The organism is Klebsiella sp. GB_Kp056, from assembly GCF_040064755.1.
Taxonomy (GTDB): Bacteria; Pseudomonadota; Gammaproteobacteria; order Enterobacterales; family Enterobacteriaceae; genus Klebsiella; species Klebsiella quasipneumoniae.
This window is the reverse complement of sequence record NZ_JBEAJA010000070.1, coordinates 57,672-105,581: the sequence shown is the minus strand read 5'-3', so window position 1 is coordinate 105,581 and position 47,910 is coordinate 57,672. Positions and strand designations below refer to the sequence as shown.

General features: G+C 57.7%; 50 protein-coding genes (1 of these 50 cut by a window edge). 17 read left to right on the top strand and 33 right to left on the bottom strand.

From position 1 onward, the window contains the following. The 9 genes from ABLV52_RS24125 to fkpA all read right to left on the bottom strand — a co-directional run. Positions 1–580: GTP-binding protein (locus ABLV52_RS24125; RefSeq protein ID WP_122038242.1), on the bottom strand; the 580-nt coding region annotated here is incomplete at its 3' end. A 69-nt stretch (positions 581–649) separates the two neighbouring features. Further along, entirely contained in the window at positions 650–2,764 is a 2,115-nt protein-coding gene (gene fusA / locus ABLV52_RS24120; RefSeq protein WP_023291175.1) for an elongation factor G, read from the bottom strand. A 96-nt stretch (positions 2,765–2,860) separates the two neighbouring features. After that, positions 2,861–3,331, bottom strand: coding sequence for a 30S ribosomal protein S7 (gene rpsG / locus ABLV52_RS24115; RefSeq protein WP_002920113.1), 471 nt, complete (start codon positions 3,329–3,331; stop codon positions 2,861–2,863). A 96-nt stretch (positions 3,332–3,427) separates the two neighbouring features. Further along, positions 3,428–3,802: a 30S ribosomal protein S12 gene (rpsL, locus tag ABLV52_RS24110; RefSeq protein WP_002920115.1), complete on the bottom strand. Its 375-nt coding sequence runs from the start codon at positions 3,800–3,802 to the stop codon at positions 3,428–3,430. A 124-nt stretch (positions 3,803–3,926) separates the two neighbouring features. Continuing rightward, on the bottom strand, positions 3,927–4,214 hold the full coding sequence (gene tusB, locus ABLV52_RS24105) for a sulfurtransferase complex subunit TusB (RefSeq protein ID WP_259117689.1): 288 nt from the start codon (positions 4,212–4,214) through the stop codon (positions 3,927–3,929). Between the two features lie 7 nt (positions 4,215–4,221). Beyond that, a complete protein-coding gene (tusC, locus tag ABLV52_RS24100; RefSeq protein WP_032454214.1) occupies positions 4,222–4,581 on the bottom strand; it encodes a sulfurtransferase complex subunit TusC in 360 nt (119 codons plus the stop codon). Beyond that, positions 4,581–4,967, bottom strand: a complete 387-nt coding sequence (gene tusD, locus ABLV52_RS24095) for a sulfurtransferase complex subunit TusD (RefSeq protein ID WP_002920128.1) — start codon at positions 4,965–4,967, stop codon at positions 4,581–4,583. The genes tusC and tusD overlap by 1 nt, the downstream gene beginning before the upstream one ends. Continuing rightward, entirely contained in the window at positions 4,967–5,689 is a 723-nt protein-coding gene (locus ABLV52_RS24090; protein ID WP_002920130.1) for a transcriptional regulator, read from the bottom strand. Before ABLV52_RS24090 ends, tusD begins: the two co-directional genes overlap by 1 nt. Positions 5,690–5,857: 168 nt before the next feature. Continuing rightward, on the bottom strand, positions 5,858–6,688 hold the full coding sequence (gene fkpA / locus ABLV52_RS24085; protein ID WP_004202215.1) for an FKBP-type peptidyl-prolyl cis-trans isomerase: 831 nt from the start codon (positions 6,686–6,688) through the stop codon (positions 5,858–5,860). A 222-nt stretch (positions 6,689–6,910) separates the two neighbouring features. On the opposite strand from fkpA, the gene ABLV52_RS24080 reads away from it, so the two are divergent. After that, the gene (locus ABLV52_RS24080; RefSeq protein WP_002920136.1) at positions 6,911–7,129 is read left to right on the top strand and encodes a protein SlyX; all 219 of its coding nucleotides are present in this window, start codon (positions 6,911–6,913) and stop codon (positions 7,127–7,129) included. A gap of 58 nt (positions 7,130–7,187) precedes the next feature. Here the strand turns inward: ABLV52_RS24080 and slyD are convergent, their stop codons facing one another. The 4 genes from slyD to kefG form a co-directional block, all read right to left on the bottom strand. Beyond that, positions 7,188–7,781, bottom strand: coding sequence for a peptidylprolyl isomerase (gene slyD / locus ABLV52_RS24075; protein WP_004202213.1), 594 nt, complete (start codon positions 7,779–7,781; stop codon positions 7,188–7,190). Positions 7,782–7,874: 93 nt separating this feature from the next. Continuing rightward, a complete protein-coding gene (locus tag ABLV52_RS24070) occupies positions 7,875–8,075 on the bottom strand; it encodes a YheV family putative zinc ribbon protein (RefSeq protein WP_348891010.1) in 201 nt (66 codons plus the stop codon). Positions 8,076–8,086: 11 nt separating this feature from the next. Further along, complete coding sequence (kefB, locus tag ABLV52_RS24065; protein ID WP_004202210.1) at positions 8,087–9,892, bottom strand: glutathione-regulated potassium-efflux system protein KefB; 1,806 nt, start codon at positions 9,890–9,892, stop codon at positions 8,087–8,089. After that, the gene (gene kefG, locus ABLV52_RS24060; protein ID WP_004202208.1) at positions 9,879–10,442 is read right to left on the bottom strand and encodes a glutathione-regulated potassium-efflux system ancillary protein KefG; all 564 of its coding nucleotides are present in this window, start codon (positions 10,440–10,442) and stop codon (positions 9,879–9,881) included. Before kefG ends, kefB begins: the two co-directional genes overlap by 14 nt. 173 nt (positions 10,443–10,615) lie before the next feature. On the opposite strand from kefG, the gene ABLV52_RS24055 reads away from it, so the two are divergent. From ABLV52_RS24055 to ABLV52_RS24040, 4 genes are all read left to right on the top strand, one after another. Further along, a complete protein-coding gene (locus tag ABLV52_RS24055) occupies positions 10,616–12,520 on the top strand; it encodes an ABC transporter ATP-binding protein (protein ID WP_023291178.1) in 1,905 nt (634 codons plus the stop codon). Between the two features lie 219 nt (positions 12,521–12,739). Continuing rightward, positions 12,740–13,738, top strand: coding sequence for a hydrolase (locus tag ABLV52_RS24050; RefSeq protein WP_072096663.1), 999 nt, complete (start codon positions 12,740–12,742; stop codon positions 13,736–13,738). Continuing rightward, positions 13,735–13,953, top strand: coding sequence for a YheU family protein (locus tag ABLV52_RS24045; protein WP_002920151.1), 219 nt, complete (start codon positions 13,735–13,737; stop codon positions 13,951–13,953). Before ABLV52_RS24050 ends, ABLV52_RS24045 begins: the two co-directional genes overlap by 4 nt. A gap of 36 nt (positions 13,954–13,989) precedes the next feature. Continuing rightward, a complete protein-coding gene (locus ABLV52_RS24040) occupies positions 13,990–14,859 on the top strand; it encodes a phosphoribulokinase (RefSeq protein ID WP_004202201.1) in 870 nt (289 codons plus the stop codon). Between the two features lie 55 nt (positions 14,860–14,914). Here the strand turns inward: ABLV52_RS24040 and ABLV52_RS24035 are convergent, their stop codons facing one another. Beyond that, a complete protein-coding gene (locus tag ABLV52_RS24035; RefSeq protein WP_023291180.1) occupies positions 14,915–15,319 on the bottom strand; it encodes an OsmC family protein in 405 nt (134 codons plus the stop codon). Between the two features lie 306 nt (positions 15,320–15,625). Between ABLV52_RS24035 and crp the strand changes: the two genes are divergently transcribed. Both crp and ABLV52_RS24025 read left to right on the top strand, forming a co-directional pair. Then, positions 15,626–16,258 carry a cAMP-activated global transcriptional regulator CRP gene (gene crp / locus ABLV52_RS24030; protein ID WP_000242758.1) on the top strand — a complete coding sequence of 211 codons (633 nt, stop codon included), beginning with the start codon at positions 15,626–15,628 and terminating at the stop codon, positions 16,256–16,258. A 51-nt stretch (positions 16,259–16,309) separates the two neighbouring features. Next, entirely contained in the window at positions 16,310–18,388 is a 2,079-nt protein-coding gene (locus ABLV52_RS24025; RefSeq protein ID WP_348891009.1) for a YccS/YhfK family putative transporter, read from the top strand. Here the strand turns inward: ABLV52_RS24025 and ABLV52_RS24020 are convergent. The 5 genes from ABLV52_RS24020 to ppiA form a co-directional block, all read right to left on the bottom strand. Beyond that, positions 18,378–19,598 carry an aspartate aminotransferase family protein gene (locus ABLV52_RS24020; protein ID WP_348891008.1) on the bottom strand — a complete coding sequence of 407 codons (1,221 nt, stop codon included), beginning with the start codon at positions 19,596–19,598 and terminating at the stop codon, positions 18,378–18,380. The two genes, ABLV52_RS24025 and ABLV52_RS24020, sit on opposite strands and share 11 nt — an antisense overlap. An 89-nt stretch (positions 19,599–19,687) precedes the next feature. Next, on the bottom strand, positions 19,688–20,251 hold the full coding sequence (pabA, locus tag ABLV52_RS24015; RefSeq protein ID WP_348891007.1) for an aminodeoxychorismate synthase component 2: 564 nt from the start codon (positions 20,249–20,251) through the stop codon (positions 19,688–19,690). A gap of 31 nt (positions 20,252–20,282) precedes the next feature. Beyond that, a complete protein-coding gene (locus tag ABLV52_RS24010; RefSeq protein WP_032454217.1) occupies positions 20,283–20,885 on the bottom strand; it encodes a putative adenosine monophosphate-protein transferase Fic in 603 nt (200 codons plus the stop codon). Beyond that, positions 20,875–21,042 carry a YhfG family protein gene (locus ABLV52_RS24005; protein WP_004202194.1) on the bottom strand — a complete coding sequence of 56 codons (168 nt, stop codon included), beginning with the start codon at positions 21,040–21,042 and terminating at the stop codon, positions 20,875–20,877. The genes ABLV52_RS24010 and ABLV52_RS24005 overlap by 11 nt, the downstream gene beginning before the upstream one ends. A 106-nt stretch (positions 21,043–21,148) precedes the next feature. Continuing rightward, positions 21,149–21,718, bottom strand: a complete 570-nt coding sequence (gene ppiA / locus ABLV52_RS24000; protein WP_002920238.1) for a peptidylprolyl isomerase A — start codon at positions 21,716–21,718, stop codon at positions 21,149–21,151. 277 nt (positions 21,719–21,995) lie between these two features. On the opposite strand from ppiA, the gene tsgA reads away from it, so the two are divergent. Then, positions 21,996–23,183: an MFS transporter TsgA gene (tsgA, locus tag ABLV52_RS23995; protein ID WP_004202192.1), complete on the top strand. Its 1,188-nt coding sequence runs from the start codon at positions 21,996–21,998 to the stop codon at positions 23,181–23,183. Here tsgA and ABLV52_RS23990 read toward each other — a convergent pair. Then, positions 23,180–24,502: a cytosine deaminase gene (locus ABLV52_RS23990; RefSeq protein ID WP_032454219.1), complete on the bottom strand. Its 1,323-nt coding sequence runs from the start codon at positions 24,500–24,502 to the stop codon at positions 23,180–23,182. The genes tsgA and ABLV52_RS23990 overlap by 4 nt on opposite strands. A 238-nt stretch (positions 24,503–24,740) precedes the next feature. Between ABLV52_RS23990 and nirB the strand changes: the two genes are divergently transcribed. The 3 genes from nirB (at position 24,741) to cysG (ending at position 29,134) form a co-directional block, all read left to right on the top strand. Further along, entirely contained in the window at positions 24,741–27,284 is a 2,544-nt protein-coding gene (gene nirB / locus ABLV52_RS23985; protein WP_348891006.1) for a nitrite reductase large subunit NirB, read from the top strand. Then, positions 27,281–27,607: a nitrite reductase small subunit NirD gene (gene nirD / locus ABLV52_RS23980; RefSeq protein ID WP_023291187.1), complete on the top strand. Its 327-nt coding sequence runs from the start codon at positions 27,281–27,283 to the stop codon at positions 27,605–27,607. Before nirB ends, nirD begins: the two co-directional genes overlap by 4 nt. Before the next feature lie 153 nt (positions 27,608–27,760). After that, the gene (cysG, locus tag ABLV52_RS23975; protein ID WP_023291188.1) at positions 27,761–29,134 is read left to right on the top strand and encodes a siroheme synthase CysG; all 1,374 of its coding nucleotides are present in this window, start codon (positions 27,761–27,763) and stop codon (positions 29,132–29,134) included. 74 nt (positions 29,135–29,208) lie between these two features. On the opposite strand, the gene trpS is transcribed toward cysG, so the two are convergent. From trpS to ABLV52_RS23915, 12 genes are all read right to left on the bottom strand, one after another. After that, positions 29,209–30,213 carry a tryptophan--tRNA ligase gene (trpS, locus tag ABLV52_RS23970; RefSeq protein ID WP_002920253.1) on the bottom strand — a complete coding sequence of 335 codons (1,005 nt, stop codon included), beginning with the start codon at positions 30,211–30,213 and terminating at the stop codon, positions 29,209–29,211. Continuing rightward, complete coding sequence (gene gph / locus ABLV52_RS23965; protein WP_023291189.1) at positions 30,206–30,967, bottom strand: phosphoglycolate phosphatase; 762 nt, start codon at positions 30,965–30,967, stop codon at positions 30,206–30,208. Before gph ends, trpS begins: the two co-directional genes overlap by 8 nt. After that, complete coding sequence (gene rpe / locus ABLV52_RS23960) at positions 30,960–31,637, bottom strand: ribulose-phosphate 3-epimerase (protein WP_023291190.1); 678 nt, start codon at positions 31,635–31,637, stop codon at positions 30,960–30,962. Before rpe ends, gph begins: the two co-directional genes overlap by 8 nt. A gap of 17 nt (positions 31,638–31,654) precedes the next feature. Then, positions 31,655–32,482 (bottom strand): adenine-specific DNA-methyltransferase, encoded by an 828-nt coding sequence (dam, locus tag ABLV52_RS23955; RefSeq protein ID WP_004202178.1) that lies wholly within the window; start codon positions 32,480–32,482, stop codon positions 31,655–31,657. A 78-nt stretch (positions 32,483–32,560) separates the two neighbouring features. Continuing rightward, positions 32,561–33,850 carry a cell division protein DamX gene (damX, locus tag ABLV52_RS23950; RefSeq protein WP_032429003.1) on the bottom strand — a complete coding sequence of 430 codons (1,290 nt, stop codon included), beginning with the start codon at positions 33,848–33,850 and terminating at the stop codon, positions 32,561–32,563. 84 nt (positions 33,851–33,934) lie between these two features. Beyond that, positions 33,935–35,029, bottom strand: a complete 1,095-nt coding sequence (gene aroB, locus ABLV52_RS23945; protein ID WP_348891005.1) for a 3-dehydroquinate synthase — start codon at positions 35,027–35,029, stop codon at positions 33,935–33,937. Between the two features lie 55 nt (positions 35,030–35,084). Then, entirely contained in the window at positions 35,085–35,606 is a 522-nt protein-coding gene (aroK, locus tag ABLV52_RS23940) for a shikimate kinase AroK (protein ID WP_002920267.1), read from the bottom strand. A gap of 270 nt (positions 35,607–35,876) precedes the next feature. Further along, the gene (gene hofQ, locus ABLV52_RS23935) at positions 35,877–37,118 is read right to left on the bottom strand and encodes a DNA uptake porin HofQ (RefSeq protein WP_348891004.1); all 1,242 of its coding nucleotides are present in this window, start codon (positions 37,116–37,118) and stop codon (positions 35,877–35,879) included. Further along, a complete protein-coding gene (locus tag ABLV52_RS23930) occupies positions 37,054–37,434 on the bottom strand; it encodes a HofP DNA utilization family protein (protein ID WP_023291194.1) in 381 nt (126 codons plus the stop codon). Before ABLV52_RS23930 ends, hofQ begins: the two co-directional genes overlap by 65 nt. Beyond that, positions 37,424–37,852: a pilus assembly protein PilO gene (locus ABLV52_RS23925; RefSeq protein WP_325085424.1), complete on the bottom strand. Its 429-nt coding sequence runs from the start codon at positions 37,850–37,852 to the stop codon at positions 37,424–37,426. The genes ABLV52_RS23930 and ABLV52_RS23925 overlap by 11 nt, the downstream gene beginning before the upstream one ends. Next, positions 37,842–38,375, bottom strand: coding sequence for a PilN domain-containing protein (locus ABLV52_RS23920; protein WP_348891003.1), 534 nt, complete (start codon positions 38,373–38,375; stop codon positions 37,842–37,844). Before ABLV52_RS23920 ends, ABLV52_RS23925 begins: the two co-directional genes overlap by 11 nt. Continuing rightward, positions 38,359–39,159 (bottom strand): pilus assembly protein, encoded by an 801-nt coding sequence (locus tag ABLV52_RS23915; RefSeq protein WP_348891002.1) that lies wholly within the window; start codon positions 39,157–39,159, stop codon positions 38,359–38,361. Before ABLV52_RS23915 ends, ABLV52_RS23920 begins: the two co-directional genes overlap by 17 nt. A gap of 118 nt (positions 39,160–39,277) precedes the next feature. Between ABLV52_RS23915 and mrcA the strand changes: the two genes are divergently transcribed. Continuing rightward, entirely contained in the window at positions 39,278–41,836 is a 2,559-nt protein-coding gene (gene mrcA, locus ABLV52_RS23910; RefSeq protein WP_032454231.1) for a peptidoglycan glycosyltransferase/peptidoglycan DD-transpeptidase MrcA, read from the top strand. Between the two features lie 53 nt (positions 41,837–41,889). Here mrcA and nudE read toward each other — a convergent pair whose 3' ends face one another. Next, complete coding sequence (gene nudE / locus ABLV52_RS23905) at positions 41,890–42,450, bottom strand: ADP compounds hydrolase NudE (protein ID WP_032429005.1); 561 nt, start codon at positions 42,448–42,450, stop codon at positions 41,890–41,892. A gap of 320 nt (positions 42,451–42,770) precedes the next feature. On the opposite strand from nudE, the gene ABLV52_RS23900 reads away from it, so the two are divergent. The 5 genes from ABLV52_RS23900 to pckA form a co-directional block, all read left to right on the top strand. After that, positions 42,771–44,900: an intracellular growth attenuator family protein gene (locus ABLV52_RS23900; protein ID WP_072421013.1), complete on the top strand. Its 2,130-nt coding sequence runs from the start codon at positions 42,771–42,773 to the stop codon at positions 44,898–44,900. 60 nt (positions 44,901–44,960) lie between these two features. Then, positions 44,961–45,644 (top strand): GMP/IMP nucleotidase, encoded by a 684-nt coding sequence (gene yrfG / locus ABLV52_RS23895; protein WP_072413864.1) that lies wholly within the window; start codon positions 44,961–44,963, stop codon positions 45,642–45,644. Beyond that, complete coding sequence (gene hslR / locus ABLV52_RS23890; protein WP_023291201.1) at positions 45,641–46,042, top strand: ribosome-associated heat shock protein Hsp15; 402 nt, start codon at positions 45,641–45,643, stop codon at positions 46,040–46,042. The genes yrfG and hslR overlap by 4 nt, the downstream gene beginning before the upstream one ends. A gap of 18 nt (positions 46,043–46,060) precedes the next feature. Further along, on the top strand, positions 46,061–46,945 hold the full coding sequence (gene hslO, locus ABLV52_RS23885; protein ID WP_017899960.1) for an Hsp33 family molecular chaperone HslO: 885 nt from the start codon (positions 46,061–46,063) through the stop codon (positions 46,943–46,945). 359 nt (positions 46,946–47,304) lie between these two features. Then, positions 47,305–47,910, top strand: the start of a protein-coding gene (gene pckA, locus ABLV52_RS23880; RefSeq protein WP_023291202.1) for a phosphoenolpyruvate carboxykinase (ATP). It continues 1,017 nt past the right edge of the window; only the first 606 of its 1,623 coding nucleotides appear in the window; its start codon is at positions 47,305–47,307; its stop codon lies off the right edge, out of view.

The window sequence follows — 47,910 nt, the reverse complement described above, 5'->3', positions numbered from 1 at the left end:
CAGCCAGTTCGATGATTTTCGCTTCCCACTCTGCGTCGCCTTCCAGCGCTTTCAGAGCAGAACCACGAACGATCGGAGTGTCGTCGCCCGGGAAATCGTACTGAGACAGCAGTTCACGAACTTCCATCTCAACCAGTTCCAGCAGCTCTTCGTCATCAACCATGTCGCATTTGTTCAGGAACACGATGATGTACGGAACGCCTACCTGACGACCCAGCAGGATGTGCTCACGAGTCTGCGGCATCGGGCCGTCAGTCGCAGCAACAACCAGGATCGCGCCGTCCATCTGCGCAGCACCGGTGATCATGTTTTTAACATAGTCGGCGTGGCCCGGGCAGTCTACGTGCGCGTAGTGGCGAGTCGGGGTGTCATATTCAACGTGAGAGGTGTTGATGGTGATACCACGAGCTTTTTCTTCCGGCGCGTTATCGATCTGGTCGAATGCGCGAGCGGAACCACCGTAGGTTTTAGCCAGAACGGTAGTGATGGCAGCAGTCAGGGTAGTTTTACCATGGTCAACGTGGCCGATAGTACCAACGTTGACGTGCGGTTTTGTACGTTCAAATTTTTCTTTAGACACGGCTATATTCCTTACTATAGTGCTCTCCCCTTCGGAGAGAGCACGGGACTTAGGTTTTAATCCTGTGGATTATTTACCACGGGCTTCAATAACGGCCTGAGCAACGTTGTTCGGCGCATCATCATACTTCAGGAATTCCATGGTGTATGATGCACGACCTTTGGTCAGAGAACGCAGCTGAGTTGCATAACCGAACATTTCGGACAGCGGTACTTCAGCGTGGATCTTAACGCCGGTTACTTCGGATTCCTGACCGCGCAGCATACCGCGACGACGGCTCAAGTCACCGATAACGTCACCAGTGTTCTCTTCCGGAGTTTCTACTTCAACCTTCATGATCGGCTCAAGCAGAACTGGTTTTGCTTTCTTAAAGCCTTCTTTAAAGGCAATAGACGCAGCCAGTTTAAACGCCAGCTCAGAGGAGTCAACGTCGTGGTAAGAACCGAAGTGCAGACGGATACCCATATCAACTACCGGGTAACCTGCCAGCGGACCAGCTTTCAGCTGTTCCTGGATGCCTTTATCAACGGCCGGGATGTATTCGCCAGGAATTACACCACCTTTGATGTCGTTGATGAACTCGTAACCTTTCGGGTTAGAGCCCGGCTCCAGCGGGTACATGTCGATCACAACGTGACCGTACTGACCACGACCACCAGACTGCTTGGCGTGTTTACCTTCGATATCGGTAACTTTCGCGCGAATTGCTTCACGGTAAGCAACCTGAGGTTTACCGACGTTCGCTTCAACGTTGAATTCACGCTTCATACGGTCAACGATGATGTCGAGGTGCAGCTCACCCATACCGGCGATAATGGTCTGGTTAGACTCTTCGTCAGTCCATACGCGGAAAGACGGGTCTTCTTTAGCCAGACGACCCAGAGCCAGACCCATTTTTTCCTGGTCAGCTTTGGTTTTCGGCTCAACGGCGATGGAGATTACCGGCTCAGGGAATTCCATACGCTCCAGAATGATCGGCGCATCCGGGTTACACAGGGTGTCACCAGTAGTTACGTCTTTCAGACCGATTGCAGCAGCGATGTCGCCTGCGCGAACTTCTTTGATCTCTTCACGTTTGTTAGCGTGCATCTGTACGATACGACCGAAACGCTCACGTGCAGCTTTCACGGAGTTCAGTACGGTATCACCAGAGTTAACCACACCGGAGTACACGCGGAAGAAGGTCAGGTTGCCCACGAACGGGTCAGTAGCGATTTTGAACGCCAGTGCAGAGAACGGCTCGTCGTCGCTTGCGTGACGCTCAGCCGGAGTATCTTTACCGTCGTCCAGGATGCCGTTGATCGCCGGAACGTCAACAGGGGATGGCAGGTAGTCAATTACCGCATCCAGCATCGCCTGAACACCTTTGTTCTTGAACGCAGAACCACAGGTTACCAGGATGATTTCGTTGTTCAGAACGCGCTGACGCAGAGCTTTTTTGATCTCTTCTTCAGTCAGTTCTTCACCACCCAGGTATTTTTCCATCAGCTCTTCAGAAGCTTCAGCTGCGGACTCGATCAGGTTCTGGTGCCATTCGTCAGCCAGATCCTGCATGTCAGCCGGGATATCTTCGTATTCGAAGGTTACGCCCTGGTCTGCATCGTTCCAGTTGATGGCTTTCATTTTCACCAGGTCAACAACGCCGGTGAAACCTTCTTCAGCACCAATTGCCAGCTGCAGCGGAACCGGGTTCGCGCCCAGACGGGTTTTGATCTGACCAACAACTTTCAGGAAGTTAGCGCCCATGCGGTCCATTTTGTTAACGAACGCGATGCGCGGAACTTTATATTTGTTTGCCTGACGCCATACGGTTTCAGACTGCGGCTGAACACCACCAACTGCGCAGTAAACCATTACCGCACCATCAAGAACACGCATGGAACGTTCTACTTCGATAGTGAAGTCAACGTGCCCCGGGGTGTCGATGATGTTTACACGGTGCGGTTCATACTGCTTAGCCATACCAGACCAGAATGCAGTAGTCGCAGCGGAAGTGATGGTGATACCACGTTCCTGCTCCTGCTCCATCCAGTCCATGGTAGCGGCGCCGTCATGAACTTCACCGATTTTGTGGTTTACACCGGTGTAGAACAGAATACGTTCGGTAGTAGTGGTTTTACCGGCGTCGATGTGCGCACTGATACCGATGTTACGGTAGCGTGCGATGGGTGTTGTACGAGCCATTTGATTCCTCGTTTATTTCTTTAGGCGTTCAGTTAAGTTATCCAGAGCGGGCGACTCATCTGAAGCGCCCGCCTGGTGACTATGACTCCGAAGGGATTACCAACGGTAGTGAGCGAACGCCTTGTTGGCTTCGGCCATACGGTGAACGTCTTCACGTTTCTTAACTGCAGTACCTTTGTTGTCTGCAGCATCAGTGAGTTCGTTCGCCAGGCGCAGAGCCATGGATTTATCACCGCGTTTACGAGCAGCTTCAACGATCCAACGCATTGCCAGGGCATTACGACGGACCGGACGAACTTCAACTGGAACCTGATAAGTAGAACCACCTACGCGGCGGGACTTAACTTCGACAGTCGGGCGCACGTTTTCGAGCGCAACTTCGAAGGCTTCCAGTTCAGATTTACCAGAACGCTGAGCCAGGGTCTCCAGCGCGCTGTATACGATAGTTTCTGCAGTAGATTTTTTACCATCTACCATCAGGATATTGACAAATTTAGCCAGCAGTTCTGATCCGAACTTCGGATCCGGCAGAATTTTACGCTGACCAATGACGCGACGACGTGGCATGGAAATACTCCGTTGTTAATTCAGGATTGTCCAAAACTCTAAGAGTTTAGTATGACATTAAGATAAATCAGTTTGGCCTTACTTAACGGAGAACCATTAAGCCTTAGGACGCTTCACGCCGTACTTGGAGCGAGCCTGCTTACGGTCTTTAACGCCGGAGCAGTCAAGCGCACCACGAACGGTGTGGTAACGAACACCCGGAAGGTCTTTAACACGACCGCCACGGATCAGGATCACGGAGTGCTCCTGCAGGTTGTGACCTTCACCACCGATGTAGGAGGTGACTTCGAAACCGTTAGTCAGACGCACACGGCAAACTTTACGCAGTGCGGAGTTCGGTTTCTTAGGAGTGGTGGTATATACGCGAGTACATACGCCACGTTTCTGCGGGCAGGCTTCCAGCGCTGGCACGTTGCTCTTTGCAACTTTGCGCGCGCGTGGTTTGCGTACCAGCTGGTTAATTGTTGCCATTAAATAGCTCCTGGTTTTAGCTTTTGCTTCGTAAACACGTAATAAATCGCCTCATATATTATGAGGACGCAGAATTTTAGGGCGGTGCCGAAAAGGTGTCAAGAAATATACAACGATCCCGCCATCACCAGGCCAACTGACCGGCATGTTTGACTGTGAGTCTGACGAAATCAGTATAGCTAACCCTGCCGACACTGTCCGCAATTTGACCAGTTAGCCCGCGGGCGTCAACGTCGTCTTGCAGCACGTAAAGGGTTATGGGGGCGGATTGCAGGATCTCAAGGAAGCGACCGCCGGCGATAACCGCCGCGACGCCATCAGACAGCAGTAACAGATCGTCACCCTGCTCCATCAAGCGAAGCATTGCTGCGATATCGGCATGCCAGGGAGAAACACTGAGCGTATGGAGCATGGGGGCCTCAGAAACGCAAAATCACATCAAATTCATGCAGACGGGCGCGCAGGGCATCCGGCGCCAGGCATTCGACATCCACCACCCACGGGGTCGCGGGGTCCAGGCCGCGCTCTCGCGCCGACTCGGCACACAGCCAGCACTGGTCGATATCATATAGCGACAGCAGTTTAAAAGTGGCGATGTAATCGCGGGCCAGCACAGCGCCAGGCCGCTGGGCGGGCAACAGCTGAAACACGCCGTCGCCCACGAAAAATACGCCAATCTCGTCGGTGAGGGCGGAGGTGGCTAATAAGGCGTCGAGGCCTTCCCTGCCGGCGGCGCTGCCGTGCGGCGCGGAGGAAAAAACGAAAGCCACACGTTTCATCAAAACTGTACCATCCGATCGCAAGTAAGCGCCGCTTCCGCCAGCGCGCCAAGTCCGCTCAACGTAAAACCCGGCTGCAGATTATGGCCAGGCAGAGCGAGCTGTTGCGCTTCGCGCTCGTCCGTTACGCCACGACGCAGGGCGGCCGCCACGCAGATATGCAGCGCGACGCCGTGCTCATCGTGGAGGGATTGCCACCCGCGCACCAGATCGAACTCATCGCTGGCGGGCGCCGTCAGCTGGTTAGCGTTAAGCACGCCTTCGCGATAGAAAAAAACGCACGCCAGCTCATGGCCTTCCTGCAGCACGGCCTGCGCAAACTGCCAGGCGCTGCTCGCCTGCTGCGTGCCATAGGCAGGGCCGGTCACCGTGAGGGCAAAACGCATTACTTATCCAGCCCCTGGAAATCGCCGCTTTTGAACTGGCGAATATAGAGGTAGACGGTGTGCTTGGAGATGTTCAGACGATCGGCCACCTGGTTAATGGCGTCTTTAATATCGAAGATCCCTTTCTCGTAGAGATTCAGCACGATTTGACGGTTTTTAGCATTGTTGGACACGCTGCGATCGGCATTCACCTCTTCGATGGTGAATTCCAGAGTCTGGGCGACCAGATCGTCAACCGAGGAAGCAAAGTTCACCGGCGAGTTAACCTCGGGCGTTTCTGGCGGAATAAAGGTGCTCATGATCTGGGAAAAAGGCACATCCAGATTCATATTGATGCACAGCAGACCAATCACCCGGTGATCGCGGTTGCGGATGGCAATCGTCACCGACTTCATCAGGACGCCGCTTTTGGCGCGGGTAAAGTAGCATTTGGAAACGCTGCTATCGGCGCCCGTCATATCGTGCAGCATGCGCAGCGCAAGATCGGTAATCGGTGAACCGATTTGGCGGCCGGTATGTTCACCATTGGCGATACGGATGGCAGAGCATTTCAGATCCTGCAAAGAATGCAGCACGATTTCACAGTGCGAACCGATGAGCATCGCCAACCCGTCCACCACCGCTTCATAAGATTTAAGAATATCGAAATCGGTCTGGTCAAAGGGACGTTGATCCAGCAGGTCAAGCTCGCTGGTTTCGTTGGTTAAAAGCGACCTGGACATGAAAAAAAGCACTCCTTTTCAGGAGCCTGTCGTTATTGTCAGGGCAGGCTCATCATCATTATTAAGCTATCTAAAGTAATACAGCGCCTGAGGATCTTTCCAGTTTTAATTATATCTGCGCTCAATAAAAAAGCCGCCGCCTCTGACGAGACGGCGGCCTGAACCCGATTACTTCTTAGCGTCAGCTTTCGCGTCCGCGGCTTTCGCATCGCCAGCGGCTTCCGGCTGAGCATCTGCCTTCGGCGCCGGTTTGATATCCAGCAGCTCTACATCAAAGACCAGCGTAGAGTTGGCCGGGATGCCCGGGACGCCGGTTTTGCCGTAGGCCAGATCTGGCGGAATGACCAGCTTGATTTTGCCGCCTTTCTTGATGTTCTTCAGGCCTTCAGTCCAGCCCGGGATCACCCCGTCGAGACGGAAAGAGAGCGGCTCGCCGCGGGTATAAGAGTTATCAAACTCTTTGCCGTCGATCAGCGTACCTTTGTAGTTAACCACCACGGTGTCGCTGTCTTTCGGCGCATCGCCAGTGCCTTCTTTCTCGACTTTATACAGCAGGCCAGTTTTCGACGTTTTCACGCCCTTCTCTTTGGCAAAGCTGTCACGGAAAGCTTTACCTTTGGTTTCGTTCTCAGTGGCGTCTTTTTCCATTTTCTGCTGAGCCGCGGTCTTCACGCGCGTTTCAAAGGCCTGCAGAGTCTGTTCGATCTCCTGGTCGGACAGTTTGCTCTTATCGGCAAACGCGTCCTGTACGCCGGCGATCAGCTGGGCTTTATCCAGCTTAATGCCGAGTTTTTCTTGTTCTTTCAGGGAGTTTTCCATGTAACGCCCCAGGGACGCGCCCAGCGCATAGGCCGATTTCTGATCGTCATTTTTAAATGCCGATTTACTCTCAGCCGCCGGGGCTGCTTTCGCCGCGGTATCTGCAGCAAAGGTCAGCGGTGCATTCAGGGCGACGGCCATTGTGGTCGCCAGCAGCGTTACTTTAAACAGTGATTTCATCCATTTCTCCAGGGCCGGGGCCTCTCACCCCAGGGTTATCGTAAAAAGCAAAAAACGTACTATAGAACGTCGCCGTTAAAATCTACATACGGACGTTCCTGAATATCGCCTCTTTTAGGACTATTTTTGTATGAATAAGTTTCCTGTAGGACGCAGCGATGCTGCGCGCCGGGGGAAACTTAAGTAGAATCCGCCCGCAGGATCAGACTAAAGAGGTTACCCATGCACGATAGCACATTAGAAACGCGCCTTGCGGAGCTGGAAAGCCGGCTGGCGTTTCAGGAAATCACCATCGAAGACCTCAATAAAACCGTGACCGCCCACGAGATTGAGATGGCGAAGATGCGCGAGCATATGCGTCTGATGATCGAGAAGCTGAAGGCGACCCAACCCTCCCATATCGCCTCCCAGGCCGAAGAGACGCCGCCGCCGCATTATTGAGGCGTAAAAAAAGCGGGTCTCCCCGCTTTTTTGTTGTCTTCGTGCCAAAGCGCGAAGATTAGTGGCAACCGCAGCCACCGTGGCCGCCGCAGCCGCCTTTACCATGGTCGTGGCCATGATCGTGGTCGTGACCGTGACCGCCGCAGCAGCCATCGTGACCATGATCGTGGTCGTGATCATGACCATGCGCGCCGTGCACGTGACCGTGCTCCAGCTCTTCAGCGGTCGCTTCGCGGATGGCGACAACTTCCACATTGAACTTCAGGTTCTGGCCTGCCAGCATGTGGTTGCCATCAACCACAACGTGGTCGTCTTCAACTTCAGTAATCTCTACGGGTACCGGACCCTGATCGGTTTCCGCCAGGAAGCGCATGCCAACCTGCAGTTCATCAACGCCCATGAAGACGTCTTTCGGTACACGCTGCACCAGGTTTTCGTCATACTGACCGTAAGCGTCGTTAGCGCCAACGGCTACGTCAAATTTGTCGCCCACTTCGTGGCCATCCAGCGCGTTTTCCAGGCCGGAAATCAGGGAGCCGTGACCGTGCAGGTAATCCAGCGGCGCGCTTACCGGAGACTCATCAACCAACACACCGTCTTCTGTACGTACCTGATAGGCCAGGCTGACCACCAGGTCTTTTGCTACTTTCATGATATCTCCTGAGATGGGAAGAATAGTGGCGCAGATTGTAGCGGAATTCTGCTGCCGTGTACCCTTTAGCTTAAAAAAAGCCGACGGATAACGCTAGTCGGGATGAAAAATGCCAATCACCTGCTCCTCTTTGCGTACATGCTCACGGGCCTCTTTATCCGCCTCACGCATCTGATGACCGCACTTAACGCATTCAACAACATCGACATTATTCTCACGCCACATCGCCAGTGAATCCTGCGTCTGGCACGCCGGACATTTCGCCCCGGCAATAAAACGTTTACGTACTGCCATATGATTTACCTTTATTCAAACTCGTCCCAGCCGTCCAGCTGCCGGCTCTCTTTCTGCATTTCGCGCTGAAAAATCTCTTCCAGTTCGCGCCGGGCTTCCCGCACGCGTGATATCTGTACCGTATCAGTATGCACCGGCATTAACTCACGCAGCATTCGCATATCGAGGCGTCGGAAGTGCAGCTGCGCGCGCTGGGCCTGGTGAGGATGCATCCCGAGGGTGATGAGCGCTTTACGCCCCAGCTCCAGCGCGCTGGAGAAAGTCTCACGAGAAAACTGCGTCACGCCGGCCTGCAGCAGCTCATGCGCCTCGACGCGCCCGCGAGCGCGGGCCAGGATGTGCAGATGTGGAAAGTGTTGTTGACACATCTCCACCAGCCGCATGGTGTCTTCCGGCTCATTACAGGTAATGACGATCGACTGCGCCTCCTCCGCCCCCGCCGAGCGCAGCAGTTCCAGCTGGGTGGCGTCGCCAAAATAGACTTTATAGCCATAGTTGCGCATCAGATTCACCGCGCTGATGTCTCGCTCCAGCACCGTAATACGCATCTTATTGGCCATCAGCAGGCGACCGATGACCTGGCCGAAACGGCCAAAGCCAACAATAATCACCTGCGGTTTATCGTCCTCTACCCACGGCGCCTCATCGGTATCCTCTGCTGGATTCAGGCGTCGCGACAGTATCTTATCGATCCCTTTCATCAGCAGCGGCGTGGTCATCATCGACAAGGTGACGGCCACCAGCAGCAGCGCCATCTGGTCGTGCTGGAACAACCGCTGAGAAGCGGGCAGCGAAAAGAGAACAAACGCGAACTCGCCGCCCTGGCTTAATACGCCCGCAAACTGCATACGCTCGGAACTCCGCAGGCCATAGAGACGGGCCAGCAGATAGAGCACCAGCATTTTTACCGCCACCAGCACCGCCACGCTCACCGCCACCCACAGCAGATGGGTGTACAGCACGCCAAGGTTCAGCGCCATACCGACCGAGATAAAGAACAACCCAAGCAGCAGCCCCTTGAACGGATCGATGGCGATCTCCAGTTCATGGCGATACTCACTTTCCGCCAGCAGCACGCCGGCGATAAAGGTACCTAGCGCCATCGACAGCCCCAGCGCCTCCATAAACAGGGCGGATCCAAGGACCAGCAGCAGCGTGGCGGCAGTGAACACTTCCCTGACCCCGGAGCTGGCGATAAAGCGGAACACCGGCCGCAGTAAATAGCGTCCGCCAATCAGCATCCCGGCAAACGCCAGGACCTTCATGCCGACCGTTAGCCAGTTCACATGCTCATCCGCGGAACCCGCCAGCAGAGGCACCAGCGCCAGCGCCGGGATCACCGCCAGATCCTGAAACAGCAGGACCGAAAAGCCTAACTGCCCTGATTCGCTGCGGCTCATTCCCTTCTCGCGCATCAGCTGCAGTGCCATCGCGGTAGAGGACATCGCCAGGCCGATCCCGCCAACCACCGCCGCCTGCCATGAAAATCCTGTCGTCATCAACAGACCGCCGAGGATCGCCGCGCTGAGCATCACCTGCGCCGCGCCAACGCCGAAGATGGAGCTTCGCAGCCGCCATAGCTTGGCGGGATTGAGCTCCAGGCCAATGATAAACATCAGAAACACCACGCCGAGTTCAGAGAAATGGAGAATTTCATCCACATCGCTGATAAACCCGAGCCCCCACGGACCTATGGCGATCCCGGCCAGCAGATAGCCCAGCACCGCGCCAATTCCCAGTCTTGAAGCCAGAGGGACGGCGATAACGGCCGCGAACAAAAACAGCACCCCCGCCAGCAGCAAATCAAATCCCGCCATGGACACCTCCGGCGGCAAGGGGGTTGGCCAGCCAGTCCCGATAGGCCAGGGCGCGGCTGCGTAGCTCCTCTGGCTGTTGCCGCCGGGCCCAGTAGACGATAATGGGGCTCATCCAGTGCATACGGCACATGCCGGCGGTCAGTTCAAAAGGACGTAAAATATCGTTCATCGGATAGCGATTCGCATCGCGACGGTAGGCGCTCTCAGGTTCGCCGGTGGTGATCACGCTGCGCCAGTACTTTCCCGCCAGTTCGTTCCCTCCGGCGCCGCTGGCGAAGCCGCGGCTTAAGACACGATCCAGCCACTCCTTGAGCAGCGCCGGACAGCTCCAGGTATATAAAGGATGCTGGAAAACGATCACCTCATGCTGGCGCAGCAGGTCCTGTTCGTGAGCAATATCGATAAAAAAATCCGGATAGTGCGCGTAGAGATCGTGCACGGTGACGTTTGGCAACTGTAAGGCCGGTTGTAATAAAACCCGGTTGGCCACGGAATCCTGAGATTCTGGGTGGGCATACAGCAGCAACACTTTCGCTGTCTGAGACATCATTCCCCTCCCGTAGGTCTTCTGGCGGCCTGCACAGCCCTGGCGTTTTGACACAGCCAGAATGACTTTGTGTATCGTCTTCGTTTTGGGCTACCATGGCGGCCCGGTGAAGCGATTCGCTTCCACACTACATTATCATAATGACAAATTAACATAGTCTGAACATACGGCGCCTTATGATTGTTTTCTCCTCGTTACAAATTCGTCGCGGCGTACGCGTCCTGCTGGACAACGCCACCGCTACCATCAACCCTGGCCAGAAGGTCGGTCTGGTGGGGAAAAACGGCTGCGGGAAATCGACGCTGCTATCGCTTTTGAAAAACGAGATAAGCGCTGACGGCGGCAGTATGACCTTTCCCGGCAACTGGCAGCTGGCCTGGGTGAATCAGGAAACCCCGGCCCTGCCGCAGCCGGCAATCGATTATGTCATTGACGGCGATCGTGAATATCGCCAGCTGGAAGCCGCGCTCCAGCAGGCTAACGAGCGCAACGACGGCCATGCCATCGCCACCGTCCACGGCAAGCTGGACGCCATCGACGCCTGGACCATCCGCTCCCGCGCCGCCAGCCTGCTGCACGGCCTGGGTTTCAGCAATGAACAGCTCGAGCGGCCGGTCAGCGATTTTTCCGGCGGCTGGCGTATGCGTCTTAACCTCGCGCAAGCGCTGATCTGCCGCTCCGATCTGCTGCTGCTCGATGAACCGACTAACCACCTCGACCTTGATGCGGTGATCTGGCTGGAGAAGTGGCTGAAGGGCTACACGGGGACGCTGATCCTGATCTCCCACGATCGCGATTTCCTCGATCCTATCGTCGACAAAATTATCCATATCGAACAGCAGACGATGTTTGAGTACACCGGCAACTACAGCTCGTTTGAAGTGCAGCGCGCCACCCGGCTCGCTCAGCAGCAGGCGATGTACGAAAGCCAGCAGCAGCGTGTCGCGCATCTGCAAAGCTATATCGATCGCTTCCGCGCCAAAGCCACCAAAGCCAAGCAGGCGCAGAGCCGTATTAAAATGCTGGAGCGGATGGAACTCATCGCCCCGGCGCACGTGGATAACCCGTTCCACTTCAGCTTCCGCCAGCCGGAGAGCCTGCCAAACCCGCTGCTGAAGATGGAGAAAGTCAGCGCCGGCTATGGCGAGCGTATTATCCTCGACTCCATTAAGCTCAATCTGGTGCCGGGGTCGCGTATCGGCCTGCTGGGCCGCAACGGCGCAGGGAAATCGACGCTGATTAAGCTGCTGGCTGGCGAACTCCAGCCCGTGAGCGGCGAGATCGGCCTCGCCAAAGGCATCAAGCTCGGCTACTTCGCCCAGCATCAGCTGGAGTTCCTGCGCGCCGATGAGTCGCCGCTGCAGCACCTGGCGCGCCTGGCGCCGCAGGAGCTGGAGCAGAAGCTGCGCGATTATCTTGGCGGCTTTGGTTTCCAGGGGGATAAGGTCAGCGAAGAGACCCGCCGCTTCTCCGGTGGAGAAAAGGCGCGTCTGGTGCTGGCCCTGATCGTCTGGCAGCGCCCTAACCTGCTGCTGCTCGACGAACCGACCAACCATCTCGACCTCGATATGCGTCAGGCCTTAACCGAAGCGCTGATCGACTTTGAAGGGGCGCTGGTAGTCGTATCGCACGATCGCCACCTGATCCGCTCCACCACCGACGATCTGTACCTTGTCCACGATGGTAAAGTCGAACCGTTCGACGGCGATCTGGACGATTATCAGCAGTGGCTCAGCGACTCGCAAAAACAGGAGTCCCAGAGCGGCGACGCGCCAAAAGAGAGCGGCAACAGCGCGCAAGCGCGCAAAGACCAGAAGCGTCGGGAAGCGGAGCTGCGCAGCCAGACCCAACCGCTGCGCAAAGAGATCGCCCGTCTGGAGAAAGAGATGGACAAGCTCAACGCGCAGCTGGCCAGTGCGGAAGAGAAACTTGGCGACAGCGAACTCTACGACGCCTCGCGGAAAGCGGAACTGACTGAATGCCTGCAGCAGCAGGCCAGCGCGAAATCCGGGCTGGAAGAGTGCGAAATGGCCTGGCTGGAGGCCCAAGAGCAGCTGGAGCGCATGCTTCAGGAAGGCTAACGCAGCCTCATCATTCTGCCTGCGACGGCGCGGGCAGAATGGGTTTCTGCCATTCCCATGCTCAGGCCATCAATGACATCAATGGTTTGTTTTCGGTGTCACCGGGCGTCATTGGCCACAAGACCACATATTGGCTAACTCCCGCGCGCCCTGCGCGGTATAGTCATCATCACGTTTATTAATTATTCTGGTGCTATGGTTGAAATCATCCCCACAGACATGACGCCCCCCGAAAACGATTCGCGTGAGTTCCATCCCATGCGCGGCGTGGGCAATCGTCATCTGCAAACCATGCTGCCGCGGCTGATCCGCCGTAAATTGCGCTTTACCCCGCACTGGCAGCGCCTTGAGCTGCCGGACGGCGATTTTGTCGATCTCGCCTGGAGCGAAGACCCACACCAGGCGCGCCACAAGCCGCGCCTCGTCGTCTTTCATGGTCTGGAAGGGAGTCTGCACAGCCCGTATGCCCATGGACTGATCCACGCGGCGATGCAGCGCGGCTGGCTGGGCGTGGTCATGCACTTTCGCGGCTGCAGCGGCGAACCTAACCGCAATCACCGCATCTATCACTCCGGCGAAACGGAAGATGGCACCTGGTTTCTGCACTGGCTGCAGCGCGAGTTTGGCCCCGCGCCGACCGCCGCCGTCGGCTATTCGCTGGGCGGCAACATGCTGGGCTGCCTGCTGGCAGAAGAAGGCGACCGCTGCCCGCTGGATGCGGCGGTGATCGTTTCCGCGCCTTTCATGCTGGAAGCCTGCAGCTATCATATGGATAAGGGCTTCTCGCGAGTTTATCAGCGTTATCTGCTCAATCTGTTAAAAGCCAACGCCTCACGTAAGCTGAAAGCGTATCCTGGCTCGCTGCCCGTCGATTTACGCCAGCTCAAAGGGATGCGCCGCATCCGGGAATTTGACGATATGATCACCGCCAAAATCCATGGCTTCGCCGATGCGCTGGATTATTACCGGCAATGCAGCGCCATGCCGCGGCTCAGCGATATCACTAAGCCGACGCTCATCATCCATGCGAAAGACGACCCGTTTATGGACCACCACTCCATTCCCCCGCAGGAGCAACTGCCGGCGAACGTTGAGTATCAATTGACTGAACAAGGCGGCCACGTCGGCTTCGTCGGCGGCACCCTGCGTAAACCGGAGATGTGGCTGGAAAGACGCATTCCCGACTGGTTAAACCGCTGGCTGGAGGTTCCCGTATGATTATTCCCTGGCAGGATCTGGATCCCGAAACGCTGGATAACCTGATTGAAAGCTTTGTGTTACGCGAAGGCACCGATTATGGTGAACATGAACGTTCACTTGCCGATAAAGTCGCCGATGTAAAACAGCAGCTGAAACGCGGAGAGGCGGTCCTCGTGTGGTCGGAACTGCATGAGACAGTCAATATTATGCCGCGCGCCCTGTTTAACGGCTAAGGCGACGCCACTACATCGTTTAACCAGGGAGTTGTTATGTCTGCCAAACATCCGGTGATCGCCGTCACGGGCTCCAGCGGCGCGGGCACTACCACCACCAGCCTCGCCTTTCGCAAAATCTTCGCGCAGCTAAATCTGCACGCCGCGGAGGTGGAAGGCGACAGCTTTCATCGCTACACCCGCCCGGAAATGGACATGGCGATCCGCAAAGCGCGGGATCAGGGCAAACATATCAGCTACTTTGGCCCGGAGGCGAACGACTTCGGCCTGCTGGAGCAGACCTTTGTCGACTATGGCCGCCATGGCAAAGGCCAGTCGCGTAAATACCTGCACACCTATGACGAAGCCGTGCCGTGGAATCAGGTGCCGGGAACCTTCACCCCATGGCAGCCGCTGCCGGAGCCGACGGACGTGCTGTTCTATGAGGGGCTGCATGGCGGGGTTGTCACGCCGCAGCATGATGTCGCCAGCCATGTCGACCTGCTGGTCGGGGTCGTGCCTATCGTTAACCTGGAGTGGATCCAGAAACTCATTCGCGACACCAGCGAACGCGGCCACTCCCGGGAGGCGGTGATGGACTCCGTCGTCCGATCGATGGAAGATTACATTAACTTCATCACCCCGCAGTTTTCCCGCACCCACATCAACTTCCAGCGCGTGCCGACGGTGGACACCTCCAACCCGTTTGCCGCGAAAGCGATCCCCTCTCTGGACGAGAGCTTTGTGGTGATCCATTTCCGCAATCTGCAGAACATCGACTTCCCCTGGCTGCTGGCGATGCTACAGGGCTCGTTTATTTCGCACATGAACACCCTGGTGGTGCCGGGCGGTAAAATGGGGCTGGCGATGGAGCTTATTATGGCGCCGCTGGTCGAGCGTCTGATGGAAGGCCGAAAGATCGGCTAACAGAAAAAACCCCGGCCAGGCCGGGGTTGAGATCATTCACATCAGCAGGCGAAGACTACGCCTCGATCACTTCATAGGAGTGGGTGATCTTCACCGCTTTTTCCAGCATCAGCGCCACCGAGCAGTATTTCTCTGCCGACAGATCCACCGCGCGGGAGACTGCGGCATCTTTCAGCGCCTTACCGGTGACGATAAAGTGCAGATTAATATGCGTGAACAGGCGCGGCGCCTCTTCCCGACGCTCAGAGGTCAGCTTCACTTCGCAGTTGGTCACGTCGTGACGACCTTTTTGCAAAATAGAGACCACATCGATCGCACTGCAACCGCCCGCCGCCATCAGCACCATCTCCATCGGGCTGGGCGCCTTATCTCCGGAGTTGCCATCCATCAGAATCTGGTGTCCTGACGCGGACTCCCCGATAAAGGTTAACCCTTCAACCCATTTCACACGCGCTTGCATAAAATTTAACTCCAGTATCGCAATATTCCTGTCAGATTACGCGCACATAACAATTCTCGCAACGGAAGGCGACCTGCGTCATGCTGAAGCGAGACACCAGGAGACATGCGGCGAAAGCTATGCTAAAACAGTCTGGATGCTACAGTAATACATTGATGTACTGCATGTATGCAGAGGAGTTCACATTACAGGCTGTCGAAAAATCATCAGCCAGCTTCCCAGGTATAGGGAAACAATACGATTGCATGCCCGGACGCCGTGTAGTGTCGGCGCCCGGAGATAGCTTATAACAGAGGATAACCGCGCATGGTGCTTGGCAAACCGCAAACAGACCCTACCCTTGAATGGTTCTTGTCTCATTGCCACATTCATAAGTACCCATCAAAGAGCACGCTGATCCACCAGGGTGAGAAAGCAGAAACGCTGTACTACATCGTTAAAGGCTCCGTGGCTGTACTCATCAAGGATGAAGAAGGTAAAGAGATGATCCTCTCCTACCTCAACCAGGGCGATTTCATCGGTGAATTAGGCCTGTTTGAAGAGGGTCAGGAGCGTAGCGCCTGGGTACGGGCGAAAACCGCATGTGAAGTGGCCGAGATCTCTTATAAGAAATTCCGTCAGCTGATCCAGGTGAACCCGGACATTCTGATGCGTCTCTCTTCGCAAATGGCTCGCCGTCTGCAGGTGACGTCTGAGAAAGTGGGCAACCTCGCCTTCCTCGACGTGACGGGCCGTATCGCCCAGACGCTGCTGAACCTGGCGAAGCAACCCGATGCCATGACCCACCCGGACGGTATGCAAATTAAAATTACCCGTCAGGAAATTGGTCAGATCGTCGGCTGCTCTCGTGAAACCGTTGGCCGTATTTTGAAAATGCTGGAAGATCAGAACCTGATTTCCGCCCACGGTAAAACTATCGTCGTCTACGGCACCCGTTAAGTTGCTAAGCGGCGTATTGCTCCTGCAGTACGCCGTTTTTGTTTTTCCCTCATGTGGCGCAGGCTGATTTACCATCCGGAAGTCAACTATGTACTGCGGCAAACGCTGGTGCTGTGTCTGCCTGTGGCCATCGGTCTTCTGCTCGGCCATCTCCAGCAGGGACTCCTGTTTTCCTTAGTTCCCGCCTGCTGCAACATCGCCGGTCTCGACACTCCGCATAAGCGCTTTTTTAAGCGTCTGATTATCGGCGGCTGTCTGTTTGCCGGATGCAGCCTGGTGGTGCAGCTGCTGCTCGCCCAGACCATACCTTTGCCGCTTATTCTCAGCGGCCTGGCGCTATTGCTCGGCGTCACCGCGGAAATCAGTTCGCTGCACGCGCGCCTGCTGCCCGCGTCGCTGATCGCCGCCATCTTTACCCTGAGCCTGGCGGGCAATATGCCCGTCTGGGAGCCGCTGCTGATCTACGCCTTCGGCACGCTATGGTACGGCGTGTTTAACTGGTTCTGGTTCTGGCTGTGGCGCGAACAGCCGCTGCGGGAGTCGCTCAGTCTGCTCTACCGGGAACTGGCCAATTATTGCGAAGCCAAATATAGCCTGTTGACCCAGCATACCGATCCCTCGACCGCCCTGCCGCCGCTGCTCATCCGCCAGCAGAAGGTGGTCGATTTAATCACCCAGTGCTATCAGCAGATGCATATGCTGGCCGCCAACCAACGTAACGACCACAAACGTCTTCTGCGAGCGTTCCAGATGGGGCTGGATCTACAGGAGCATATTTCAGTCAGCCTGCATCAGCCGGAAGAGGTGCAAAAGCTGGTTGAGCGCAGCCATGCCGAAGCGGTGATCCGCTGGAACGCGCAGACCGTCGCCGCCCGCCTGCGGGTGCTGGCGGATGACATGCTCTATCATCGTTTTCCGCAGCGTTTCCAGATGAATAAACAGATCGGCGCCCTGGAAAAGATCGCCCGCCAGCATCCGGATAACCCGGTCGGCCACTTCTGCGCCTGGCACTTCAGCCGCATCGCCCGGGTGCTGCATACCCAGCGCCCGCTGTATGCCCGGGATCTGATGGCTGACAAAGAGCGTCGTTTACCGTTGTTTCCCGCGCTAAAGAACTATCTGTCGCTGAAGTCGCCCGCGCTGCGCAACGCCGCCCGCATCAGCGTGATGCTGAGCATCGCCAGCCTGATGGGCAACGCCCTGCATTTGCCGAAGCCCTACTGGATCCTGATGACCGTCCTCTTCGTGACACAGAACGGCTATGGCGCCACGCGGGTACGTATTGTCCACCGGGCGGCGGGGACGCTCGCCGGCCTGATCATCGCCGGGCTGACCTTGCACTTTCACGTTCCGGAGAGCTATACCCTGAGCGGGATGCTGCTGATCACCCTGCTCAGCTATCTGATCATCCGCAAACACTATGGCTGGGCGATGGTGGGGTTTACGGTGACGGCGGTATATACCCTGCAGCTGCTGACGCTTAACGGCGAACAGTTTATTATCGCCCGGCTGATCGACACGCTGATCGGCTGCCTGATCGCCTTCGGCGGGATGGTCTGGCTGTGGCCGCAGTGGCAGAGCGGCCTGCTGAAAAAAAACGCCCACGATGCGCTGGAGGCCGACCAGCAGGCGATTCGCCTGATCCTCAGCCCCGACCCCAAAGCGCCCGCGCTGGCCTACCAGCGCATGCGCGTCAATCAGGCGCACAACGCGCTCTACAACTCCCTGAATCAGGCGATGCAGGAGCCCGGGTTTAATACCCACTACCTGGAAGATATGAAGCTATGGGTGACGCACAGCCAGTTTATCGTCGAACACATCAACGCCATGACCACTTTGGCCCGGGAGCATACGATGCTCACCCCGGATCTTGCCCAGCGCTATCTCGAATCCTGTGAGATTGCCCTGCAGCGCTGTCAGCAGCGGCTGGACAGCGATGGCCCCGGCAGCGCAGGGGATGTCAATATTATGGAGTCACCGGAAAGCGAGGTGCCGATCGGTCCGTTAAGCACCCTGGAGCAGCATCTGCAACGCATTCTGGGCCATCTGAACACCATGCACACCATTTCGTCAGTGGCATGGCGTCAGCGGCCGCATCACGGCATCTGGCTGCGGAAGATCAGCCGTTAATCACCTTTGCCACGGCCTGGGCAAAGCGCGCCATCCCCTCGGCAATATCCTGCTCTTCGATGATCAGCGAGGGAACAAAACGCATCACGTCCGGCCCGGCGTTAAGCACCATGACGCCGGCTTCCGCAGCGGCATAGAGAAAATCACGCGCGCGGCCCTTGTGCTGCGGCTTGAGTTCGGCGCCAATCAGCAGGCCCATCCCGCGAATATCACTGAACAGATCAAACTCGGCATCCAGCTGCTGCAGGTGTTTGACGAACAGTTCGCGTTTGGCGTTCACGCCATCCAGCACCGCCGGGGTATTGATCAGATCGAAAGCGGCGTTGGCGACCGCGCAGGCCAGCGGGTTGCCGCCGTAGGTTGAGCCATGGGAACCCGCATGGAAGGCGCTGGCGATCTCATGGGTAGTCAACATGGCGCTGACCGGGAAACCGCCGCCCAGCGCTTTGGCGCTGGTGAGAATATCCGGGGTTACGCCATAGTGCATATAGGCAAACAGCGATCCGGTACGCCCCATTCCGCACTGCACTTCATCAAAGACTAACAGCGCCTGGTGTTGATCGCACAGTTCGCGCAGCCCCTGCAGGAACGCCGGCGTCGCTGCCGTCACGCCGCCTTCGCCCTGAATCGGCTCCACCACCACCGCGCAGGTGTGGTCATCCATCACCGCTTTTACCGCCTGCAGGTCGTTGAAGGGAACATGGACAATATCCGCCGGTTTCGGGCCGAAACCATCGGAGTACTTCGGCTGCCCGCCGACGGAGACGGTAAACAGGGAGCGACCATGAAAGGCATTATGGAAAGCGATGATTTTGGTTTTGTACGGGCTATGGCGGGTCACCGCATAGTGACGCGCCAGCTTAAAGGCCGTTTCATTGGCTTCGGTACCGGAGTTCATAAACACCACTCGCTCGGCGAAGGTGGCATCGACAAGTTTACGTCCCAGGCGCAGCGCTGGCTCATTGGTAAAGACGTTGCTGGTATGCCACAGCGTTTCGCCCTGCGCGTGGAGCGCCGCCACCAGCGCCGGGTGGCAATGGCCGAGCGCCGTCACCGCGATACCGCCGGCGAAATCAACATACTCTTTGCCCTGCTGATCCCAGACGCGGCTGCCTTTTCCCTTTACCGGGATGAATTCTGCCGGTGCATAAATTGGCAAAATAACTTCATCGAATGTGGCGCGGGTGATTGCCGGTTGTTCAGTTGCCATGTCTTGCCCATCCCTCTTCGTTATGCAGATGCGATTATGATAATCTAATCACAAAATATGCATAAAAAATCAGTCAATGGCAACCGAAATCACCGCTTAATAAAGTTCGCCAGCAATTGATGGCCCTGTTCGCTGAGGATGCTTTCCGGATGGAACTGCACGCCCTCGAGATCCCAGTCGCGATGACGGATCCCCATAATCTCACCGCTGGCGCTGCGGGCGGTGACGATAAACTCAGGCGGCAGCGTCGGCGGGTCAATCACCAGCGAATGATAGCGGGTCACCATCAAAGGATTATTCAGCCCCAGAAACACCCCTTCGCCGTTATGCTCGATAAGCGAGGTTTTTCCATGCATCACCTGCGCCGCCCGCACAATGGTCGCGCCAAACGCCTGGGCTATCGCCTGATGCCCGAGGCAGACGCCCAGCAGCGGCGTTTTCCCTGCATAGTGACGGATTACCGCGAGGGAAATCCCCGCTTCATCCGGCGTACAGGGACCAGGCGAAATCACTATCTTCTCCGGTGCCAGCGACGCTATCTCCTCCAGCGTCAACGCATCGTTGCGCCTGACCAGCACTTCCGCCCCCAGTTCGCAAAAGTACTGATACAGATTCCAGGTGAAAGAGTCATAGTTATCGATAAGCAGGATCATAGCGGCTCCGGAACAATCAAACCGGGCTATTCTACTCAGATTCCCGCGCTTCGCTTACCACTTTGCGAAAGATCGCCGCCAGCGGGTCCGGATCGCCCATCGCGCCCTGCTGACAGGCGGTGCTCCAGGCGGCAGGATCGACGTCACGCCAGTCAAGAAGGTAGCCGGCATGTATCGCCAGCTGTTCAAAGAAAATGCGCTGGGTCAGGCCATTGCCGAGACGAAAAGGGTGCAGCACATTAATTTCACCATAGAACCAGCTCAGGCGTTCGATAAAGGTATCTCGCGGCAGACCGCAGAGATAATCCTCCTGCTCCAGAGCCTGCATCAGGGCATTCCCCTCCTCTTCGATGCGGGCAAAGTGGCAGAACGGCGTATCGCCCAGGTAGAGGTTCACTTCACGCAGCCTACCCGCCCAGTCAAACAGATCCTGATACAGCTGATGATGAATAGCGCACAGATAGGGTAAGCCGCGCACCCGCGGGCCCAGCGGCAGGGTGGCCGCCCGCAGGGACGTCATCTCCAGGGCAGCCTGCTGCAGCGTTTTAGCCTGGCGGATGCCGAGGCGGTTGCGCAGGACGTTCAGCGCCGGATAGAGGTAAGGATCGCGTTCATCGCCAAATTTATCGCTCATACTCCCTCCGCAGCGTCGCGAGGCGAGCCTGCGCCTCCTCGGCAGTCAGCGTAACCAGCGGCACCGATACGCCTTCGAGGCGACGGCTGGCCTGAAAATTGCTATTACGTGTCTGTTCCCAGAGCCGGGATTTTTGCTTATCGGTGAGTGGACGCATCGTCGCCCCCCTTATCGTCCCCTGTGTGCCACAAGTATAAGCAGCAATTACAGGTTATGCCGGGAGGCAACCGGGCGCGGCGATAAACCACCGCGCCGCGGGAGGATTAGGGCAGCACTTTCGCAGAGAGGATAACAACCGGTTTAGTCGGCACATTCTGGTATGGGCCGACGTTATGGGTCTGGACCTGGGAGATCTTATCCGCAACGTCCATGCCTTTGACTACCTTGCCAAACACCGCATAGCCAAAATCGCGCTGGCCATGGTCGAGGAAGGCGTTATCCGCCACATTGATGAAGAACTGGCTGGTGGCGCTATCCTGATCGGCGGTACGCGCCATCGCGATGGTGCCGCGGGTGTTGCGCAGGCCGTTGTCTGCTTCATTCTTGATCGGCGGGTTAGGCTGTTTCTGCTGCATCTGCTCGTTAAAGCCGCCGCCCTGCACCATGAATCCCGGGATCACGCGGTGGAAAGTGGTGTTGTTGTAGAAGCCGCTGTTAACGTACTTCAGGAAGTTATCCACGGAAATCGGGGCTTTCTGGCTGTTTAACTCAAGCTCAATGTTACCTGCCGAGGTGGTCAGCAGCACATGCGGATCGCCCTTTGCCGCCATGGCCGGGGAGAAAGCTGAAATGGCGAAAACGGCAGCCATCGCCGCCAGTGTTGATTTGAGCATGGAAATTCCTTAACGGAGCAGAATAAAAGCGAGTGCCTTGATTCTAAAGAGCCTTTGCATCCTGGGCCAGCCTTTTACCAAATTTTACTTAGCTGTAATAATTGTAACCGCGCAAACGTTCTCCCTTGCGTCGAAAAAATCGTGATGCAAGTCACATTAAAACATGCAAAAGATAACGTATTTCACAATAAACATTTAATTACATCACCTGAACGACTAAAATCTGTCCGCCCGGCGCAGCGTCAACGCGCTTTACCTTTCTATTCACAGGCCAGTCATGACTAACAGCAACCGTATTAAGCTCACATGGATCAGCTTCTTCTCCTACGCCCTGACCGGCGCGTTGGTGATCGTCACCGGGATGGTGATGGGTAACATTGCGGATTATTTCCATCTGCCCGTTTCCAGTATGAGCAACACCTTTACCTTTCTGAACGCCGGTATTCTGATCTCCATTTTCCTCAATGCCTGGCTGATGGAGATCGTGCCGCTGAAAACTCAGCTGCGTTTTGGCTTTATTTTAATGGTGCTGGCGGTGGCCGGCCTGATGCTCAGCCACAGCCTGGCGCTGTTCTCCGCGTCGATGTTCGTTCTCGGCCTGGTCAGCGGGATCACCATGTCGATCGGGACCTTCCTGATCACCCATATGTATGAAGGCCGTCAGCGCGGGGCGCGTCTGCTGTTTACCGACTCCTTCTTTAGCATGGCGGGAATGATTTTTCCGATGGTCGCCGCGGTCCTGCTGGCGCGCAGCATCGAGTGGTACTGGGTCTACGCCTGTATCGGTCTGGTGTATGTCGCTATTTTCGTCCTGACATTCGGCTGTGACTTCCCGGTGCTCGGCAAAAAAGCGCAGAGCGAAAACAGCCAGCCGGTGGTGAAAGAGAAGTGGGGCATCGGCGTGCTGTTCCTCTCCGTCGCGGCGCTGTGCTACATCCTCGGTCAGCTGGGCTTTATCTCCTGGGTACCGGAATATGCCAAGAGCCTGGGCATGAGCCTCGGCGATGCCGGTAAACTGGTGAGCGATTTCTGGATGTCCTACATGATCGGCATGTGGTCATTCAGCTTTATCCTGCGCTTCTTCGACCTGCAGCGCATCTTGACCGTCCTCGCCGGCCTCGCGACGGTGCTGATGTACCTGTTTATCAATGGTTCGCCGGAGCATATGCCGTGGTTTATTCTGACCCTGGGCTTCTTCTCCAGCGCCATCTACACCTCGATCATTACGCTCGGTTCGCAGCAAACTAAAGTCGCTTCACCAAAGCTGGTGAACTTTATCCTCACCTGCGGCACCATCGGCACCATGCTGACTTTCGTGGTTACCGGCCCGATTGTGGCTGCCAGCGGTCCGCTGGCAGCGCTGCACACCGCTAACGGCCTCTACGCCGTGGTGTTCGTGATGTGCTTTATCCTCGGCTTCGTCTCCCGTCACCGCCAGAACAACGCGCAGGCGGCGTCTCACTAAGCCTTCGGCCCCTTTGCGTCCGCAAGGGGGCTGTTCCTCATAAAAGAGAGCGCCTCGCCACCGCGGTCGGTCTGGATCCAGGTTTGCGCCAGCTGGGTAATCGCGATCACCCTTCCCTGGCGAATTGACCAGCGCACCGGCACCTGGCAGCGTACCGCCTCAAAGCCATTCTCCGCCGGGAGGATGATCAGGTTAGCCGGGTTGCCGCTGACGATGCCGTAATCGGTCAGGCCAAACGTGCGGGCGCTGTTGTCAGTGATAAGCTGCAGGCCGTCGTTAATCTGCTGGTAGCCCATCAGCTGGCAAACGTGCAGCCCCATATGCAGGACCTGCAGCATATTACCGGTCCCCAGCGGGTACCACGGGTCAAAGACATCATCATGACCAAAGCAAACGTTGATCCCCGCCGCCATCAGCTCCTTCACCCGGGTAATGCCTCGTCGCTTCGGGTAGTCGTCAAACCGGCCCTGCAGATGAATATTGACCAGCGGATTGGCGACAAAGTTGATGCCGGAGAGCTTTAGCAGGCGGAACAGGCGCGAGGTATAGGCGCCATTATAGGAGTGCATGGCGGTGGTATGGCTGGCCGTCACCCGCGGCCCTATCCCCGCCTTCAGCGCCAGCGCGGCAACGGTTTCAACAAAGCGCGACTGTTCATCGTCAATTTCATCGCAGTGAATATCCAGCGGGCGGTCATATTTCTGCGCCAGTCGAAAGGCGATATGCAGCGATTCCACCCCATATTCACGGGTGAACTCAAAGTGCGGGATCGCCCCGACGACATCCGCCCCCAGCTTCAGGGCCTCTTCCAGCAGCGCCTCGCCGTTGGGGTAAGAGAGGATCCCCTCCTGCGGAAAAGCGACAATCTGCAGCTCGACCCATGGCGCCACCTCCTTTTTGACCTCCAGCATCGCCTTCAGCGCCGTCAACGTTGGATCGGAGACATCGACATGGGTACGGACAAACTGCACGCCATTGGCGATCTGCCACTTGAGGGTTTTCCACGCCCGGGCTTTAACGTCCTCATGGCTGAGCAGCGCTTTCCGCTCCGCCCAGCGCTCAATCCCCTCGAACAGGGTGCCGGACTGGTTCCAGTTCGGCTCACCGGCCGTCTGGGTGGTATCCAGATGGATATGCGGCTCAATAAAAGGCGGGATCGCCAGGCCGCCGCGAGCGTTCAACACCTCGTAGCTTTCGTCCCGCGCCTCCCCCATCGGTGTGATCTCGCCAAAGCGGCCCTTATCTATCGCTATCTGCCACAGGCCGTCGCGGTCTGCCAGGCGTACGTTCTGAATCAACCAAAGCGGCGCTGCTGTCATATCACCCTCTCTATTCAATACGGCTTGTTTTCTACTCAACCCCAATCGCGACCCACCCAATTCTTGTACACAAAATCGGCAAAAAGGAAAAGCCAGCGTTTTCCACAACTTAGAAAATTACAGACAAATCAATTATATACCCATTAAGTGGTAGGTGAAGTTGTCATTGATTTGCATCAATAAGCCTGATGGCTGAATCGTTAAGGTAGGCGGTAATAGAAAAGAAATCGAGGCAAAAATGAGCAAAGTCAGAATCGCTATTATCGGTAACGGCATGGTTGGCCATCGCTTTATCGAAGAGCTTCTCGATAAGGCGCCTGCCGGACAGTTCGACATTACCGTGTTCTGTGAAGAACCGCGTATCGCCTACGACCGTGTCCACCTGTCGTCTTATTTCTCCCACCATACCGCAGAAGAGCTGTCGCTGGTCCGCGAAGGTTTCTATGAGAAACACGGCGTCAAGGTGCTGGTCGGCGAACGGGCCATCACCATCAACCGCCAGGAGAAAGTGATCCACTCCAGCGCCGGGCGCACGGTGTTCTACGACAAGCTGATTATGGCGACCGGCTCATACCCCTGGATCCCGCCGATTAAAGGCGCGGAAACTCAGGATTGCTTCGTCTATCGCACCATTGAAGATCTTAACGCCATTGAATCCTGCGCCCGTCGCAGCAAACGCGGCGCGGTGGTCGGCGGCGGCCTGCTCGGCCTGGAAGCCGCAGGCGCCCTGAAAAACCTCGGTGTCGAAACCCATGTTATCGAATTCGCGCCGATGCTGATGGCCGAGCAGCTCGACCAGATGGGCGGCGAGCAGCTGCGGCGCAAAATTGAAAGCATGGGCGTGAAAGTTCACACCAGCAAAAACACCAAAGAGATCGTTCAGCAGGGCACCGAGGCGCGCAAAACCATGCACTTCGCCGACGGTAGCGAGCTGCAGGTCGATTTCATCGTCTTCTCTACCGGGATCCGCCCGCGCGATAAACTGGCCACCCAGTGCGGACTGGCGGTTGCCCAGCGCGGCGGCATCATGGTCAACGATAGCTGCCAGACCTCCGACCCGGATATCTATGCCATCGGCGAATGCGCCAGCTGGAACAACCGCGTGTATGGCCTCGTCGCGCCGGGTTATAAAATGGCCCAGGTGGCCGTCGACCACCTCCTCGGCAGTGAAAACAGCTTCACCGGCGCCGACCTCAGCGCCAAGCTGAAGCTGCTGGGTGTAGACGTGGGCGGTATCGGCGATGCCCACGGCCACACGCCGGGCGCCCGTAGCTACGTCTATCTCGACGAAAGCAAAGAAGTTTATAAGCGTCTGATCGTCAGCGCCGACAACAAAACCCTGCTCGGCGCGGTGCTGGTCGGCGACACCAGCGACTACGGCAACCTGCTGCAGCTGGTGCTGAACGCCATCGAGTTGCCGGAGAATCCGGATTCGCTGATCCTCCCGGCCCACGCCGGCAGCGGCAAGCCGTCGATCGGCGTCGATAAACTGCCGGACAGCGCGCAAATCTGCTCCTGCTTCGACGTCAGCAAAGGCGACCTGATCGCCGCCATCAATAAAGGCTGCCATACCGTCGCGGCGCTGAAAGCGGAAACCAAGGCCGGTACCGGCTGCGGCGGCTGTATCCCGTTGGTCACCCAGGTGCTCAACGCCGAGCTGGCGAAACAGGGTATCGAGGTCAACAACAACCTGTGCGAACATTTCGCTTACTCCCGCCAGGAGCTGTTCCACCTGATCCGCGTGGAAGGCATCAAAACCTTCGACGAACTGCTGGCCAAACACGGCCAGGGCTACGGCTGTGAAGTGTGTAAACCGACCGTCGGCTCCCTGCTGGCCTCCTGCTGGAATGAGTACATCCTCAAGCCTCAGCACACGCCGCTGCAGGACACCAACGACAACTTCCTCGCCAATATCCAGAAAGATGGCACCTACTCGGTTATTCCACGCTCCGCGGGCGGCGAAATCACGCCGGAAGGGCTGGTCGCTGTGGGCCGTATCGCTCGTGAATTCAATCTGTACACCAAAATCACCGGTTCCCAGCGCATCGGCCTGTTTGGCGCGCAGAAAGACGACCTGCCGGAGATCTGGCGGCAGCTGATTGAAGCGGGCTTCGAAACCGGCCACGCCTACGCCAAAGCGCTGCGGATGGCGAAAACCTGCGTCGGCAGCACCTGGTGCCGCTACGGGGTCGGCGACAGCGTCGGCTTCGGCGTCGAACTGGAAAATCGCTACAAAGGCATCCGTACGCCGCACAAAATGAAGTTCGGCGTCTCCGGCTGTACCCGCGAATGTGCGGAAGCCCAGGGCAAAGACGTCGGGATCATCGCCACCGAGAAAGGCTGGAACCTGTACGTGTGCGGTAACGGCGGGATGAAGCCGCGCCACGCCGATCTGCTGGCCGCGGACCTCGATCGCGAGACGCTGATTAAGTATCTCGACCGCTTTATGATGTTCTACATCCGCACCGCCGATAAGCTGACCCGCACCGCGCCGTGGCTGGACAACATGGAAGGCGGGATCGACTATCTGCGCAGCGTCATCATCGATGACAAGCTCGGTCTGAACGACCATCTGGAAGAGGAGCTGGCTCGCCTGCGCGCCGCCTTCGCCTGCGAGTGGACCGAGACCGTCAATAACCCGGCGGCGCAGACCCGCTTCAAACACTTTATCAACAGCGACCAGCGCGACCCGAACGTTCAGGTGGTGCCAGAACGTGACCAACATCGCCCGGCCACGCCGTATGAGCGCATCCCGGTTACTCTGGTGGAGGAAAAAGCATGAGCCAGTGGGTAAACATCTGCAACATTGACGACATCCTGCCCGCCACCGGCGTCTGCGCCCTGCTCGGTCAGCAGCAGGTGGCGATCTTCCGTCCCTATCATGACGACAGGGTGTTCGCTATCAGCAACATTGATCCGTTCTTTAACGCCAGCGTACTGTCTCGCGGCATTATCGCCGAGCATGACGGCGCCCTGTGGGTTGCCAGCCCGCTGAAAAAACAACGTTTCCGCCTGAGCGACGGCCTGTGTATGGAAGATGCCAGCCATTCTATCGCCCGTTTCGACGCCCGGGTAAAAGACGGCCACGTTCAGCTTAAGGCGTGAGTCCCGCATCCTCCCCCCTGCCACGGGGGGAGATATAAGTAACACTTCTGACCGACAGCGCATGAGTGCGGGATATGTCGCATGTTTTGTATTACCTTTGCTGCTATTCTACGACCACTCATTTTCTACCCCTTATTTTTATGAGGTTATTCTGTGGATCACTTACCCATATTCTGCCAGTTGCGCCAGCGTGATTGTTTACTGGTTGGCGGCGGGGATGTCGCCGAACGCAAGGCCCGTCTGCTGCTGGATGCTGGCGCAAACGTCACGGTCAATGCGCTCGACTTTACCCCTCAGTTTCATGTGTGGGCCGATTCACAGATGCTAACCCTTGTGCAGGGGGAGTTTATCCCCTCGCTGCTGGACAACTGCTGGCTGGCCATCGCCGCTACCGATAATGAGACGGTGAACCAGCAGGTCAGCGACGCGGCCGAAGCGCGGCGTATCTTCTGTAACGTGGTGGATGCCCCGCGCCAGGCCAGCTTTATCATGCCGTCCATCATCGACCGCTCGCCGCTGATGGTCGCCGTCTCCTCGGGCGGGACATCCCCGGTGCTGGCGCGCCTGTTGCGCGAGAAGCTGGAGTCAGTCTTACCCCTGCATCTTGGCCAGCTGGCCCGCTACGCCGGCCATCTGCGCGCGCGCGTGAAGCAGCAGTTTGCCACCGTAGGCGAACGCCGCCGCTTCTGGGAGAAGCTGTTCGTTAACGACCGGCTGGCGCAGTCGCTGGCCAATGACGATCGGCAGGCGGTGGCGGATACCACCGAGCAGCTGCTGACCGAGCCGTTAGAGCATCGCGGCGAGGTCGTCCTGGTTGGCGCCGGCCCAGGTGACGCCGGGCTGCTCACGCTCAAGGGCCTGCAGCAGATCCAGCAGGCCGACGTGGTGGTCTATGACCGGCTAGTCTCCGACGACATTATGAATCTGGTGCGCCGCGATGCCGACCGGGTGTTCGTCGGCAAGCGCTCAGGCTATCACTGCGTGCCGCAGGAGGAGATCAACCAGATCCTGCTGCGCGAAGCGCAAAAAGGAAGACGCGTGGTCCGGCTGAAAGGCGGCGATCCCTTTATCTTTGGCCGCGGCGGAGAGGAGCTGGAGACCCTCTGCGAGGCGGGGATCCCCTTCTCGGTTGTGCCCGGCATCACCGCCGCCTCCGGCTGCTCCGCCTACTCGGGGATCCCGTTGACCCATCGCGATTTCGCCCAGGGCGTCCGCCTGGTCACCGGCCATCTGAAAACCGGCGGCGAGCTGGACTGGGCGAACCTGGCGGTGGAGAAGCAGACCCTGGTGTTCTACATGGGTCTGAACCAGGCGCCGGCGATCCGCGAGAAGCTTATCGCCCACGGCATGGCGGAAGATATGCCTGCCGCCATCGTCGAGAACGGCACCGCCGTGACGCAAAAAGTGGTCAGCGGCACCTTAGGACAGCTGGATATTCTGGCGCAGCAGATGGCCAGCCCGGCGCTGATCATTGTCGGCCGTGTGGTCGGTCTGCGGGATAAACTGAACTGGTTCTCGAACCACTAACCTTCGCCTGACGGTGTGAACGACAGGCATAAAAAAGGGCGGGATAATCCCGCCCTTTTTAGCTGTTGCGTCGCTTACGGCTTGGCGACAAAGCCAATCGCTTCGTATACCGCTTTCAGGGTTTGAGAAGCCCGCGCGCTGGCCTTTTCTGCGCCGTCCTTCATCACCTGATTGAGAAACGCTTCGTCGTTACGGAAACGGTGATAGCGCTCCTGCAGGTCAATCAGCATGCCCGATACCGCTTCGGCGACTTCGCCTTTCAGGTGGCCATACATTTTGCCTTCGAAATGCTGCTCCAGCTCAGGAATGGTTTTCCCGGTGACCGCGGAGAGGATATCCAGCAGGTTGGAGACGCCCGCTTTCTCTTTCAGGTCGTAGCGCACCACCGGCGGCTCGTCGGAGTCGGTGACCGCACGTTTGATCTTCTTGACCACCGATTTCGGGTCTTCCAGCAGGCCGATGACGTTGTTGCGGTTGTCGTCGGACTTGGACATCTTTTTCGTCGGCTCCAGCAGCGACATCACGCGCGCGCCGGATTTAGGGATAAACGGCTCAGGCACTTTAAAAATATCGCCGTAGATGGCGTTAAAACGCTGGGCGATATCGCGGCTCAGTTCAAGGTGCTGTTTCTGATCTTCGCCCACCGGAACCTGGTTGGTCTGGTACAGGAGAATGTCAGCGGCCATCAGTACCGGATAATCAAACAGACCGGCGTTGATGTTCTCCGCGTAGCGCGCGGACTTGTCTTTAAACTGGGTCATGCGGCTCAGTTCGCCGAAATAGGTGTAGCAGTTCAGCGCCCAGCCTAACTGGGCATGTTCCGGCACGTGAGACTGAACGAAAATAGTGCTTTTCTGCGGGTCGATGCCGCAGGCCAGATACAGCGCCAGGGTGTCCAGCGTCGCCTTACGCAGCTGCTGCGGATCCTGGCGCACGGTGATGGCGTGCTGGTCCACGATGCAATAGATGCAGTGGTAATCGTCCTGCATGTTTACCCACTGACGCAGCGCACCCATGTAGTTGCCAATGGTCAGTTCACCTGAGGGCTGTGCGCCACTAAAAACGATGGGCTTAGTCATGTTTCAATTCCTGAGTTTCACTGTGCGGTAACCCGAGAGCGGGTAAGAGTTCATTAAACTGGTCGAAGAGATAGTCCGGCTCGCTCAGCGCAAGCGGTTCGCCATAGTTATAGCCGTAGGTCAGGCCAACAGAGCAGCAGCCTGCCGCTTTGGCCGCCTGAATATCATTACGGGAATCGCCGACGAACAGCAGCGCCTCCGGCGTCAGGCCGAGCTTTTGCGCCACCAGCAGCAGCGGTTCCGGATGCGGCTTTTTGTTCTGTACGTCATCGCCGCCGATCACCACGGTAAAGTATTTCGCAATATCGAGCGCGTCCAGCAGCGGGGCGACGAACGGCGTCGGCTTATTGGTCACCAGCGCCAGCGGCAGGCCTTTGGCCTGCAGCGCGCCGAGCGTATCGGCCACTGCCGGAAACAGGAAACTGCCCTCTTCCGCCGCTTCGGCGTAATAGCGGTCAAACAGTTTACGCAAAATGCGCAGCTGTTCGTCTTGCGGAATATCATGATCGTCGACGGAAGGCTTGCCCATCGCCGCACGTAACGTTGCACGCTCCTGGCGAGCCCAGGTCAGCGCCCGCTCCATCAGAACATCGGCGCCGTTGCCGATCCAGGTCACGACGCGTTCTTCTCCCGCCACCGGCAGCTCCAGGGCGTAGAGGGCGTTATCAACGGCGGCGGTCAGACCCGGCGCGCTGTCCACCAGCGTGCCGTCGAGATCAAACGCGATGCCGCGGATCGCCTGTAATTTATCCATGACTCACCTTCGCTAATTCATTACGCATGTGATCAATGACTTTCTTGTAGTCCGGCTGACCGAAGATCGCCGAACCGGCAACGAACATATCCGCGCCCGCCGCGGCGATTTCGCCGATATTGCTCGCTTTCACTCCGCCATCCACTTCCAGGCGAATGTCGTAGCCGGACGCATCGATGCGCTGGCGCACTTCACGCAGTTTATCCAGCGTCTGCGGAATAAAGGACTGGCCGCCAAAGCCCGGGTTAACCGACATCAGCAGGATCACGTCCAGCTTATCCATCACGTAATCGAGATAGCTCAGCGGCGTCGCGGGGTTAAACACCAGGCCCGCTTTACAGCCGTGCTCTTTGATAAGCTGCAGGCTGCGGTCGACGTGTTCGGAGGCTTCCGGGTGGAAGGTGATGATGCTGGCGCCAGCTTCGGCAAAATCAGGAATGATGCGGTCGACCGGCTTCACCATCAGGTGGACGTCGATCGGCGCGGTAATACCGTAGTTACGCAGCGACTTCAGCACCATCGGGCCAATCGTCAGGTTCGGCACGTAGTGGTTGTCCATGACGTCGAAGTGCACGACATCCGCACCCGCCGCCAGCGCCTTCGCGGTATCCTCACCCAGACGGGCAAAATCAGCCGACAGAATCGAAGGGGCAATCAAATACTGCTTCATCCGCATCTCCTTGAAATTTATTTGGTCTTAGGCGGACGGTAGAGCGCTAAGAGCTCGTCCACCTTTTTACGCGTACCACCGTTGCTGCTGATGCTGCGCCGAACCTTCACAATATGCGTTTCTGCCGCGTTTTTATACCACTCCTGCGTCAACGGCGTGCGGTGGTTGGAAATCAGCACCGGGATCCGTTTCTTCATCAGCGATTCCGCCTTTTGCGCCAGCAGCACCTGTTGCTCCAGGTTGAAGCTGTTGGTGTGGTAGGCGGTAAAGTTCGCCGTCGCCGTCAATGGCGCATAGGGCGGATCGCAATACACCACCGTGCGGCTATCCGCACGCTGCATGCACTCTTCATAAGATTCGCAGTAAAACTCAGCGTTTTGCGCCTTGTCGGCAAAATGATAGAGCTCAGCCTCGGGGAAATAGGGCTTCTTATAGCGGCCAAACGGCACATTGAATTCGCCGCGCAAATTGTAGCGGCACAGGCCGTTGTAGCCGTGACGGTTCAGATACAGGAACAGCACCGCGCGACGCAGCGGATCCTGGCTCTGGTTGAATTCATCACGGTACTGGTAGTAGCGCTCAGCGACGTTGTTTTCCGGGGTAAACATCTCGCGGGCGGCAGCGACATACTCGTCGGTGCGCAATTTGACGATGTTGTACAGGCCGATTAAATCACTGTTGATATCCGCGAGGATATAACGAGAAAAGTCGGTATTGAGAAATACCGACCCGGCGCCCACAAAGGGCTCGATTAAGCACTCACCTTCCGGCAAATGCTTTTTAATATCGTCAAGCAGGGGGTACTTCCCCCCTGCCCACTTTAGAAAAGCGCGATTCTTTTTCATGCTGCCTAACTAATTACACATTCTCCGGCTGTGGAGAAAGCTCCGACAGCATCCTGCGCTTAAGACTACCCCACGGCATTATTTCAGATCAGCCTGAACCTGATGCAGTGGTTTTGCCCATGGATTTTTCGCCTGCACGTCCGGCGGCAGCGAGGTGACCGCGCGTTTCGCTTCATCTTTCGATGAATAGATACCGCTCACCAGCACGTACCACGGTTGGCCGTTACGCGACGTTTCATAGACAACATATCTGTCCAGCTTCTCTTTCTTCGCCCAGTTATTCAGGTTTTCATAGTTAGAGGAGCTGCTGAGCTGCAGGGTATAGTTACCCGACGGCGCAGATTTCATCGAGCTGACGTCACCTGCCGTTTTACCGCTCTTCGCCGCCGGCGCTGCCGCGGCTGCCGTTGCGGCTGGCGCTGCGGTCGTCGCGGTCGTGGCTGGTTTGCTCTGCGCGGTGGCTGCCGGTTTACTTTCGCTGACGGTCGTTTTCGCCGGAGCGGTAGTGGCCGCGCTTTCAACATGCTTCGGCTGGACCGGTTTCGTTTCTACCGGCGCTTTCGCCACCGCCTGTGGTTTCGGCTGCGGCTTCGCTTCGATGACGGTGTGCTTACGCTCGGCCGGACGCGGCGTTGCAGCCGTCTGACGTTCGGTCGTCTGGCGCGGCGCCGCGGCGCCACTGGCGCCATTACGGATCGGCGCGACGGTTGCCGGTTCAGTTGGCAGCGTCGAGTTAGCTACGGCGCCGTCCAGCTGGCCCTGCTGCTGGGTCAGCGCGTTATTCAGATCGCCCTGAACTTCAACGCGCTGCTGGCCCTGCGGCTCTGCCGCTGCCTGGCCCTGGGTCGGGTTCGCGGCAATAGGCGGTACCGTGACGTCCTGCTGTGTGGTGGTATTGGCGGCTGTCTGATCCTGGCCGGCAGCTGGGGTGCTGGCGGACTGGTCATCAGACAGATTAATGCTCTTCTCGCCGGAAGCGGTCTGCTGGCTGGACGAAGATGGCGATTTCAGCGCGGAACCGATACCTACGATTAACAGCAACAGCACCAGAATCCCCACGCCCATCATGATGTACTGGCGGGAAGCGGGTTTCGCCGGCGCTTTTTTACGCTTACGCGGACGACGCTCTACAGGCTGCTCTTCGAGCATCTCCTCATCTTCCGCATCCAGTTCTTCTTCGAACTCTTCCTCTTCACGCTCACGACGGGCCTTGCCGGCGCGCGTCGGACGGCCTTCATCGGCATCAAGATCGACATCGTCAAAATTGATCTGCGGATCGGCATCACGCTCGGAAGACTGACGGGAACGACCAGCACGACGATCGTTGCGATCGGCTTTCATATCGTCTTCTGGTTTGAAATCATCCATTTAACACCCCACTAAAAGGCTTATGCTCACGATTATTGCACATCACCCGAAATGATAACGCCGCGCGAACGCGGCCAGACCTTCTTATTGTTGCGCCTGCTGAGTATCAGCAATCGCGCCAAGAACCACATCATGCGGCACTCCGCCGCGCAGCTCGCTGCTTCCTATTGCGAGCGGGAGCACCAGCCGCATTTCGCCAGCCAGTACTTTCTTATCGCGCATCATATGGGGCAAATACGCCTGCGCACTCATTTCCTGCGGGCCGCGTACCGGTAAACCTGCACGCTTGAGCAGATCGATAAGGCGCTGAGTATCCTGCGAGCTGAACTGCCCCAGCCGCTCGGACGTATGCGCCGCCATCACCATACCTGCCGCCACCGCTTCGCCGTGCAGCCAGTTACCGTAGCCCATTTCAGCCTCGATAGCATGGCCGAAGGTATGTCCAAGATTGAGTAAAGCACGTAACCCGGTTTCACGCTCGTCGGCAGCCACAACTTCCGCTTTCAGCTCACAGCAACGGCGAATGCAGTACGCCATGGCCTTTTCATCCAGCGCCAGCAGGGCATCAATGTTGTTTTCCAGCCAGCTGAAGAATGCGCCGTCGAGGATCACCCCATACTTGATGACCTCAGCCAGTCCGGAAGCGAGTTCGCGCTTCGGAAGCGTCTTCAGACAGTTAAGATCAACCACCACGGAAACCGGCTGCCAGAAGGCGCCAATCATGTTTTTGCCGAGAGGGTGGTTTACTGCGGTTTTGCCGCCGACCGACGAGTCGACCTGCGACAGCAAGGTGGTAGGGACCTGGATAAAACGCACGCCGCGCTGATAGCTTGCCGCGGCGAAACCGGTTAAATCACCGATAACACCGCCGCCGAGCGCCACCAGCGTGGTGTCGCGGCCATGGGGTTTTTGTAACAGCGCGGTAAATACGGTATCCATCACCGCCAGGCTTTTATACTGTTCGCCGTCGGGCAGGATCACGCTGTCAACGTTGACCCCTGCCTGCTCCAGCGCAGAGCGGACGGTATCCAGATAAAGCGGCGCCAGCGTTTCGTTGGTGACCAGCATAGCCTGGTCGCCCGACTTGAGTGGCAGGAAGGAAGCTGGATCGTTAAACAAACCAGCCGCGATGGTAATCGGGTAACTACGTTCCCCGAGGGTAACAGTAAGCCTCTCCATAACGCGACATCCACCTCAATGACTTTTACTCTGACGCACTTTTATTAAGCCAGAATCAGTTGCTTTCCAGCATATGAATAATCTGGTTCGCGACGACTTTCGCACTCTGATCGTCTGTGCGGATAGTCACATCGGCGATCTCTTCATACAGCGGGTTACGCTCGTCAGCCAGCGCTTCCAGTACTTCACGAGGCGGCGCATCGACTTGTAGCAAAGGACGCTTTTTATCGCGCTGCGTACGGGCCAACTGCTTCTCGATCGTTGTTTCCAGGTAGACCACCACGCCGCGGGCGGAGAGACGGTTACGCGTTTCACGGGATTTTACAGAGCCGCCGCCAGTCGCCAGCACAATCCCCTGTTTTTCCGTCAACTCATTGATAATTTTTTCTTCACGGTCGCGGAAGCCTTCTTCGCCTTCAACATCGAAGACCCAGCCCACATCAGCGCCAGTGCGTTTCTCAATCTCTTGATCAGAATCGTAAAATTCCATGTTGAGCTGTTGGGCTAACTGGCGCCCAATAGTGCTTTTGCCGGCACCCATAGGCCCAACCAGAAAGATATTGCGTTTCTCTGCCATTTTTTCGGTACTACTAAGACTATTCGTTAATGATAAACCCGCTTCGCAGACACCCAGCGCCGCAGGGCATGAACTGAAACCTCATATGCAATAGAGCGAGAGTCAGACTAAAAATTATCTCAATACTCCGGCTGGTTTGGCAACTGAATAAAATCGCCGGACAATAAAGGGAGGATTGATGTCGTACCCGACTCTCAAATCGGTACCCCTTGTATGCTAAATCCGTCCTCACGTCAAACACCTGAAACGTGTTTAGCATGAAAAACCTGCTTAACGTACTGCCAGAATCCGTGGCGTAATAAAGACAACCAGTTCACGGCGTTCATTATCTTTCCCGTCGCGGCGAAACAGACGCCCCAGCACCGGGATATCGCCAAGCAGCGGGACGCTGTCGCGGGCGGTTTTGTTTTTCTGCGAAAAGATGCCGCCCAATGCCAGGGTCTCGCCGCTGCGGACTTCCACCAGGGTCTCGATCTCCTGTTTATCAATGGCCAGCGCCTCGCCGTTATCCTGCTTCAGCACCTGGCCTGGCGTGTTCTCGCTTATTCGCAGCTTCAACCGCACTCTCCCCTGCTGCAGCACCGTCGGCGTCACCTCCATGCCCAGCACCGCCTCTTTAAACTCCACCGACGTGGCGCCGCTTTCACCGCTGGAGACCTGATAGGGGATCTCGCTCCCCTGCTTGATGCTGGCGGGCTGCATATGGGAGGCGAGCAAACGAGGACTGGCGATAATCTCGACCTGCTGCTTGCGCTCCAGCGCGGAAAGCTCCAGCTCAAGCAAGCGCCCGTTAATTTTGCCGATGTTAAAGCCTGCGCGGGTGCTGGCATCGTTGACCGACACATCGCTGCTTAGGGTGGTGATGTGCCCGGATCCCGGGGTGCTTTCAGCCTCCGCCAGCCGCCACTTCACCCCCAGTTCACGCAGGCTGGTTTCGCTCATCGACACGATATGGGCGGCCAGCTCCACCTGTCCGACCGGCAGATCCATCTCCTGCGCCCAGGCCTTCAGCGCCGGCAGATGCCGCGCATCATCGCGGATCAGCAGCCGATTGGTCCGCTTGTCCGCCATCAGGTTTCCCCGGGCGCTAAGCAACTTACCGCCGCTTTTAGCCAGCTCCTCGGCATCGGCATAGTGCAGCGTCACGCTCTCCGCCAGCAGCGGCAGGTTCTGCAGACGTTTCTCCTGTTCAGCTTCGCGCTGCGCCAGATTGGCTTTTTGCCAGGCCTGCGTATGCGCGTAGATGACCGTCCCCTGCTGTTGCAAAGAGAGGCCTGCGCTATCCGCCACTGCCCGCAGCGCCTGGGTCCAGGGGACCTTCTGCAGGCGCAGGGAGAGCGTGCCGCTGACGTCCGGTGCGACAACGAGGTTCTTATGGTTCATTTCGGCCAGGGCTTGCAGCACCTGGGCCACTGGCGCGTCGTCAACGACCAGCGAAACCGGCTTGTCATTTCGCGCGGCGACCACCGCCAGCGGTAGCAGCAGAAGCAGCAGGCTTATCCATCGCATCATCTTGTTTTCCTTCACGTTGCCAGCGCCACGCTGGCGGTTCACATCCCGGGGGCGTGACGATGTCCAGCTCGCCGGCCGTCAGCCGACTCACCCGCCAGCCCGTGGGCAATTGCTCATCCAGGCGTACCCGTCGCCACATGCCGCTTCCGTCCTGCAAAAACCCCGTCCAGCCTGCGCCATCGCCGGCCGCGCCGCCATAGCGCCATTGCGACAGCTGCGCCGTGCGGCAAGGATCTTCAACCGGCAGGAAAGGATCGCGCCCGGCCGCCAGCAGCGACAGCGGCAACCACAGCAAAATCCAGCATTTACCGCCCATCTTCCGCCTCCAGCTGCAGCCGCATGCGCAGCGCCTGCCCCTCGCGCTCCAGCGAGAACGAACGCGGGTTCATCCCGCAGCGCGCCAGCCATGAGAACAGGGCGGGTACCGTCGGCCAGGAGAGAGTCAGCGCCATCTCACCGCCGCTCCCCTGCGGATGCCAGGCGATTAGCTTCGCGCCGGCGAGCGGAATGGCGATGGGCGAGAACGGCTGCTTGTCGATGCGTTCCCCGGAACTTTCACCGGCGGGGATGCGCAGCGCCATGATCCGCCGCCACTGCGTTTGCAGAGCGCCATCGCGGGACAGCGCCGCCAGCGGCGGGCGGGCATCGCGCCAGAGCGCCACGCCGCCCCCCATCAGCCCCATCGCGAGCAGGATCAACAGCCCCGCCCGGGTGCGCCGGGTGTTAATCCGCATCGGCGCGCGCTCCCGACAGGGTAAAACTGAACCGCCAGCGCCCCTCGGCGTCGCGCTGCGTTCCGCCGGCTTTAGCCGGCGCGAATCCCGCGACGCTGGCCAGAGCAGCCTCCACCCGGGCCAGCGCCTGCAGGTTGAGGGCCAGACCATCCAGCGTCAGGCGCGCCCCCTGGTACTCCAGCCGCGTCAGCCATGCCTGAGCGGGCAGGCCTGCCGCGAGCGCCATTAGTCGGGGTTGCCAGGCGGCGATCGTCGATCTGCGCTGGTGCTGCTCGCGCTGGCGTTGATGCTGCTGCCATGCCTCGCGCATCGCCTGTTCGCGCTGTTTGAGCGAGGCGAGCAACGCTGCGTCGGCCGTCGTGTGGATCCTCGCCAGGACATCGCGCTGTAGACCCGCTGTTCGCCCCGCCTGCAGGGTCGTCCCCACCAGCAGCACGATACCGGTGGCTAACAACAGGGCGTAGCGCAGGCGCTGGCGGCGACGCAGGTCACGCCAGGGGAGAAGATTAACGACATGCGTCATGGCGCCCGCCTCCCAGCGCCAGCCCAAGGGCAATGGCGTAGCGATCGCCGTCGGCTGGCAGCGGAGGCTGCCGGCGGTGAACCACCTGCCAGACATCAAAACGACTGCCCTCGTCGCCCGCATCAGCGCACAGGCGCAAAGGAACCTGAAGTTGCCCCGCCAGCTGGCTTAAGGACCCTATCGCATCGCAGGCGTCACAGCCCCAGGCCTCCTGGGTCGCCCATAGCCAGTACTTTTCATCCCGCCACGCCAGGCCTTGCTCTGCTGCCGTCACCCAGGGGAAAAAGGCGCCGAGCGCGCTGGCATCCGGTACGATGGCCGCCACCCGCAGCCGCAGCCGCCCTGCCAGCTCCCGCAGAACATTGATATCCAGCCGCTGCGCCGCCGTCACCTGCCAGCCGTCATCCCGCGAGGTGGGCGCATAATCAATACATAGAGAGGAGGCGGGCATCGCCAGCTGCTGGGTCATGGCGCTGGCTATCCACGTCGCCTGTTCCCGCTCTCGCAGGGCGAACTGGGGATAAGGCAGGCGTTTTTGCAGCGTGCGAGCCGCGGGAAAGGCGATACTGATCTGATGCTGCGCCGGTAGCTCCCGCCGCCAGGCGGCCAGCCGTGAGCCGAGGGCGCTAACGTCTTCCACCATCCCCTGCCGCACCAGACCTGGCGGCAGCGGAATGCGCCACCAGCGGCGCAGTGCCCAGTGTGAGCGCTCATGCAGTAGCGCGACAATGGCAATGCTATCCTGTTGGATATGCATTCCGATCCGCCAGTTTCTGAAAGCCATGCTTACGATCTCCTTATCCGGCAAAACTGTCCGGCTATATCAATGCACCTGGCTTGCCTTTATACTACCGCGCGTTTGTTTATAAACTGCCCAAATAAAACTAAATGGGAAAACACCGGTGAAGTTCGTAAAGTATCTATTGATCCTTGCAGTCTGTTGCGTACTGCTGGGAGCAGGCTCGATTTTTGGCCTCTACAAATACATAGAGCCGCAACTCCCCGACGTCGCAACCCTGAAGGATGTGCGTTTGCAGATCCCGATGCAGGTCTATAGCGCCGACGGTGAGCTTATTGCGCAGTACGGCGAAAAGCGCCGTATCCCTGTAACGTTGCAGCAAATTCCCCCCGAGCTGGTGAAAGCGTTTATCGCCACCGAAGACAGTCGTTTCTATGAGCATCACGGCGTCGATCCGGTGGGTATTTTCCGCGCCGCCAGCGTGGCGATGTTCTCAGGCCACGCCTCGCAGGGCGCCAGCACCATCACCCAGCAGTTAGCGCGTAACTTCTTCCTCAGCCCCGAGAAGACGTTGATGCGTAAGATTAAAGAGGCCTTTCTGGCCATCCGCATCGAGCAGCTGCTGAACAAAGATGAAATCCTTGAGCTGTATCTGAACAAGATTTACCTCGGCTACCGCGCCTATGGCGTCGGCGCCGCGGCGCAGGTCTATTTTGGCAAACCTATCGACCAGCTGACCCTCAGCGAAATGGCGGTGATTGCCGGTCTGCCGAAAGCCCCGTCCACCTTTAACCCGCTCTATTCGATGGATCGCGCCACAGCCCGTCGCAACGTGGTGCTGTCGCGTATGCTGAGCGAGGGGTACATCACCCAGGCGCAATACGATGAAGCGCGCAGCGAACCCATCGACGCCAGCTACCACGCGCCGAAAATCGCCTTCTCAGCGCCTTATCTGAGCGAAATGGTGCGCCAGGAGATGGTGAATCGCTATGGCGAGCAGGCCTATGAAGATGGCTACCGGGTGTACACCACGATTACCCGCAAAAACCAGCAGGCGGCCCAGCAGGCGGTCCGCAATAACGTGCTGGATTACGATATGCGTCACGGCTACCGCGGCCCGGCCAGCGTGCTGTGGAAGGTCGGCGAAACGCCGTGGGAGGCGAAAAAGATCGTCGACGCCCTGAAGCGCCAGCCTGGCTTAGGCCCGCTTTCTCCTGCGGTGGTCACCTCCGCGAATGCCCAGGAGGCCGTCGCGCTGTTGGCTAACGGCGACTCCGTTTCACTGACGATGGACGGCGTGCGCTGGGCTCGTCGCTTTATCTCCGATACGCAGCAGGGAGCGACTCCGCGTAAAGTCAACGACGTCGTGCAGGCCGGGCAGCAGATCTGGGTTCGCAAAGTGGGTGACAGCTGGTGGTTGTCGCAGGTCCCGGACGTCAACTCGGCGCTGGTCTCCATTAACCCGCAAAACGGCGCGATTATTGCCCTTGTCGGTGGGTTTGACTTTAACCAGAGCAAGTTTAACCGCGCCACCCAGGCGCTGCGCCAGGTCGGCTCCAACATCAAGCCGTTCCTCTACACCGCTGCGATGGATAAAGGCTTAACTCTGGCAAGCATGCTCAACGATGTGCCAATCTCGCGCTGGGACGCCGGGGCCGGCTCCGACTGGCGGCCGAAAAACTCGCCGCCGCAGTATGCCGGTCCGATTCGTTTACGCCAGGGCCTGGGGCAGTCGAAAAACGTGGTAATGGTGCGCGCCATGCGCGCCATGGGCGTTGACTATGCCGCCGAGTATCTGCAGCGCTTTGGTTTCCCGGCGCAAAACATTGTCCACACCGAATCGCTGGCGCTGGGCTCCGCCTCCTTTACGCCTCTGCAGGTCGCCCGCGGGTATTCGGTGATGGCCAACGGCGGCTTCCTGGTCAACCCGTTCTTTATCAGTAAGATTGAGAATGATCAGGGTGGGGTCCTCTTCGAGGAGCGCCCGAAAATCGCCTGCCCGCAGTGTGATTTACCGGTGATTTACGGCGATACGCCAAAATCCAATGTGCTGGAAAACAAAGATGTGGAAGATGTCGCCACCTCGACGGAACCGCAGAATGGCAACGTGCCGCCGCAGCCGCAGCTGGAGCAGGCCAATCAGTCACTGGTGGCGCAGAGCGGCGCCCAGGAATACGCGCCGCATGTGATCAATACCCCGCTGGCCTTCCTGATCAAGAGCGCGCTGAACAGCAACATCTTTGGCGAACCGGGCTGGATGGGAACCGGCTGGCGCGCCGGACGGGATCTGCAGCGGCATGACATCGGCGGCAAAACCGGAACCACCAACAGCTCGAAGGACGCCTGGTTCTCAGGCTACGGGCCGGGCGTGGTGACCTCGGTTTGGATCGGCTTTGACGATCATCGTCGCGATCTTGGCCGGACCACCGCATCAGGGGCGATTAAAGATCAGATCTCCGGCTACGAAGGCGGCGCCAAAAGCGCCCAGCCGGCCTGGGACAGCTTTATGAAGAGCGTGCTGGAAGGCGTTGCGGAAGAGCCGTTAACGCCGCCGCCGGGAATCGTCACGGTGAATATCGATCGCAGCACCGGTCAGCTGGCGAACGGGGGCAACAGCCGGGCGGAATACTTTATTGAGGGTACCCAGCCCACGCAGCAGGCGGTCCATGAGGTGGGCACCACCCTGACGGACGGCGGCGGTGAAACCCACGAGCTGTTCTGACAAAAAAAGCGCCTGCGGGCGCTTTTTTATTGCTGCTTAGCGTGAACGCTCGTTCAGAGTCTCCCCTGGGCCTGCAGCCATTCCCGCACTAAAAACAGCGCGCTGACGTTGCGGGCCTCGTTAAAATCTTCTTCATCCAGCAGCGACATCAGCTGCGTCAGCGGCCAGCGCACCTGCGGCAGCGGCTCGGGCTCATCGCCCGGCAGCGACTCCGGATAGAGATCTTCCGCCACCAGGATATTCATTTTGCTGGAGAAGTAAGAGGGAGCCATACTGAGCTTCTTCAGGAACGTCAGCTTATTGGCGCCGAAGCCAACCTCTTCTTTCAGCTCGCGATTGGCCGCTTCATCCACGGTTTCACCCGGATCAATCAGCCCTTTGGAGAAGCCCAGCTCGTAGGATTCCGTCCCGACGGCATACTCGCGAATCAAAATAATATGATCATCCACAATCGGCACAATCATTACCGCTTCGCGGGTGGAAGGCCGCATACGCTCATAAACGCGACGCACACCGTTGCTGAATTCCAGATCGACGCTTTCGACATTAAAGAGGCGCGAACGGGCGACAGTTTCAACATTGAGAATGGTGGGTTTTTGTAATGATTTGCTCATTGTCATCGGTCTATGCTGTGATTAAGCAGTCATTGTGCGATACGCAACACGCTTTCGGCAATCCAAATCGCCACTTATTTACAGAGTTGTAACCTTTTCCCTGCAAAGGTGAAAGTAATAAAGATAAAAAAGTCAATAGCTTGAATTCTGTTTGAGAATTTACCGATTTCTGCGCTTTAACGTTTTTGGTAAGCTTATACACTGCTGCATGACATATTCACTACCCTGCAAGCAGGTGCGCCGCTAACACTGCAGCTTGACGTTAGTCTTCACGTTCACCGACGATTTCGTAAGAAAAATATAACTATGATGGGATGGGCATGGGCACCTTTCTGATATTCCTTACAGCTCTGCTAATCTGCGTATTGCTCATTGGATGGTGGTATCGCACGCACGCCAGACGCCGCCGGCTCCCCCTACTGCACGCCTTTAGCGATGCCACCACGCGGCCGCTCCCTGCCGATGAGCGCCAGGCCATCGAAAAGTATCTTGCCGAACTGAGCCGCGCCCAGCAGGTGCCCGCGTCCGGCGCCACCAGCGCGCCCGTCGCTCTGGCGCTAAACGAACAGAGCGATACCGTCTATGGGTTGACGCGAGCCATCACCCGCTACGGGATCACCACCGACGCGCCGAATAAATGGCGCTATTTTCTCGATTCGGTGGAGGTACATCTGCCGCCGTTCTGGGAACAGCATATCAACGATGAAAACAGCGTCGAGCTGATCCCCACCGACAGCCTGCCGCTGGTTATCACCCTTAACGGTCATACCCTGAGCGACTATCGTCAGGAAGCGCAAAGCTACGCTCTGGAACGCGCCTCGGCCACCCAGGCCTCGATTCGCGGCGAAGAGAGCGAACAGGTAGAGCTGCGGCAGATCCGGCGGGAAAGTCCGGAAGAGCACGCCCTGAATCGCCCGGACGGTCTGCGGGAAGCGATCCTGATCGTCGCCTCTTTCCTGGTCTTTTATTTCAGCCTGATTGGGCCAGCCGTCTTTACCCCGTGGCTGGTAGCCGCCGGTTTGCTGCTGCTCGCCGCCGGCCTGTGGGGGATCTATGCCCCGCCGCGCCGCGCCGCGCTGCGCGAAATCCACTGCCTGCGCGGCGTCCCGAAGCGCTGGGGGCTGTTCGGCGAAAACGATCAGGAACATATCAATAATATCTCGCTGGGCATTATCGATCTCATCTATCCGCGCCACTGGCAGCCCTGGATCGCCCAGGACCTCGGACAGCAGACCGATATTGATATCTATCTCAACCGCCATGTGGCCCGTCAGGGACGCTACTTGTCGCTTCATGATGAAGTGAAAAATTTCCCGCTGCAGTACTGGCTGCGCAGCGCGATTATCGCCGCCGGCGCCCTGGTGGTGGTGATCATGCTATGGGCCAGCGTACCGCTGAATATGCCGTTTAAGTTCACCCTGTCGTGGCTGAAGGGGGCGCAGACGATTGAAGCCACGACCGTCAGCCAGCTGGAAAAGGCCCATGTGCGCATTGGCGATACGCTGCGCCTGACCGGTACCGGGATGTGCAACATCCGCACGCCGGGCAGTTGGACGGCCAAAGAGGATTCGCCGTTCCTGCCTTTCGATTGTTCGCAGATTGTGTGGAACGATGCCCCTCCTCTGCCGCTGCCGGAGTCTGACATTGTCAGCAAAGCGACCGCCCTGATGGAGTCCGTCCAGCGTCAGCTGCACCCGGAAACCGACGACGACTCCCGCGTCAGCCCGGCGCTGCGCTCCGCCATTCAAAAATCTGGCATGGTGCTGCTGGATGATTTCGGCGATATCGTTCAGAAAACTAACGATCTCTGTTCGGCTGCCGATGATTGCCTGCGCCTGAAGAACGCGCTGGTTAATCTCGGCAATACCCGTAACTGGGAGACGTTAACCAAGCGCGCGTCCGCCGGGAAACTGGATGGCGTGAACGTGCTCCTGCGACCAGTCAGCGCCGAGTCGCTGGAGAATCTGGTGACCACCTCAACCGCCCCCTTTGTAATGCGTGAAACCTCGCGAGCGGCGCAGGCGCTCAACAGCCCGGCCCCGGGCGGCTTCCTCATCGCCAGCGACGAGGGCAGCGTGCTGGTCAATCAGCCGTGGCCGGCGGTAAGCCTGTATGATTACCCGGCGCATGAGCAATGGGGCGAACTGCGGCGGCTGGCCGGTATGCTGATGCATACTCCCTTCCATGCCGAAGGGATCGTCACCAATCTGTTTACTGACGCCAACGGCACCCAGCATATCAACCTGCACCGCATTCCCGACCGCAGCGGCCTGTGGCGCTATCTGGGCATCACTCTTCTGCTGCTGTCGATGGTGGGATGCATGGCTTACCACGGCGTGCAGGCGCTGCGTCGTTATCAACGCCATCGCCAGCGTATGGAAGAAATTCAGAAATATTACGAAAGCTGCCTGAACCCGGTGCTGCTCCCCTCGTCTGACCCGCAAGATTAATTTCCCCGGCGGCAGGGTGTGATACCCTGTCGCCCATTTCCCGCTCGCTGGAGAGTCATCATGCATTTTGATATCGCCTGGCAGGAGGTCGATACCGTTCTGCTGGATATGGACGGCACGCTCCTGGATCTCGCTTTCGATAACTATTTCTGGCAAACGCTGGTGCCGGAAACCTGGGGGGCCGCACGCGGCCTCAATCTGCAACAGGCGAAAGAGGCCATGCGCCAGGAGTATCATGCCGTGCAGCATACGCTAAACTGGTACTGTCTGGATTACTGGAGCGAGCGCCTGGGTTTGGATATTTGTGCGATGACCAGCGAACAGGGTCCGCGCGCCACGCTGCGTGAGGATACCGTGCCGTTCCTTGATGCGCTCAAGGCCAGCGGTAAGCGACGTATTCTGTTGACCAATGCCCATCCCCACAATCTGGCGGTGAAACTCAAACACACCGGCCTGGATGCGCACCTTGATTTATTACTTTCCACCCACACATTTGGTTATCCGAAAGAGGATCAGCGTCTGTGGCGCGCCGTGGCGGAGGAAACCGGCCTTGAGGCGCATAAAACGCTGTTTGTCGACGACAGCGAGGCGATTCTGGATGCCGCGAGGGAGTTTGGCATTCGCTACTGCCTGGGCATTACCAATCCCGACTCCGGGCTGGCGGAAAAGCAGTATCTGCGCCATCCGGGGCTGAATGATTACCGACGACTGATCCCTTCGCTTACCCCGAAGGAGAGGCGATGAAAGAGAAGCCTGCCGAAACCGTCAGACTGGATAAATGGCTTTGGGCCGCCCGCTTTTACAAGACCCGCGCGCTGGCGCGGGAGATGATTGAAGGCGGCAAGGTGCATTACAACGGACAACGGAGCAAACCAGGGAAAATCGTCGAACTGGACGCCATGCTGACGCTGCGTCAGGGCAACGACGAGCGGACGGTGCGCATCGTCGGTATCACCGAGCAGCGCCGCCCGGCAAGCGAAGCCGTCACCCTGTATGAAGAGACGGCGGAGAGTATCGAGAAGCGTGAAAAAATGGCCCTGGCGCGCAAAATGAACGCCCTGACCATGCCGCACCCTGACAGACGTCCGGACAAGAAAGAGCGCCGCGACCTGATGAGATTTAAACACGGCGAGAGTGAGTAACTCGCGCCAGAAAGAGAGATGATTATGACTCAACACGATCAATTACATCGTTATCTGTTTGAAAACTATGCCGTGCGCGGCGAGCTGGTGACGGTGTCGGAAACCCTGGAACAGATTCTGGCGAATCACACTTATCCCCAGCCGGTGAAAACGGTGCTGGCGGAGCTGCTGGTCGCCACCAGTCTGCTGACTGCGACCCTGAAGTTTGCCGGCGACATTACCGTGCAGCTGCAGGGCGATGGGCCTTTACAGCTGGCGGTGATCAACGGCAATAACCAGCAGCAGCTGCGCGGCGTCGCGCGCGTGCAGGGCGAGATTGCGGACGATGCGGATCTAAAAGCGATGGTCGGCAACGGTTATCTGGTCATTACCATCTCCCCGGAAGAGGGTGAGCGCTATCAGGGCGTGGTCGGTCTGGAAGGCGATACGCTGGCCGCCTGCCTGGAAGATTACTTCCAGCGTTCAGAGCAGCTGCCGACGCGCCTTATCATCCGCACCGGCGAACATGAAGGCCAGCCGATGGCGGGCGGGATGCTGCTGCAGGTGATGCCGGCCCAGGATGCCCAGACTGCCGACTTTGAGCACCTGGCGACGCTCACCGAGACCATCAAGGCGGAAGAGCTGTTCACCCTGCCGGCGAACGATGTGCTGTGGCGTCTGTACCATGAAGAAGAAGTCACGGTCTACGATCCGCAGAGCGTGGAGTTCAAGTGCACCTGCTCCCGCGAACGCTGCGCCGGCGCGCTGAAGACGCTGCCGGACGAAGAGATAGATAGCATCCTTGCCGACGAAGGCGAGATTGATATGCACTGCGACTACTGCGGTAACCACTATATCTTCAACGCCATGGACATCGCCGAGATCCGTAACAACGCCTCTCCGGCCGACCCGCAGGTCCATTAATCCTCACTTCTTCTTCAGGCACCGGGCGGCGATGTGGTTTGTCGCCCGGTGCCTGACTTTTATTTATTCACGAGTTGAATCGATTCTCGCTGAAAGAGTTACGTAATTTTATTCCAGGAAAGCGATTACATTCACATTTCAGCAGTTTTTTTAATTACTTTTTAACCATTGAGAAACATCTAACCCCACCATCCGGCCATTTCCTGAGATAATCCACTTCACTTCGTGACAGGAGTCACCGTTTTTTTCGTCATTCTGCGGAATGTCGAGATACGTAAATCTATGAGCCTGGTCGCGGTCAATACCCGGTAATAAACCCTACAATTTACAGCAGTACATCTTGGCTAAGGAGCAGTGACATGCGCGTTAATCATGGTTTAACCCCGCAGGATCTCAAGGCTTATGGTATCAATGACGTTCAGGATATCGTCCACAACCCCAGCTACGACATGTTGTTTCAGGAAGAGCTCGACCCCAACCTGGAAGGCTACGAACGTGGCGTATTAACCAGTCTGGGTGCTATCGCCGTCGACACGGGCATTTTTACCGGTCGTTCTCCGAAAGATAAGTACCTCGTGCGCGACGACACCACCCGCGATACCGTCTGGTGGTCCGATAAAGGCAAGGGTAAAAACGACAACAAGCCGCTTTCGCAGGAAACCTGGCAGCATCTGAAAGGGCTGGTGACACAGCAGCTGTCCGGTAAACGCCTGTTTATCGTCGACGCCTTCTGCGGCGCTAACGCCGATACCCGTCTCAGCGTACGTTTCATTACCGAAGTGGCCTGGCAGGCGCACTTCGTGAAGAACATGTTCATTCGCCCGAGCGACGAAGAGCTGGCGGAATTCGCGCCCGACTTCATCGTGATGAACGGCGCGAAGTGCACCAACCCGCAGTGGAAAGAGCAGGGCCTGAACTCGGAAAACTTCATCGCTTTCAACCTCACCGAGCGCATTCAGCTGATC

Bases quoted from the DNA above. Each gene is read 5' to 3' on its own strand.
- fusA (WP_023291175.1), bottom strand. From the start codon at position 2,764: ATGGCTCGTACAACACCCATCGCACGCTACCGTAACATCGGTATCAGT.
- rpsG (WP_002920113.1), bottom strand. From the start codon at position 3,331: ATGCCACGTCGTCGCGTCATTGGTCAGCGTAAAATTCTGCCGGATCCG.
- rpsL (WP_002920115.1), bottom strand. From the start codon at position 3,802: ATGGCAACAATTAACCAGCTGGTACGCAAACCACGCGCGCGCAAAGTT.
- tusB (WP_259117689.1), bottom strand. From the start codon at position 4,214: ATGCTCCATACGCTCAGTGTTTCTCCCTGGCATGCCGATATCGCAGCA.
- tusC (WP_032454214.1), bottom strand. From the start codon at position 4,581: ATGAAACGTGTGGCTTTCGTTTTTTCCTCCGCGCCGCACGGCAGCGCC.
- tusD (WP_002920128.1), bottom strand. From the start codon at position 4,967: ATGCGTTTTGCCCTCACGGTGACCGGCCCTGCCTATGGCACGCAGCAG.
- ABLV52_RS24090 (WP_002920130.1), bottom strand. From the start codon at position 5,689: ATGTCCAGGTCGCTTTTAACCAACGAAACCAGCGAGCTTGACCTGCTG.
- fkpA (WP_004202215.1), bottom strand. From the start codon at position 6,688: ATGAAATCACTGTTTAAAGTAACGCTGCTGGCGACCACAATGGCCGTC.
- ABLV52_RS24080 (WP_002920136.1), top strand. From the start codon at position 6,911: ATGCACGATAGCACATTAGAAACGCGCCTTGCGGAGCTGGAAAGCCGG.
- slyD (WP_004202213.1), bottom strand. From the start codon at position 7,781: ATGAAAGTAGCAAAAGACCTGGTGGTCAGCCTGGCCTATCAGGTACGT.
- ABLV52_RS24070 (WP_348891010.1), bottom strand. From the start codon at position 8,075: ATGGCAGTACGTAAACGTTTTATTGCCGGGGCGAAATGTCCGGCGTGC.
- kefB (WP_004202210.1), bottom strand. From the start codon at position 9,892: ATGGCGGGATTTGATTTGCTGCTGGCGGGGGTGCTGTTTTTGTTCGCG.
- kefG (WP_004202208.1), bottom strand. From the start codon at position 10,442: ATGATGTCTCAGACAGCGAAAGTGTTGCTGCTGTATGCCCACCCAGAA.
- ABLV52_RS24055 (WP_023291178.1), top strand. From the start codon at position 10,616: ATGATTGTTTTCTCCTCGTTACAAATTCGTCGCGGCGTACGCGTCCTG.
- ABLV52_RS24050 (WP_072096663.1), top strand. From the start codon at position 12,740: ATGACGCCCCCCGAAAACGATTCGCGTGAGTTCCATCCCATGCGCGGC.
- ABLV52_RS24045 (WP_002920151.1), top strand. From the start codon at position 13,735: ATGATTATTCCCTGGCAGGATCTGGATCCCGAAACGCTGGATAACCTG.
- ABLV52_RS24040 (WP_004202201.1), top strand. From the start codon at position 13,990: ATGTCTGCCAAACATCCGGTGATCGCCGTCACGGGCTCCAGCGGCGCG.
- ABLV52_RS24035 (WP_023291180.1), bottom strand. From the start codon at position 15,319: ATGCAAGCGCGTGTGAAATGGGTTGAAGGGTTAACCTTTATCGGGGAG.
- crp (WP_000242758.1), top strand. From the start codon at position 15,626: ATGGTGCTTGGCAAACCGCAAACAGACCCTACCCTTGAATGGTTCTTG.
- ABLV52_RS24025 (WP_348891009.1), top strand. From the start codon at position 16,310: ATGTGGCGCAGGCTGATTTACCATCCGGAAGTCAACTATGTACTGCGG.
- ABLV52_RS24020 (WP_348891008.1), bottom strand. From the start codon at position 19,598: ATGGCAACTGAACAACCGGCAATCACCCGCGCCACATTCGATGAAGTT.
- pabA (WP_348891007.1), bottom strand. From the start codon at position 20,251: ATGATCCTGCTTATCGATAACTATGACTCTTTCACCTGGAATCTGTAT.
- ABLV52_RS24010 (WP_032454217.1), bottom strand. From the start codon at position 20,885: ATGAGCGATAAATTTGGCGATGAACGCGATCCTTACCTCTATCCGGCG.
- ABLV52_RS24005 (WP_004202194.1), bottom strand. From the start codon at position 21,042: ATGCGTCCACTCACCGATAAGCAAAAATCCCGGCTCTGGGAACAGACA.
- ppiA (WP_002920238.1), bottom strand. From the start codon at position 21,718: ATGCTCAAATCAACACTGGCGGCGATGGCTGCCGTTTTCGCCATTTCA.
- tsgA (WP_004202192.1), top strand. From the start codon at position 21,996: ATGACTAACAGCAACCGTATTAAGCTCACATGGATCAGCTTCTTCTCC.
- ABLV52_RS23990 (WP_032454219.1), bottom strand. From the start codon at position 24,502: ATGACAGCAGCGCCGCTTTGGTTGATTCAGAACGTACGCCTGGCAGAC.
- nirB (WP_348891006.1), top strand. From the start codon at position 24,741: ATGAGCAAAGTCAGAATCGCTATTATCGGTAACGGCATGGTTGGCCAT.
- nirD (WP_023291187.1), top strand. From the start codon at position 27,281: ATGAGCCAGTGGGTAAACATCTGCAACATTGACGACATCCTGCCCGCC.
- trpS (WP_002920253.1), bottom strand. From the start codon at position 30,213: ATGACTAAGCCCATCGTTTTTAGTGGCGCACAGCCCTCAGGTGAACTG.
- gph (WP_023291189.1), bottom strand. From the start codon at position 30,967: ATGGATAAATTACAGGCGATCCGCGGCATCGCGTTTGATCTCGACGGC.
- rpe (WP_023291190.1), bottom strand. From the start codon at position 31,637: ATGAAGCAGTATTTGATTGCCCCTTCGATTCTGTCGGCTGATTTTGCC.
- dam (WP_004202178.1), bottom strand. From the start codon at position 32,482: ATGAAAAAGAATCGCGCTTTTCTAAAGTGGGCAGGGGGGAAGTACCCC.
- damX (WP_032429003.1), bottom strand. From the start codon at position 33,850: ATGGATGATTTCAAACCAGAAGACGATATGAAAGCCGATCGCAACGAT.
- aroB (WP_348891005.1), bottom strand. From the start codon at position 35,029: ATGGAGAGGCTTACTGTTACCCTCGGGGAACGTAGTTACCCGATTACC.
- aroK (WP_002920267.1), bottom strand. From the start codon at position 35,606: ATGGCAGAGAAACGCAATATCTTTCTGGTTGGGCCTATGGGTGCCGGC.
- hofQ (WP_348891004.1), bottom strand. From the start codon at position 37,118: ATGATGCGATGGATAAGCCTGCTGCTTCTGCTGCTACCGCTGGCGGTG.
- ABLV52_RS23930 (WP_023291194.1), bottom strand. From the start codon at position 37,434: ATGGGCGGTAAATGCTGGATTTTGCTGTGGTTGCCGCTGTCGCTGCTG.
- ABLV52_RS23925 (WP_325085424.1), bottom strand. From the start codon at position 37,852: ATGCGGATTAACACCCGGCGCACCCGGGCGGGGCTGTTGATCCTGCTC.
- ABLV52_RS23920 (WP_348891003.1), bottom strand. From the start codon at position 38,375: ATGACGCATGTCGTTAATCTTCTCCCCTGGCGTGACCTGCGTCGCCGC.
- ABLV52_RS23915 (WP_348891002.1), bottom strand. From the start codon at position 39,159: ATGGCTTTCAGAAACTGGCGGATCGGAATGCATATCCAACAGGATAGC.
- nudE (WP_032429005.1), bottom strand. From the start codon at position 42,450: ATGAGCAAATCATTACAAAAACCCACCATTCTCAATGTTGAAACTGTC.
- ABLV52_RS23900 (WP_072421013.1), top strand. From the start codon at position 42,771: ATGGGCACCTTTCTGATATTCCTTACAGCTCTGCTAATCTGCGTATTG.
- yrfG (WP_072413864.1), top strand. From the start codon at position 44,961: ATGCATTTTGATATCGCCTGGCAGGAGGTCGATACCGTTCTGCTGGAT.
- hslR (WP_023291201.1), top strand. From the start codon at position 45,641: ATGAAAGAGAAGCCTGCCGAAACCGTCAGACTGGATAAATGGCTTTGG.
- hslO (WP_017899960.1), top strand. From the start codon at position 46,061: ATGATTATGACTCAACACGATCAATTACATCGTTATCTGTTTGAAAAC.